Here is a 57,671-nt window from a genome sequence, read left to right as displayed (position 1 = left end):
CGGGCGGCTTTTCCTTTGTCGCCGGAACGGATAAGCCTAGGACGATTGTGTAAAGCTGAGGAGGGCGAGTTTCCTATTTATTAGCATAACTAATGGTTCCTATAAAATGATTCTCATTGCTTGCAGACGCCACCTGTGGTAGCTTCAAGAGAGCGAAAAAAATCTTAGGGAAATACTCGGAATTCATTCGTATGCGACGAGAGGGTGTTTTTGGTTGGTACTTCAAGTGACGAACAGTCCATTCCATCAAGAGCAAGTCGATCTCTTGAACCGGCTGCTCCCGACGTTGTCGGAATCGCAGCGCATCTGGCTCGGGGGTTACTTGGCCGCGCTGCAAGGCGGAGCGGTCGCTGCCGTTCCGGCCGGCGCGCAGGCGACGGCGGCCCCGTCGGCCCCGGCGGCCGGCGCGGTCTCCAAGGAGGTCACGATTCTGTACGGCTCCCAGACCGGCAACAGCCAGCGGCTGTCGAAGAAGCTGGGCGAGAAGCTGCAAGCGCAAGGGTTTCAGGTGACGCTCTCCTCGATGGGCGACTTCAAGACGAATAATTTAAAGAAGGTCGAGACGCTCCTGATCGCGGTCAGCACGCACGGCGAAGGGGATCCGCCCGACAATGCGATCCCGTTCTACGAATTCCTGAACAGCAAGCGCGCGCCGCGGCTGGAGGGCATGCGGTTCTCCGTGCTGGCGCTCGGCGATACGTCGTACGAGAAGTTTTGCCAGACGGGCAAAGATTTCGACAAGCGTCTCGAGGAGCTCGGCGCGAGCCGATTGACGCCGCGCGTCGATTGCGACGTCGATTACGACGAGCCGGCCGCCGAGTGGATGAATCAAGTGACCGAGGCGCTGAACGCGGCGTCGGGCACGAGCTCGTCCGCCGGCGCGGCGGCCGTCGCATTGGCCGGAGCGGGAGTTCCGGGGGCGGCGATATCGGAATATTCGCGAACGAATCCGTTCGAAGCCGAAGTGCTCGAAAACTTGAACTTGAACGGCCGCGGCTCCGATCGCGAGACGCGTCATCTCGAGCTGTCGCTCGAGGGCTCGAACCTGGATTATGAGCCGGGCGATTGCCTGGGCGTCTACGCGCAAAACCATCCGCGCCTCGTGGAAGAATTGATCGAGGCGATGGGCTGGAGCGCGGAAGAACTCGTTCCCGTGAACAAGAACGGCGATCAGCGTCCGCTCCGCGAGGCGTTGTCCCGACATTTCGAAATTACCGTATTAACGAAGCCGCTGCTCGAACAAGCCGCGAAGCTGAGCTCGAACGGGGCGCTTCAGGAGCTCGTCTCCGCAGGCCGCGAGGCGGACCTTCGCGCCTATGCCGCGGAGCGGGATTTGCTCGACTTGGTGCAGGACTACAATCTTAAAGGAATTCCGGCGAAGGAGTTCGTCGCGATTCTTCGGAAGCTGCCGGCTCGCTTGTATTCGATCTCCAGCAGCTCGAAGGCGAACCCGGGCGAGGTGCATCTGACGATTCGGAAGGTGCAATACGAGGCGCAAGGCCGCCAGCGGTACGGCGTCTGCTCGACGTACGTCGCCGAGGGGCTTGCGCCGGGCGATACGGTGCCGGTGTACGTGCATCAAAATCCGAACTTCAAGATGCCGCAAAATCCGGATGCCCCGATCATCATGATCGGACCGGGCACCGGGGTGGCTCCGTTCCGCGCGTTCCTCGGCGAGCGGGAAGAGATCGGCGCCTCCGGCAAGTCGTGGTTGTTCTTCGGCGACCAGCACTTCGCTACGGATTTCTTGTATCAGACCGATTGGCAGCGTTGGTTGAAGGACGGCGTGCTGACCCGCATGGACGTAGCGTTCTCCCGCGATACGGACAAGAAAGTGTACGTGCAGCACCGGATGCTCGAGAAGAGCAAGGAGCTGTACCAGTGGCTTCAGGAAGGCGCCAGCGTGTACGTGTGCGGCGACGAGAAGCGGATGGCGCATGACGTGCACGCCGCGCTCGGCGCCATCATCGAGCGGGAAGGCGGCTTCAGTCCGGAGGAAGCGGCGGAATACCTCAGCCGCATGCAGCAAGATAAGCGTTATCAGCGGGACGTCTATTAATCGGCTTCCCGTCCTTCAATTCGCGAGAGGAGTACGAGCGACATGTCAGAAAATAACTTGCTGTCACCGAACAGCGCGCCGCATAGCGACGTAGAGGATATCAAGCGTCGAAGCAACTACCTGCGGGGCACGCTGGCGGAGACGCTGGAAGACAGAATCACCGGGTCGATCCCCGAAGACGATAATCGATTGATGAAGTTTCACGGCAGCTATATGCAGGACGACCGGGACTTGCGCAACGAGCGGAAGAAGCAGAAGCTCGAGCCCGCTTTTCAATTCATGCTGCGCGTCCGCGCCGCGGGAGGCGTCGTGACGCCGCAGCAGTGGCTTATGATGGACCGCGTGGCGCAAAAATACGCGAACGGCACGATTCGCCTCACGACGCGTCAGTCGTTCCAACTCCACGGCGTGCTCAAGTGGAATATGAAGTCCACGATCCAAGAAGTGAACGAAGCGCTGCTCAGCACGCTCGCCGCTTGCGGCGACGTCAACCGGAACGTGATGTGCAACCCGAATCCGCATCAATCCGAGATTCACGGCGAAGTATACGAATGGGCGAGCAAGGTGAGCGCGCATCTCGACCCCCGCACGCGGGCGTATCATGAGATCTGGCTGGACGAGGAGAAGGTATTCGACAGCCGCGAGCACGAGCCGGTCGAGCCGATCTACGGTCCGGTCTACCTGCCGCGGAAGTTCAAGATCGGCATCGCCGTGCCGCCGTCCAACGATGTCGACGTCTTCTCGCAAGACCTCGGCTTCATCGCGATCGTCGAGAACGGCAAGCTGGCCGGCTTCAACGTAGCCGTCGGCGGCGGCATGGGCATGTCGCACGGCGACACGAAGACGTATCCGCAAGTATCGCGCGTCATCGGCTTCATTAAGCCTGAGCAGATCGTCGACGTCGCCGAGAAGATCGTCACGATCCAACGCGACTACGGCGACCGTTCCGTCCGCAAGCACGCGCGCTTCAAGTATACGATCGACGACCGCGGGCTCGAATGGCTCGTCGGCGAACTGCATGCCCGCCTCGGGTATGAGCTCGAAGAAGCGCGGTCGTACCACTTCGAGAGCAACGGCGATCGGTACGGATGGGTGAAGGGAACCGACGGCAAGTGGCACTTCACGATGTTCGTTCAGAACGGTCGAGTCAAAGACTTCGAAGGCTACGAGCTGATGACGGGGCTGCGCGAGATCGCGAAGGTCCACGCGGGCGACTTCCGCTTGACGGGGAATCAAAATTTGATCATCAGCAACGTATCTAGCCAAAAGAAGAAAAAAATCGAAGAGCTGATCAAGACGTACGGTCTTCACGACGGCGCTCGCCATACGGCGCTGCAGCGCAACTCGATGGCCTGCGTCGCGCTTCCGACGTGCGGACTCGCGATGGCCGAGGCGGAGCGGTACTTGCCGGAGCTGCTCGACAAGATCGAGCCGATACTCGACGAGAACGGCTTGCGCGAGGAAGACATCGTGATCCGCATGACGGGCTGCCCGAACGGCTGCGCCCGTCCGATGCTAGCGGAGCTCGGCTTCATCGGCAAGGGGCCGGGTAAGTACAACATGTACTTGGGCGGCGGCTTCGCGGGACAGCGGCTGAACAAGCTGTACCGCGAAAACATCGGCGAGAAGGAAATTCTCGACGAGCTGAAGCCGATCTTCAAGCGCTACGCGACGGAGCGCGAGGACGGCGAGCGCTTCGGCGACTTCGTCATCCGCGCGGGCTACGTCAAGGAAGTGCGCTCGGGATTGGATTTCCACGACTAATGAAAGAACGAGAAGAGTCGACCGTTTTCGGTCGGCTCTTTTTTTTATGCGAGGGTTGTCGTCATTTTCCAAGGAAACGATTGACAGCCCCGCAATAAGGCGTTAATCTAATAAAACCGACTAGTCAGTCACTTTAATCGATGCGAGGGAGAAGCGATGCCGAAAGTCAGCGATGCGTACAAAGAGAAGAAGCGAGCGGACATTTTGCGGCATGCCCTCGCCTGCTTCGGCGAGAAGGGGTTCCAGACCGCGACGATCGACGATATCGCTCTCCGGAGCGGCATGAGCAAGGGCGCGATCTACGGCTACTTCGAGAGCAAGGAAGAGATGTACATCCGTTTGATGGAGTCCGGTACGGAGGAGATGTTCCGGATGCTTCGCAACGATTTCGCCGGCTTGCCGGCGGTCGATAAGCTCCGGACGCTGATCCGCCATTATCGTAATCAGGAGCTCACGAGCGAATGGGTCGGCGCGGGCCGGGTGCATATGGAGTTCTGGATTCATTCGGCGCGGAACGAGGACGTGAAGCGCGTGATGGTCGGCCGATACGAACGATTCGTCGCGCTTGTGGAAGAGATCGTAGAAGAAGGCAAGCGGGAGGGCGTCTTCGGCGACGTCAATGCGCGAGAGATGTCGGATTTGTTCTGGGCGGCGGCCGACGGCATCTTCCTGCGGATTACGGTGTTGGATCGGCAAGAGCTGTACGAAAAACTATGGGACGACGCGGAGGAAATGTTTCTCCGAACATTGTCGCGGAACGGAGACGGAGCGGCGTTATGAAGATTTTGGTACTAGGCGGGACTCGGTTCGTAGGCAAGCATATGGTTGAGGCGGCGACGGCGAGGGGACACGAGGTGACGCTGTTCAATCGGAATCAGCGGCCGGGCGTCTTCCCCGACTTGGAGACGCTCGTCGGCGATCGGGACGGAGACTTGAAGGCGCTTGAGGGAAGGACATGGGACGCCGTGATCGACACGTGCGGGTATGTGCCTAGAATCGTGAAGAAATCGTTAGAGGCGCTCGCGAGCCGCGTCGGTCATTACACCTTCATCTCCACATTGGACGTGTACGACCAACCTGATGTCGTGGGCATCGACGAGAACCATCCGCTCGCGCCGCTGACCGACGAATCGATCGAGGACGTTCATGTCGCTTACGGTCCGTTGAAGGCCCGATGCGAACAAGAGGTCGAACGGGCGATGCCGGGGCGAAGCCTGATCGTCCGTTGCGGCTTGGTCGTCGGCCCGGGGGATCTGTCCGATCGATTCACGTACTGGCCTACCCGCATCGCGAGAGGCGGGGAGACGCTGGCCCCCGGCAACCCGAACGCTCCGATCCAATGGATCGATGCCAGAGACTTGGCCGAATGGGTCGTTCGGATGATCGAACGACAAGCGCAAGGCGTCTTCAACGCGACCGGGCCCGAACAAAGGGTGACGGTCGGAGACGTCCTAAGTCGGAGCAACGTAGCGCTCGGGTCGCCTGCGGAATTCGTCTGGGTCGAGGAGCCGTTCTTGCTGGAACAGGGCGTGGGCTTCTGGATCGAGATGCCGCTCTGGCTGCCGAAGAAGGAAAAGTTGGGCGGCATCATGACGCTTAACGTCATGAAGGCGGTCCGAGAGGGATTGACGTTCCGTCCGCTGGAAGACACCGTCCGCGATACGTTGGCTTGGGATCGAGCGAGAGGCGAAGACGTCAAGCGGGTCGCGGGACTCGACGCGGAGAAGGAGCGACGGCTGCTCGACGAATGGCGCCGCGCGTCGGCCGCGCGGATGTAGGGGGCCTAATCGATGGAGACGAACCTGACTCTCGACCGGGCGAACGCTTCGTCGCTCCTCGTCGTTCACGCCTTATGGGAGGACGCTTATCGCTTTCTTGCCGCGAACGGCATTGAGCAGTGGCGTCCCGAGCAAGTGACGTTGGCAGCCGTGACGTACGCTTTCGAGCGGAGCGAGATGTTCCTCGTCCGCGACGCGTCCGAGAACGTCTTCGTCGGCACCTTCTTTCTGCTCCGTTCGGACCCTCATGTTTGGAAGGGCGACGAGCGGACGGACGCGGCGTACTTGCACCGTCTCGTCGTCGGCCGCCGCTACGCGGGACGCGGGCTCGGGAAGCAGGTGCTGGAGCTGGCGGAAGCGTACATGCGGAACCGCGGGATCGCTTGCTTCCGCCTCGATTGCATGGCGGATAACGCCAAGTTGAACGAATTCTACCGTTCGGCGGGCTTCGCGTACAAGGGTCGCACGGACGGCGACGGCTGGAGCGCGAGTTTATTCGAAAAGGAACTCGGATAACAAGGGTACATCGATCAAGAAAGGCGGTCCGCCTGAAGGCGGCACCGCCTTTCTTTTTCGTTGAACGGGACAGGAAAGTATCTTAAGATGGGAAGAAAGGAACCAAATTCATCCAGCTGCTTGCGAGGAGGCGCGATGAGGATGATGTGGGTGTACGGCGATGTTCGATCAGGGCATCCTGGGGCGGAACGTCTTCGACGCGGTATACGCCGCGATTCGCGAGCTTCTGCCTTACGCGCCGAAGGACAAATATTTGGTCCATGGCGATTTTCATTTCTGGAACATGCTGTCCGACGGCTCGACGGTGACGGGCATCGTCGATTGGGAGACGGCCATGTACGGCGATTTCATGTTCGACGTGGCCGTTCTGCATCTCTGGCATCCTCAGGCGCGCTTCCCGGAGCGAGTGCGCGAAGCATGGGAAGCCGAAGGAGACGCGATCCCGCGGTTCGACGAGCGGCTGCTCCGTTACCGGCTGATCAAAGGGTTGGACGGTTGGGTCCGTATGCAGGGCAATACGACTTGCCCGGCGGGAGACTGGAACCCTCGGAGTCGTTGGAACAAGCGGTGACGCGGGAGTTTCGGGAGGAGACGGGGGTGGCGGTTCGAGTCGTCGGCAGCATCGGCGTCTGCGATTTCCAGGTGTTGTGGACGCTGGAGGATCGCTCGACGGAACGACTGCATCATATTGCGATGCTCTATCAAGTGGAGGTCGACCGTCGGGAGGAGGTTCGTCCGGTCAAGGCGTTCCCCGGACAAGATTCCGATGGGGCGGCGTGGTTGCCGCCGGAGGAGATCGAGGCTCGCTCCGTCTCGCCGGTAGTCCTGCAAGCGGTCGATTGGCTTCGCTCTCGGCGCCTTTCCGTCGCGAGAAGCTTGTTCGATTACAGAACGTAGAGAAAGAGAGCGCGAGTGTTCTCACGCTCTCTCCCTTATTGAAGAATTTGAAGAATATTTAGCGGCGGCACGCGCCTGCTTCGAATCGTCTCGATCTGCGCGTCCGTCAAGCGGCGTCCCACGACGATGAGCGAGGACATCCGGTCGTTGTAGTCCGCCAAGTCCGCGACATTCGTATTGCCTCGGTACACGCGCATCGCGCCTCGGAAATCGGTTCTCGAAAATAGAAGCAACGTAACTTGGTTGCTATTCACGACGTTCCGAAGCCGGAAGCTGGACAATTGGCCGTTGAAGCTGAGCGCGCGCGCATCGCGGATGGCGACGCCTCCTCGTCTTAGCCGAATGCGCCGTCCTGCGAAGTTAACGTCGGCGAACATATCCAGTCTGACATCGCGATTGACCATGATAGACATTACCCCTTCCCTATGAGGATATGTAATAGTCTATGCGAGCTTGGATAGAGAGGGATGGGTGGATGCGAGGCGGTAGATGACCATTTCCGGTACGCCGGGCGATGACCAGGTGGAAGAGGGGGGTTCGAAAGTGAAGGCGATGGTGTATACCTCCTACGGTACTCCGGAACGGCTCGCGCTTCGGGAAGTGGAGAAACCGATTCCCGCTCCCGGCGAAGTGTTGATCCGAGTGTATGCCGCATCCTTGAATTCATGGGACTGGGACTTGTTAAGAGGCAAGCCGTGGCTGACCCGCCTCGAGGGGCTGCGCACCCCGAAGTACGGCATATTGGGCGCGGATATCGCCGGACGGGTGGAGGCGACGGGCAGCGGCGTCCATGCGTTCCGTCCCGGGGATGAAGTGTTCGGGGACCTTTCCGGCTGCGGCTTCGGCGGATTGTCCGAATACGTTCGCGCTCGAGCGGATGTTTTATCATTGAAGCCGCCCGGCATGTCGTTCGAGGAAGCTGCGGCGGTTCCCCAAGCGGGCGTCCTTGCTTTACAGGGGTTGAGGGACAAGGGAAGCATCAAGAGAGGACAGAACGTCATGATCAACGGCGGGGGCGGGGGCGTAGGAACGTTCGCGGTGCAGCTCGCCAAGACGTACGGCGCTGACGTGACCGTCGTAGACGCCGCCGGGAAACTGGATAAGCTCGTCTCGATCGGCGCGGATCGAGTCGTCGACTACGCCGCGGAGGATATCTCGAGAATGGGTCGAACCTACGACCTCATCCTAGACGTCGTGGGCAATCGATCCGCGCTGGATTTTAACCGGATCCTGCGCCCGCAAGGTTCCTATGTCATGGTCGGGGGGACCGTCCATCGTTTGTTTCAGCTGCTTCTCTTCGGCCCGCTGCTTTCGACGGCGACCCGCAAGAAATCGGGGTTCCTGATCCACAGACCGAACCCGCAGGATTTGCGGCTGTTGGGCGAACTCTACGCGAACGGAAAGCTGGCGCCCGTCATCGATCGGTGCTACCCGCTGCGAGAGGCGGCCGAAGCTTTCGAATATTTCGGGAGCGGGCGGCATGTCGGGAAAATCGTCATTCGCATGGAGCATCTATTGCCATGTCCGCTTCGCTGACCAATAATGGAGGCATTACCATATTCATTGCATAGGATGATGAGCCTTGGATTTTACGCCGCTGTCCCGATTTATCGACCATATCACCTCTTGGCGCATCCCGTGGGCGGAGGTGCTGGTCATGCACCGCAACGAGACGGTGTTCCGTTACCGGAACGGCTACGCCGACCTGGAGGAGAAGACGCCGATCGACGACCGGCGGATCATTCACTTGTATTCGATGACGAAAATCATGACGTGCACTGCAGGACTTCAGCTCGTCGAGAAGGGCGCCCTACTGCTGCAGGATCCGCTGTCGGCCTATTTGCCGGAATACGCCGAGATGACCGTGAAGAAGACGCTTCCCGACGGTACGATCGCTTTGGAGAAGGCGAAGAGGGCGATCACGGTGCGCGATGTATTCGCCATGACGGCCGGCTTCTCGTACGATCTTGGTGCCCCGTCCATTCGGGACGTCGTCCGGCGTACGGAAGGCAAGGTGCTGACCCGCGAATTCGCGGCGGCGCTCGCGAAAGAGCCGCTGCTGTTCGAACCCGGCACGCGATGGAACTACAGCCTCTGCCATGACGTGCTCGCCGCACTGGTCGAGGTCGTGGACGGCAGGAGCTTCGGCGCGTATGTGCGGGAAGAGATCATCGAGCCGCTCGGGATGAGCGACACGGGCTTCGATCTTTCCGGCGAGCAGCTAACCCGTCTGGCGCCGCAGTACGAATACAACGATGCGCTCGGGAAACCCGTTCGCAAGGACGGGAACGGATTCCGGATCGGAACGTCGTTCGAAAGCGGCGGAGCGGGACTGTTGTCGACCGTAAGCGATTACGCCCTGTTCTTGAACGCGCTGACCAACCTTGGCACAAGCCCGAACGGCGTGCGCATTCTGTCGCCGGCGTCGGTGGACTTGATGCGGACCGACCATCTTGCCGAGGAGATGCGGGGCGATTTCTCCGGAGTGCGGCTGGCCGGCTACGGCTTCGGATTGGGCGTCAGAACCCATATCTCTAAGGCGGAAAGCGGGTCGCTGAGCCCGCACGGCGAATTCGGCTGGAGCGGCGCCGCCGGATGTCTCGCCATCGTCGACCCGGCGTCGCAATTGACCGTCATGTACGCCCAGCATATGCTAAACAATCAGGAGCCCTACGTCCATCCGCGGTTGAAAAACATCGTTTACGGATGTCTATAGGTTCATACCGAAGAGGAGGAAGTCATGAATTATTATTATGCGATCGTCGCCGGAATTCTGGCGGTCGTCTCCGTCTTTACCGGCGAAATCGTATCGTACGTGCTTCTTGGGTTTATCCTCTTGGCATTAAACAATATCCATAAGGTATTGCAGGACATCTCGAGAAAGATGGATAAGAAGGACTGAGCGAGGGAGGGACCGACGGCTTGGACATTCCGGACTTGAATCTCTTCATGATGTGCAGCGCCTTGAACCCGGCTGCGCTTCGCGGAATGCCGCCCCCGTTCCGCGTCCGAACGTGCAGGAAAGAAGAGTTGGACGTTTGGAAAGCGATGCCTTTCGACGATGCGAATTCGGCTGAGGCCTATCGCGGCTATATGACGAATTTTTTTCAAGACGTATACGCGGGCGAAGGGGATTTGTTTTTCGAAAAGTGCTTATTCGTCTGCGGCGACGACGATCAGCCGATCGCGACATGCTTTGTATGGAAAGCCTACAACCGTGTCAACATTACGCAGCCTGCCAGCTATCGCGCGATCAAGCTGTATGCCGACTTCGGGTTCGTCGTCTTGACCGACCCCATCATCGGGAATCGACGCAACGACGTAGAAGCGTGTTTGCCCATTCTCGAACTATGCATGTCCCCGGGGGAGTTCGCGAAACTTCGATTTGCCCAAGCACCGAGGGATTTCTTAGAGACGGTGCGTTCCTCCGAGATCCATGAGTTTTAAAAAGAAGAGCGGCAGTCCGGACGACGATCGTCCGCGGCTGCCGCTTGTTTCTTTATAAGATGCCGTTCAAGCTGCCGCCGGCAGCGAACAGCCGGTCGATCCGCTTCTCGACCGACGGCTCGGGGACGAGGGGCGGGGCGTGATGCGGCTTCGTTCGCGCGTCGATGACGACGTTGTCGCAGCCCCAATGCTTGAACGCGTAACCGGCGTTCACCCCGTACATGTCATGGGACGGGTTGCTGCGAGTGAAGGTCGTCCACAAGAAGTTAGCCAGCGACGCGCTGACGAAGGAGCTATCGTCGCATAACACGATCAAGGGGCATTCCGGCATCGCGCCGCGTGCGCCGATCGCGTTCGTCAGCTCCCGCAGCTGACGCTCGGCCTCCGCGTAGCCGACGAAGGCCGGGCCCTCCAACGCGACGACGCCCGGCAGGGCGAGCCGCGGATTTCCGAAATCGCGAAGCTCCTTAAGCTGCTCCGGAACGTCGGCGCAGAGCTCGCGTTTCTTGTCGCCGCAGGCGGCGAAGATGACTTTGCTCCCCTGGTTGAGGCCGGTTCCGGAATAGTCCAGCGTGTCGATCGTCGTATTCGTCTGGAAGTGGAGATCCCGCTTCAGGTCGATCCTCTCCAGCACGTACTGGAAGAACTCCGCTTCGCGATGCGTGCTGAGCGGCTGCTTCTCCTCGGCGGCGATAAACAAATATTTGGCAAGGCTCAGTTGGCCTGTGCCGAGAATCCGATTCGCGATCGTAAGCAGCTCGGCCGGCTGCTTTACCGCGGCGTAAGGGGTATATCGTTCGCTGCCGACGGCGAACAGCAGCGGATGAACGCCCGCGGCATCGACGGCGTGCACCTCCTTCGCGCCCGGCACCTCCTGCTTCACGGCGTCGCCTGTCAATTCGTGAATGAGCGCTCCGAACGCCGTATCCTCTTGAGGCGGTCTGCCGACGACGGTGAACGGCCAGATCGCGTTGCGCTTCGCGTAGACCTTCCGTACGCGCATCATCGGGAACGCATGGATTAAGCTGTAGTACCCGAGATGGTCGCCGAACGGTCCTTCCGGCTTCGTCTCGCCGGGATGAATCTCGCCCGTAATGACGAAGTCGGCGTCGCTGCTGATGCAGTATCCGTCCGCATAACCGTATCGGAAGCGGCGTCCCGACAACAGGCCGGCGAACGTCAGCTCGCTTAAGCCCTCCGGCAGCGGCATTACGGCCGACAACGTGTGCGCCGGCGGTCCGCCGACGAAGATGCTCACTTTGAGCGGTTCGCCCTTCCGGTCGGCCTTATGCTGGTGAATTCCGATGCCCCGATGAATTTGGTAATGAAGCCCGATTTCTTGATTCGTCGCATAGTCGTTCCCTGTCAGCTGCACTCGGTACATCCCCAAGTTGGCGTTCATAATGCCCGGCTTGTCCGGATCTTCGGTATACACCTGCGGCAGCGTGACGAAGGCGCCTCCGTCCATCGGCCAGTGCTTGATCAGCGGTAAGTCCGTAATCGCCGCTTCCTCGAATCCGGCCGCGGCGTTGCCGAGTTTCAGAGGCAGCGCCTTCGTCGCCGCCGTCGCCGCTCGGACGTTCTGGAACGGCTGCTTCAACGCCTTCATCGGATCGTTGCGCAGCGCGATAACGTTCTGCGTCGCCTCCCACGTCTGCCGGAACATGAATCGGCTTCGTTCCAGCGTCCCGAACAGGTTGGAGACCGCTCGGTAACGCGAACCTTTCACGTTTTCGAACAAGAGGGCAGGACCGCCCGCCTCGAATACGCGAAGGTGGATGGCGGCCATCTCCAGTTCGGGATCGACTTCCTCGCGGATTCGAACGAGATGACCGTGTCGTTCCAGATCGATAATGCAGGATTCCAATGTAGAGTACATCTGAAGTTGCTCCTATCCTCAGGCAGCGAATCGCTGCGAAGTATCGCGTAAGATGGCGCAACCTTATTTTACATGTTTGTACCGGGCTTTGAAAGAACGGCAGGCTCGTTCGATCGGTTTCATATGGGAATATTTACATGAATGGGGTATGATTGAGGAACCGATCGACGTAGTCGACGATGGAGAACGATTGTTACATAGGTCGGAGGTACGAAACGTGAAACGAGTCATGGTCTGCACCGCATGTTTTTATATGCGCAGATGCCATCCCACTTTCCTGAAATACGCGCCTCCGTGGATAGACTTTAGCATTCGCTACGCCAAAGCAGACGAGATCATGGATTTCGAATTCGAATAAGTCATTACGACGATGATGTAGAGGTGACGTATGGTTGAAAATGACATTGCAACGGCAGTCGACGCAGACCGCCTTCAGGCGATCTCAAACCGGATCTTAGCGGAAGAGAGCGGAGCCCTCATGGAATGGAGCTGCCATTCGATCGGTCCGCGCGTCAACAATTTCGTAACCGGCGGGGTTTTCAGAATATCCGGAACTTCGAGGATTCGCGAAGGAGCGTACCGGGCCTGGTCGGTCATTGTAAAGGTCGTAAGAGAAGATCCGCAGCGGGACGACCCCGCTCATTATAATTACTGGCGCCGCGAGATTATGGTTTACGATTCAGGTCTTCTTCGCAATCTGCCGGCGAATCTCGTTGCGCCGCAATGCTATGCGATCGACGGACAGGTCGACGGATCGGTATGGTTGTGGTTGGAAGATATCCCTCATGAGCCGAGAACATGGGAATGGGACGATTATCGATACGCAGCGGGAAAGCTGGGGGAGTTCCACGCTGCATATCTGCTAGGAGAGCCGCTTCCCGAGGCCCCCTGGTTGAATAAACAATGGATGCGCTCCTGGATCCGAGAATGTATTCGCTATCGGGATGCGCTGGATCCGCAGACCAAGGCGATTCTAATATCCGATCGAAGGACAGATTCTCTCATCCAAAGATTTACTCGCTTGGAAGATTCGATCCGCGAATGGCTCCAGGTCCTCGAGCGGCTTCCAAGGACATTCTCCCATCAAGATGTTTACGAGCAAAACATTATGTTGGACGCCGCCCGAGAAGAGGAAGGGAAGCTTGCGGTCATCGATTGGCAATTCGCGAGCGTTTCGGGAATCGGGGAAGATCTCGGTCGTTTCCTAGGGTTAGCCGTAAGCCGGGGTCATGTACCTATCGATCGATTCGGGGAGTACCGCGAGCTTATTATTTCGTCCTACATCAGCGGCTTGAAGCGCGCCGGCTGGGACGGAGACGAGACCCTTCCGCGAATCGGTTGTTTGGCGGCTTTCGCGTTGCGTTCCGTATGGGAAGCCCCCAAACTATTAAAGAAAATGGCGGAGCATCCGGACTCGACAGAGTGGGAGCGCTTGTTTTCCGTCGTGGAACATCAATTAGAGGCGGCGTCGGAAGTCGAACGATTATTGGCGGATCGGAGGAGGAACCATGACGCTTCTTAGACCGAGAGTTTGTGCCGCGATCGTCAAAGACGACCGCATCTTAATGGTGCTGCATGAGCACGGAGATCTGAGTTATTGGACACTCCCCGGAGGCGCCGTCGAAGAAGGGGAAACCCTGGAAGCGGCGGTATTGCGGGAAGTAAGAGAAGAAGTGAATCTGAAGGGGACCGTCGAACGGCTGCTTTTCGAAGACACGTATGCCTACGGTCCTGACCATTGTTTTTTAGTCCGTGTCGACGACGGGGAAGTCGCGCGGCTTGGGTACGATCCTGAATTGGCTTCGAACGAACAAATCTTGAAGGATATAGCATGGTTTTCGCTGGCCGACAAGAAGGACGATAAACAAGTGAAACGGGTGATTGAAGGTCTCTCCGTTCCCATAAGTCAATGGGTCGGAGCAGCGGCCGTATGCGTCGATGCGGACAACCGATTGCTCATGGTACTGCAAGGGAAACCGGAAGAGGAGAAGCGATGGTCCGTTCCCTCAGGCGGGATCGAACCCGGAGAAACATTGGAACAATGCTGCATGAGGGAAGTGTTCGAGGAGACGGGATACAGGTGCAAGGTCGTAAAGAAAATCAATGAAAAAGCGGGATCGCACGGCGCTGTGGAATACCATGTTACATACTTCGAAGCGGAGATTTTAGGCGGTACTCCGACGATTCAAGACCCGGACGGACTGATTTACGATATCGATTGGAAAAACGCGGAGCAACTGAAAGCCCTGCCGTTGTCTTTTCCCGAGGACAGAGAATTCCTGTTGCATGAATTGGAGGCGCCATGTCGGGAAAAAAACTAGCGAACCCCAGAACGCATAAGGATTGGTTGCCCCCGCACTCGCTCGAATGGTATGCGCAACTCGGGAGAAACACCGGACAATACCAACTTCCGTGGCATTCGACGATTGCGGGGCCGAATGCCGAAGCGATTTTCGAGGAAGAGGTCTCGTCTATGGTCCGGAATAACATCGTGTTAGACATCGGGTGCGGACACGGAGAGTTTACGGCACGTTGGAGTCCGGTGGTAACACAAATTGTCGGCATAGACATTACTAGCGATTTTATCGAAGCGGGAAAAGAGAAAGGTTTGGCGAATGTATCCTTCGTCGTGGCCGATACGAAACAGAGGCTGCCGTTCGAAGACGGCGCATTCGATTGCGCGTATAACCGCAAGGGACCGACTTCCGCATATCTCGACGTTGGACGGATTGTGAAGCCAGGCGGTCGCATTGTCGGCCTTCATCCAGGCGACCGGTTATCGCCGGAGCTGTCGCAGCTGTTCCCCGGTCTATTCGAACCGTCGCGCGAGGGCACGCCCGGGTTGGATAAAGTGAAGGCTAATTTAGAAAAAGGGGGAGTGCTCGACCGAGCCTCCATCGAAATCGTGAAGAGCGTATCCTACTTGCACGAGTCATTGGATGTCGTGAAGATTTGCTGCTTCGGGCAAGCGCCTACAATATATGAGATGGTTGTAAATACCTGTATGCCTGATATTGAGGAGACGTTCGAACGACATGCTTCCGAACGAGGGTTGGCGATTTCAGGCGAGGCTTATCTGGTTCGAGTCAGCTTGTAGACGGATCATCCGCGACAACGAACGGCAGCTCAGGACGCAAGCGCGCCGCAAGCTGCCGGTTTTCGTCATGCTGCTCACGATGTGAAAAGCTTCGCGTATTCCCCGTACCCTTCCTCCTCGAGTTGGTCCTTCGGCACGAAGCGAAGGGCGGCGGAGTTGATGCAATAGCGTAGGCCGGTCGGTTGCGGTCCGTCTTCGAACAGGTGACCGAGGTGCGAATCGCCTTCCTTGCTGCGGACCTCGGTTCGGACCATGTTATGGCTGACATCGATATGCTCGGTCACGCCTGCCTCGTCGATCGGCTTCGTGAAAGAAGGCCATCCGCAGTGCGCATCGAACTTGTCGAGAGAGCTGAACAGCGGTTCGCCGGAAACGATGTCGACGTAGATGCCCTCCTCCTCATGATCCCAGTATTCGTTGCGGAACGGAGGCTCGGTTGCGTTGTTTTGGGTAACTTCGTATTGAATCGGAGAGAGTCGGCGTTTCAACTCCGCATCCTTATCCCGATCCTTCCAGGCTTCTTTAATGAACCGTTCGCGGCCCGAGCCGGCGAAATAAGCTTTGTACCGAACCGGATTCGTCTTGTAATACTGTTGATGATACGCCTCCGCCGGATAAAACGGGGCCGCCGGCAGGATCGGCGTGACGATCGGCTTGGCGAATCGACCGCTTTCGGCAAGGCGTCGTTTCGACTCTTCCGCGAGCGCACGCTGTTCCTCGTCATGTACGAAGATAGCCGTGCGGTAGGAGTCGCCGCGGTCGCCGAATTGGCCGCCGGGGTCGGTCGGATCGATCTGCTGCCAGAACAGCTCGAGCAGTCGTTCGTAAGAGAATATCTCGGGATCGTACGTAATTTGCACGGCTTCGTAATGGCCCGTCGTATCCGAGCACACTTGCTCGTACGTTGGGTTCTCCACGTGGCCGCCCGTATAACCGGAGACGACGGAGTGGATGCCGGGCTCTTCGTCGAACGGCTTCACCATGCACCAGAAGCAGCCGCCGGCGAACGTGGCCAGTTTTCGAATATCGCTCATGAATGGAACACCTCATTGTATAGTGGAGTGAACGGATACCGAAATTTTATCAGACTGCGGGGCATATGCAAAATGCGGATGCTTCCGAACGCCTGCGGACTCAACCGCAGGTTGAATGTAACGAATACTCGCTTATACGGTTATTGTTCCCCTCGCGATTCGCCCATAAAATGGTTGATGAGAGGAAGGGGAGCCGTTATGAAGGAAACCTTAGCTAGAAACATAGCAAGATATCGGAAAGAAAGAAGTTTTACCCAGGAAGAGCTTGGACGGATGCTCGGGCTTTCTTATCAAGCGGTGTCGAAATGGGAAAATGCGCAAACGATGCCGGACCTTGCCTTGCTGCCGGATTTATCTAAAGCGTTGGGGGTAAGCATCGAAAAGCTGCTCGGCTATATGTCGCAAGACGGCCGGGTTTCCATCTACGAGGAAGAATACAAGATCCCCGGTTACTATTGGGGAACGGAGCCGAATACGGCTTGTTACCAAGTTTTGCGACTACGGCCGCCGACGCAACGCCTCAAGCTATTGGACATCGGGTGCGGGGAAGGGAAGGATGCCGTATTTTTCGCGAGAAACGGATACGAGGTCACCGCGTTCGACGTCTCGGATGCGGGAATCGAGAAGACGAAGAGACTCGCCGACAAGGTTGGAGTGCATGTCGATGTTTTTAAGGCGGACCTATTGGATTTTCGCTTAGACGCCCATTTCGATATTTTGTTTTCCAGCGGCGTGCTTCATTACATCAAACCCGACTATCGCAATGAAATTTTCGTGAATTACAAGCAATTCACAAACCCGGAAGGCGTTCATGTCTTTAACGTCTTTCTTGAGAAGCCTTTCATTGCGCCTCCTCCGGAACGGGAAGAGAATGCATATAAGTGGTATTCAGGGGAGTTGCTTTCTCATTATCACGATTGGCTTATTTTAGAAAGTTCGGAAACCGTGTTCGATTGCAACTCATCCGGGATTCCTCATAAGCATGCGATGACGAACATGATTTCTCGAAAGATCACCGAACCGCTAGGATGATAAGTAGCATAATGACTTAAGTAAGCCTCCTGTTCATTTTTTGGACGGGAGGCTTACTGTTAGCCAATTCGCCTGGTTAGTTCGTGCTTCATTAACGAAACCTATCGGATGTATAAAAACAATGAAGTTTGATTCGCGCGAAACCCGTGTTATCATTCCACTATATGGAAAGCGGGTGGTGCTTTGTATGAAAGATCAAGATCTGTCCGAGCGGTTCAGGGGATTTGCCGAGAGGGAATGTAAAGCCTCAAGCGGGTTGTATGAACATCTTGCAGGGCACATCGCCGACGACGCAGCGCTGCTTCGACTGGCTGCCCATTCGAGACGGGGCCAACCCGTTCCGAATCTTTTCCTAGGAGCGGTTCATTATCTTTTATTAGGGGGCATAGAGCACCCTTTAGCGGAGTATTACCCAAGTATCGTAATCAATCCTCGGGAAACTTCGACAGCCATTCATTGCTTCAAAGATTTTTGTAAGCAGTACGAACATGAGATCATGGAGATCATCCAAACCAAGCTTGTACAAACGAACGAAGTGAGGCGCTGCTCTTACTTGTACCCGAGCTTTTGTTACATTTATAAATTAACCGATACACCTTTGGCGCTCGTCGAGATCGGAACGAGCGCCGGACTGCAGCTCTTGTGGGACAAATACAGTTATTCTTACCGCGCCGATAAGAAGTACGGGAACGAAGCGGCGGTTCTGGAGATCGTATCCGAGCTCCGTGGAGATAACTTCCCATACCTCCTTGAACGTAGCCCGCCTGTAACGTCGAGAACCGGAATCGATCTACACGTTATCGACGTGACCGAGCCTAGCGAGTACCTATGGCTGAAAGCATTGATTTGGCCGGAGCATAAAGAGCGGGTAGCCTGCTTCGAAAGAGCCGTTATGTGTTCGGAAGGGGAGCCTCGGAAGTTGCTAGAGGGGGATGGCGTCTCTTTACTGCCGGAGATAGCCTCAAACATTAGTAAAGATTCAACGCTTTGCATATTTCATACTCACGTAGCCAATCAGATGAATCATGAAGCTAAACGAGCGTTGGAGAAACATATTCGACATATCGGACAGGGGAGAGACGTGTTCCACCTCTATAACAATATGTGGGATGTAGACTTTCTTCATCTTGATTATTACAAAAACGGGAAGGAGCACAAAGAGATGGTGGCCCATATCGACGGGCACGGCCGATCGTTCCGTTGGTTGTTATGAATGCGAAAATTCGTAGGAGGATTTCGGGTGCTGCGTATTGTACCGATGAGCGAGGATGTCGCTAACGCGATATTGCGATGGACTTACGAAAAACCGTACGATTTTTATAATAACGATCAAACTCCGGATGCAGTAAGGGAACTGCTCGACAGTAATTATTATGCACTATTGGATTCGAATAAAGAGATCGTCGGATTCTATTGCGTCGGCCATTCGGCTCAAGTCCCCAACGATCAGTATCGATACTCCGAGAACTACCTCGATGTCGGCGTCGGAATGAGACCCGACCTGACCGGCCAAGGCTTAGGTACGGCTTTCTTCGCAACGGTTCTGAGTCATATGCGACAAGAACGCCGTGCGCTGCCTAAGCGCCTAACCGTAGCTGCGTTTAACCTTAGAGCAATACGTCTGTATCAGAAGTTCGGGTTTACCCGGGAAGCGGAATTCCTGAAAGGACGAACCCGATTCATAGTCATGGCGCAAACCGTTGAGTCGGCATACGACGAGGGGAGGGGACAAGGATGAACGGACTTATCACGGACAGATTGCGAATCAGGGAATATACCGTAGAGGACCTTCCTGCGCTTCACGATATTCTTTCAGAACCGTTAACCATGAGTTTTTGGCCGAAACCTTTCCGATATGACCAAACCGAAGAGTGGATCGTAAAGAGAGGCATCGAACATTACGAACGCGGGTTCGGCAGATTTGCGATCGAATGGAAGGAAACCGGAACACTCATCGGAGATGCAGGACTCCTAAGCATGGAGATCGACGGTATAATCGAAAACGATTTGGGTTATATCGTCCATTCCGGCTATTGGGGACAAGGCATCGGATACGAGGCGGCAAGCGCCGTCTTGAAGTATGGGATTGAAGATTTACAGTTGCAACGAATTTGTTCGAATATGCCCGTGGACCACGAGGCGTCAAGGAAAGTAGCCGAGAAGCTCGGGATGACGCTCGAGAAACGATTTTCGAATCGTAGAAATCGGGACCTGTTGACGTGCCTGTACGCTTGGGATAAAAAGAGGAAAGCGCGGTGAGGGTGGAACTTTGATTATTCGTGTGTTAGAGGCATCGGATGCGGCAGCGTATCGAAACCTCCGATTAGAGGCGTTGCTGACAAACCCGGAGGCATTCGGGTCCACGTACGAAAGGGAAGCGGAATTTCCGTTAGAGACGGTGATGGAACGGTTACAGCCAACGGGGAACAGATTCACTTTAGGAGTGTTTCTTGAGGACGACTCGTTAATCGCGATCGCAACCTTCGTCCGCGAAACCGGTACCAAGACCGCGCATAAGGGGAATGTCTTCGGCATGTACGTGTCGCCCGCGCATCGAGGGAATGGCGTCGGGAAGACGCTTATGACCGAGTTGTTGCGGCTGGCGGGAGAGCGGGAAGGATTGGAGCAAATCAACCTGACGGTCGTATCCGATAATATTCCCGCGAAGAAAATGTACGAGGGGCTTGGGTTTGAGGTTTTCGGGATCGAACGAAACGCGTTAAAATACAATGGCCTTTCTTTCGATGAGGATTGGATGGTTTATCGGATGAAACTACCGGGTCGCTGATCCGGTAGTTTCGAGCGCGAACCGTTATGCTTCTTTCGTTCTCGCAACTCCGAGCGCGAAATGATCCCACAAGATTTGTTCGGCCTCGCGCAGTTGATGCTCCTCGCACGTAACGATAATGATCACCTCGCCCGTTTTCCCCGTATTCTTTTGTTGCCTCTGTTTACTATTTCTTATGTAATACACGACTACATTGATCAGCACGCCGAGAAGGATGCCGGTCGCAGCGCCGATTAATCCCCATACCACGGGGCCCCATTTCCAAACGAACCCTTTGCTCGCCCCGACCGTTGCAAATACGAAGGCGAGTATAAATCCTTTATCTAGAAGGGTCGCGCCGTCGCTGCGGTGCAAGCCATCCATGAGTCGGGGTTCTTCTTTACGCAAATCGAGCGGAATGGCATAGATATCGGTAATTCCCTTCTGCTTGAGCTCGGTCATGGCGATTTCCAGAAACAAGGAATATTGGAATGTCGCAAAAATTTGCATTATTCGATCCGCTCCTTAACCCGGAAAACTCTACCTGCAGGCTGAAAATGTTGCACTAAATACGTTCTCATCTCCCGATCGAATAACTTATTGTTTTCGACCGCGGACGTGTAGGATTCGTAAATGGAATAAAAATAAAAAGAAGGGAGGTACATCAGCCATTGGGCGTTTAGAACCGCATTGGAATGTTCCAGATCCCCGAGAATGAGGTAATGAATCGCCAGAAGCAGATTCGAGTTCTCCATTAAGACTATGGTGGCTGTCAAGAAGAACGCCGCCGACAAGATCTGATGCTGGTACAGCTGCCCGAGGCTTGGAATGGTTACGGCCCATGCCGCGGAGATCCAAGGTTTCCGTTTATCCAAATAATTTAACCCCAGAGGACTGATGGAAAATGTGCTTAGCGGCTTGTTCTCCCCTCTGGCGATAATAAATTGTTTGTTCACATCGATCGTCGATCGGTAGCTGTCCCAAACCGCGAAGAGGTACACGGGAATGTACATTGCCATATATTTCGGCTCCAAAACCTCCTTCGCGGCTTGAAAATTCCCGTTGAAGGAATGCACCATCGCTAAGTTCAAATGAATCTTTTGATTAATGAACAATTCCCACAGGACCAACGCGAATCCTCGGAGATATTTATTGAGTAAGAGGTGCCCGAAGCCAGGAAAGGCCAATGACCAGCAAGCGATAGTATACGGATTGCGCAAATGCAGTTGCGTTGTACCCATGAGGTTTACATTAGCTATATAGCGACGACTGCGATATGGATTGCGAAAATTGTCCAAGTTGTCCTCCGATGACATAAGAATGATTTTGCTTATAATTCCCAATCCTGTATCGATCAATCCAACAAGAAAAAAACCATCTGCGAAAATCGTAGATGGTTCCGTAGTAAATTCTCTATGCTGTAGTTGTCGTATTCAATAGTTCAAGCAGCGTTCTCGATTTATCCAAAGAAGAAATCTTTGATCATCATCAGGATGGCCGTGATTCCCGCAGCCATCAAAGGCCCGGCGGGAACCCCCTTCAAGAAGACGATGCCGAAGATGGACCCGATGACGAGCCCGGCGATCAAGTGGGGTTCGGCCTGCAGCAACTGAAGGCCTGTCCCGTTCGTGTACGTGGCTAGCGCGCCGCCGGCCAACGCAAGAATCCCCGGCGGACTCGTAAAGATGGAGACGACGTCTTTCCTTGTGATCTTCCCGCTCAAAAAAGGGACTAGCACCCCGATCGTAAGCAGCATAAGCCCCGTCTCAAGTCCTCTTCGTTCGATGACGGGGAGGAGTTGATCCAGGGAGAGCAGCTTAATGACGAGGAGAATGCATGCCGAGGTTGTAACATTGCGGGACCGCCCGATCAGGCCGATAACGACTAAGCCGACAAGCAGCAATTCTCCGTCCATAGCAAGACCCCTGTCCATTTCCGTTATCACCAGTTTATGAGCGGACAGAAGGAAGATAGAACGCTTGTCACCTCTCTACAGTCCTCTAGAATGCAATACTGCCGCCAGCATCATGCCGGCGGCAGTCGACGTCAATTAAATACCAAGGGCTTCCAACGGGACTTCGAACACATGCTTAAGCACCAGTCTGGCCGCCAGTAGCGTCTCGTCGGGCATCCGTTCCAAGTGGATCAGCTTTACGCCGCGGCTCGTCAGCGGAATGTTGCTCTGCACCTTCTCCGTAAGAATCGAGAGGATGTCCTGGCGAACGGCGGTTAATACGCGGCCGGTCAGAAGCACTCGATCCGGGTTGAGGAACGTGACCGCATTGCTAAGCGTCATCGCGAGGGCATCCACCATGGCGCCGTACATCCGCACGACTTCCTCGTCCCCGTTATGATAGGCGCGGGCGAAGCTGTCCAGCGTGTAGCCCGTCGTTACCCCGAGTCCGCTAATCGAGAGCAGCGTCGTAAGGCAGCCGACGCCTCCGCAAAGACAAAGATGAGCGTCCTTCCCGACGAAGGCTTTCACATGTCCGAACTCGCCGGCCACGAAGGTCGAACCGGAAATGAGGCGCTTCTCCGACACGATCGCGCCGCCGATGCCATAATCGAATTTCAATGTGATATTTTCCGCGGAATCGGAGAGAGAGCCGTTCATATTCTCGTTGAGCGCGAGCAAATTCGCATCGTTTTCCAAATAAACCGGCATGTCGAACTTCTTCTCCAACGCTACCTTGACGGGGATACGCTCGAACCCGATCCCCGGCGTACGCAGCAACACGCCTTCTCGCGAGTCCGCCAACCCTTGCACGCTGATTCCGATCCCTCTCGTATGGGTAACGTCCGGCGCTTGCCGCAGCAGCTCCTCGATGACTTCGATAAGCAGTTGGAGCAAGTGCTCCGAATTGCGGTACTTCTCGGTGCGTCGCTCAGCGCTATAGAGAACCTCCGGGCGAAAATTACACATCGAACCTCGAATATATTTTCCCGCCAGTTCGATGCCGATGACATAGAAGTTGGAGCTGTTGACGGACAGTTGAATTCGTTTGCGCCCGCTTCCCGCCTCTAAGGGCAGATGTTCGCCCTCGTATACGACGCCTTCTTCCAGCAGCCTGTTGACTATATTCGTAACGGTCTGTTGGCTTAAGCCCGTCCGCTGCGCAAGCTCCACGCGCGAGATGGAACCGGACGTGTAGATCAATTGTAAAACCTTCTGTTGGTTAATGGATTTTAATAGCTTATGGCTCGTGTTTTTTTGCGAATGCAATCCGAAGACCCCGCTTTGACGTGCGATTATTTGCAGATCGTAATAATTAATATAATTGATTAAATAATTATAAAGAAAAACGAGGTGGATGGGAAGAGGGAGGTTCTTTGCAATAAAATTATATTTTTGCTCGAAAGGAAAATGTGGCCAGAAATCGAATTTGTTTTTTGAAAGCGCAACCGAACCTCGTACCGAGCGAGCGTCACGATTGCGTCTTTGTCTCCGTTATTAATAATTCCAATTGATTAAAGAAAAGAGGTGATATCTGAATTTTCGCAACACCATGCAGTTTCTCGGAAACAAGGTCGAAAGAAAGTCGAAAACTGATGGCGAAGGAGCAGTGAAATGAGGAAAAAGACTTGGAAACGCAGCGTGGTTGTCGTCTTGGCGGTAGGGATGCTCTTGTCATGCGTTCTGCCCATGGGAAGTCGGACGGTCGCGGAGGCGCAGGAAGTCAATCCGCCGATTAGCCCTCCGCGCATGCTGATTACGGAGATCGTACCTGACTCTGCGAATGTCGGGGACGACGACGGCTTCGAGTACGTGGAGGTGTACAACAACTCGGACCAGCCGATCGACTTCGGGGACTATCTCATCGGATACCGTTACCCGGGCAACCCTCCGGGAACCGATGTGCCGTTGATCCCGTACGTCAACGTCGTCATTCCTCCGCAGCGGACGATGGTGTTTTGGGGAATGAACGCGTCGTCGGAAAGCTTAACGGTGGCGGATTTTAACGCGAATTACGGGACTGCCCTTGTGGAAAACGAAACGATCGTCCGGATGCCGGGCGGCTTGAACGATCTGCGCGAACGGATCATCACCGTGTCGACGCGAACGGGACGCGATGTCGTAACCGCGGCGTACAATAAGGGCGTCATCGATACGAAAGCGGATATGGGGATCAAGTATACCGTTCCCGAACCCGGCAGTCTGGAGATGCGAATGATCGGCTCCACGGCCGACCGCGGCACCCCGGGAAGCGTCGAACCCGGGCAAGTTCCGAGCGAGCCGGTTTCTCCGCTGCCGGACCCGACGCCGCCGGTCGTTCAAAGCTTAACGAGCATCGACCGGCCGGACGTTACGAAACCGATCGAATTCGTCGCAAGCGCGTCGGACGATTCATTGCTCGCGCACGTCATGCTTCATTACAAGTCGATCCGGGACGAGGAGTTCCAAACCGTCAGCATGCTGAACGGGACGAACGGCGTGTTTCGGCAATCGCTCGATTTCGAAGCATGGTACGGCAGCCCGACGTTGGAGTATTATTTCGAGGCTTCGGACGGCACGAACCGGACGGCGACCGAAGTCGCGGTCGCCTCGTTGACCGGCGAGGACGCCTCCGGCGCACGCTTGAACGTGTCCGACGGCGAGGTGCTGACGGGCGTCAAGCGGATCATCGGCACCGGGGCGGGCGCGGATCCGGAACTGCTTGCCTTGACGATCGACGGAGCCGAACTTGGAACGAAGCGCGCGTTGGAAGCGCCGCCTACGCTTGTCTTCGAGGCTCACGACGTCAGTGCGGGGCAAAACGCCGTCACGATGAACGGGGAAGTCATCGACATCATTCCGTACAATACGATGAACTACGCCACCGTCCGCGTGCCGATCAGCCCCGGCAATTTCGAGTACGGACGGGCGAATACGGTCGAGATCCGGGCCGGCTCGACGAAGAGACCTTATTACGACGAGGCTCCCGAGGCCGGATTGGACGATTTCCTGATCCGGAACATTCGATTGGAGTTAGCGGACGGAACGGAGCTGAGAGACCCGCAGTATGCGGATCCGGCGTTGCTGCTCGACATGGGAGACAACGGCCGGTTTTTACCGATCGTATCCGCGCAGTTCGACATACCCGAGGACAAGTGGGTACAGAAGCCGTTGGCGGAACAGGCATTGTCGGCTCCTGCTTATTTCGTCTTCGAGGCGAACGACATTAACGCGGGACAAAGCGTAGTGACCTTCGGCCGCGAGGTGCTGCACTTGATTCCGTTCCATACGACGGGCTACGCCACGGTCGTGGTGCCCGTCCGTCCGGAGTTGTTCCATTACGGGGAACGTCATCGGTTCGCGATTCGGGCGGGCTCGGTCAATCGGCCTTATTACGAGGAGGCGCCGGAGGGCGGTTTGGACGACTTCGATATCCGCAACGTGCGTCTCGTCTTGGCGGACGGTACCGAGCTGCGCGATCCGAAGTATGCGGATCCGGCGCTAAGGTTCGATATGGGGGATAACGGCAGATTTCTGCCGATCACGTATTTCGACTTCCACATTCCGGACGCTCGGTGGAAGGCGCTGTCGTACCTGTGGGACACGGCGGCGTCGGCGGACGGCTCGCATCAGGTACAGCTTTCGGTTGCGGGGGCGGCCTATGCGGCTGCGAACGTATTTACGGACAATCGCGGACCGGAAATCGTCGCGAATATGATGGAGGGACAATCGTACAAGGGGGCATTCACGATCGAAGCGTCCGCCAGCGACATTGTCGCTCCGGTCGCATCGTTCGATGCGACGCTGGACGGTCGGCCCATTTCGTTGCCGTTCGCCACGTCGTCGGCGGAGCTGACCCCGGGCGTTCACGAATTGCATCTGAAGGCCACGGATGGAACGGGGCTAACGACCGAGCGAATGATCCGGTTCCACACGCCGGAGGAATTGCCGTCCGCACCGGAGATCCTGAGTCCGGTCGACGGATCGGTCGGGCTTGAAACCGATGTGGAGCTTCAGGTGAGCGTGGACGACCCGTCGGATGATCCGCTTCAGGTAACTTTCTATAGAGGTGAACGGATTACCGCGCTGGATCGGAGGATGCACATCTATTCGAATGCCGTGGATCGGGAGCCGCCGCTCCATATCGAGTCGGCGGGGGATCAGGCGTTCCCTGAAGAAGAGAAAGCCAAGCTTGACGCATCCGACGATGTGTACGCAGTCGCGGATTCTTATGAACGGTTCCCGTACCATCGCTTCGAAGTCGAGGTAGGCGGCGAGCTTGGAGCCGGCGATCGAATCGAGCTGTATTGGGAAGGGCATTCGCTCGAAGGGCGCAAGGTCACGCTGTACGCTTGGAACGTCGCATTAGGCGAATGGGAGCCGCTTGCGTCGACGGTCGCGACATCGGAAGAAGACTTCACATTGGCCGCCGCCGTGAGCCCCGAATCCTACGTGATCGACGGCCGCGTCCATGCGCTCGTGCAAGACTTGATCCCGGATCGCGGCGAATACGATTTTACGTTCGTTTCCTTGCCGGATACGCAAATTTATGCGGAAATTCAACCGGAATATTTCCAATCTCAGGTGGAGTGGATTCGCGATCATCAGGAAGCGATGAATATTCGTTACGTCTCGCATGTCGGCGATATCGTCAATTCCGCAGGCAACCGGGATCAGTGGGCAAGGGCGGATCGGTTCATGAGCGTGCTGGAGGAGGCGGGCATCCCTTATGGGGTCGTTGCCGGCAATCACGACGTCTTCGACGGCGGCGCGAACAGCGAGCCCGACTACAGCGCATTCGGCGAGTTTTTCGGGGCTGCGCGCTTCGAGAATCAGCCATTCTACGGCGAGTCGTATATGAACAACCGGGGGCACTACGACTTGATCTCCGCGAACGGCAATGATTTTATTTTCGTCTATATGGGTTGGGGAGTAAACGACGAGGATCTCGCATGGATGAACCAGGTGCTGTCGCAGCATCCGGACCGCAAAGCCGTATTGGTGCTGCATGATTACATTCGGGCGAACGCCGTCCGCTCCGAGACGGGGGAGGAAGTGTTCGAGAAAGTCGTCGTGCCGAACCCGAACGTCGCCATGGTCATTAGCGGTCACTACACCGGCAGCGCATTGAAGACGGACGCGATCGACGACGATAACGACGGAACGGCGGATCGCAACGTCTACCAAATGCTTAACGACTACCAAGGCATTCCGAACGGCGGGTCCGGTTATTTGAAGCTGTTCCACTTCGATACCGAGACCGACCAAGTATTCGTCAACACGTACTCGCCGTACTTGGACGATTACAATTACTATGACCCAGGGAAAGACGAATGGACGCTTCCGATGGAGCTGACGCCTCGACTAAAGCGAGTAGCAACGGATAAGGTGGAGGTGCGAGTCTTCGCGGACGAGGCGATCGGAGCCGCGATCTCGGCAGACAGCGGGTCCAACGTAAGCGTAAACTGGAACGGGTTGTCAGGGGACACGACCTATTCTTGGTATGCCGTAGCGGAGGATGCGTTCGGCGGACGGACCGCTTCCGAGCTTTCGAGCTTCCGCACGCGGTTCGTACTTCCGGAGCCTACGGGGGTTCAAGCGATCGACATCCGTTCCGCCGGAGCGACGATCGGCTGGAATGCCGTCGACCCGGGCGACGGATCGACGGTGACGTACGCGGTGTACGTGAACGGCGGGGAGGTCGGGTCGGTCACGGATGCCGTATATGCTATAGGGGGGCTTACGCCGGATACGGAGTATCGAATCCAGGTCGTCGCGAAGCACGAGCTTACGGGGACGGTATCGAAGCCGAGTTCCGAGCTGACGATTCGCACTTGGATCGACGTTGCGACGTTGGAGCGGGTTCTCGAAAACTTGAGCGCCTCGGGCGAGGTCGAACGTCCGCTGACGAACCGGATGTCCAACGCGCTTCGACAGGCGGCCCATCACGAGCAGGACGGACGAATGGAGCAGGCGAAGAAGGCCGTCGAGGACTTCTTGAAGCATCTGAACAACGAAGCGATACCTCCATCCGCTTCGGAGCACGCTAGACAATTGCTTCAGGAGAAAGCCGAGGCGTTGCTTCTCGCGATGAATTCGAATTCGACAAACCCGTAGAAGACGTCCCCCTCCGACCGGTCGGTGGGAGGGGGACGTATCTGGATAAAGAATGTCTTGACGAGCGAACCAAATTGTGGCATAAATAAATAAAGTCAATTGATTTATTAACATCGGATGAAGAAGAGGAATGGGAGAGGCAATGTGGATCGTCGACTGGGCTCTGATTGTACCGCTAGGCTTATTGCTCGTTCCCTTCCTGTACTTCGGTTGGATGCACTCTACAAAGCTGGAAGAAGGCTCCTGCGACGCCTTGATCGTGTTGGGTCAGCGTACGGACAACGGGGAGATCGGCGCGCTGCTCCAGGAACGCTTAGACACGGCGGTTCGACTGTTCGAACAGCACCGGTATCGTTTCCTGATTTTATCCGGCGGCGCCGTTGGAAGCGAGAGATCCGAGGCGGAAATGATGCAGGAATACCTGGTGAGACAAGGCGTACCGAAAGACAAAATCATTATGGAAGCGTTATCTCGAAATACGGTGCAGAATATCGCGTACTGCCGTACCCTTCTTCAACGATCGAATCTCAATTCATGCTTGATCGTGTCCAATTCGTTCCACATTCGAAGAATGAAATACATTGCGGGAAAGCTGAATGTGAATGCCAGGTTTTACGCCGCGCGCCGCCCGCGCAGCATCCTATTTATGCAATGGAAGCCGACCTTCCAAGAAATTCGAGCGTATCGTCTTTCCCTTCCCTGGATCAAGAAGCTGCGCTGAATGCAATAAAATTCATATTAATGTAAGCGGATACAATCAAAGGGGTGAAACCACAGCGAAAACGGGAGCTTTACAAAATCTTCATGCAGGCATGACAAACCCAAAACATAAGTGCAATACACTGGTCTTGTATTAAAAATCAATTGAATTTATTAATTGGAGGTCGATCATCTTGGTCCATGCAAGAAACATCGGGTTACGTAAAATGGTGGCAATCGGTATCGTCGCGGCAATGGGAGTGCTCACCGCATGCGCCGGCGGCAACGGCGGAGGCGATAGCGGCGAAAGCGCCGCAGGGGAGCAACCGAAGTCTAGTACGTCCGACACGCCGACGCCGGCCGCGGGGGAAACCGCGCCTCAACCGGAGGTTTACGAGAACGGATTGCCTAAGGATGAAAAAGTAACGTTAAAGGTCGGTTTCTTCGTAGGGGGCTACGGGCGCGATTGGTTCGACTACGCCGTCGAATCGTTCACGGAAAAATACCCCAACGTATCGTTCGACATTACGGCCTCGCCGGATTTGAAAAACTTGCTCTCTACGAAGATTTCCGCCGGCAACGACGAAGATATGTTCGACATGTTCAACACGGCGCCTCCGGGCGGCGTCGTATCCCTTGCCGAGGCGGGGAAGCTGGAAGAAATGGGCGACATCTGGGATTACCCGCTTCCGGACGTACCGGGCGAGAAGGTCAAAGACCGGATGCTGGCGGGGATGTATGAGTCCACTCCATTGATCGACGGAAAGATGTATGAATTCACGACGGCGAGCAGCTTCGGCGGGTTGTTCTTCAACAAGGCGCTGTTCGAGAAGAACGGCTGGAATCAAAATCCGAAGACGTGGGCCGAATTCGAAGCGCTGCTGGCGGACATTAAGGCGGACGGGATCATCCCGATCACGTTCCCGGGCGTCCATCCGAGCTATCACAGCTGGGCGTTCGGTCCCGCGAAGATGTTCGAATTGGCGGATATGAACGGTACGGTGGACGAGTTTATCGAAAGATACAAAACCTACGGGCTGCCGGAGTTTACGAGCCCGGAGCAGGTCGAGGTATGGACCCGGATTTACGAGCTAGGCAAGAAGGGCTATTTTGCGGAAGGCTTGCCGGCACTGACGCATACGCAGTCGCAGATGCAGGTCATTCAGGGCCAAGCGGCCATGGTTTCGACGGGAAGCCACGTCGAGAACGAAATGAAGGAAGCGACGCCGGCGGATTTCCAATGGGGCTACATGGCCGTACCGTTCCGGGAAAACGCGGACCAGACGCTTTGGATCCGCAGCGGCACGTCGAACTTCAATTATATTTGGGCGGCGAAGCCGGAATTGAACAAGAAGTGGGCGAAGGAATTCATCGTATGGACGCTGACGCTTGAGAATCAGCAATTCGCTGCGGAGAAATCCGGCGCGCTGCCGATGCGCAAAGACTTGATCGAAGACCCGGCCAAGACGGCGAATTTGTCGACATCGGCGCAATCCATCCTGAAATACATCGGCGACAATAACGCTCACACCTACAAAGCAAGCCGTTCCGTCAGCATTTCGGATCCGAATCTCGCGCAAGCGAACAAGCTGCTGGATGAAAATATCGTAAAATTCGCATTGGGGATGCAAGAGCCGAAGCCGATCCTGGAAGAAGCCGAGGAGCTCCTGAAGAAAGCCTTGGAAGCCGAACAGAAGTGAGCCGATGAGCGGGGAGGATATCCTCTCCGCTCTTACTTTATCAAGAGGAGCTGACCTCGATGCCTGAACCGACCGCGGCGAACACTCCGCGTTCCCAAGGAAGAAGCTTGGGGCTTGATATGGCGAAGACGCAGAAGTGGATTTTTCTTACGATCGCGATCGTGCCGCCCTTCGGCGGATATTTGGTGTTTACGTTGTTTCCGAATCTTCTATCGGTCTATTACTCGCTGCTGGATTGGGACGGATTCACGGACGCCACCTTCGTCGGGCTGTCCAACTTCGTAACGGCGTTCCAAGATAAATACGTATGGCGCGCCCTGACGCATAATCTGTGGTTTATGCTGACGGTTCCGTTCTTGGTCGTATTCGTCTCGCTCATTCTCGCCTATTTGATCACGAATAAATCTTATCGGGAAAATGGTTTTCTGAAAATATTGTTCTTCTTTCCGAACGTATTGTCCACCGTCGTCGTCGCCCTCCTCTGGGCTTTCATTTACGATGGGAGCTACGGGCTGCTGAACGGAATCTTAGGCGTCTTCGGCCTAGATACGGGCAATTTCTATTGGCTCGGCAACGAACGAACGGCGCTCGCGGCGGTCATTCCCGCATGGGTATGGGGCGGGGTTGGCCTCTACGTCATCATCTTCGCGAACGCGATGCTGGCCATCCCGAAGTCGCTGTACGAAGCGGCGATTCTTGAAGGAGCCGGCCATATGACCCGGTTGTTTCGGATTACGATGCCGCTCGTCATGCCCGTCGTCCGCGTGGGCATCTTGTTCTTAGTCGTCGGAACCTTGAAGAGCTTCGAAATCATCTTGATCCTTACGAACGGCGGCCCGTTCGGTTCGACCGACGTCATCGGCTTGTACATGTTTAACCTGGCGTTCGGCGACGAATATCGAAATTACGGGTACGCATCCGCCATCGGGATGATCCTGTTCGTTATCTTAGTGAGCGCGAAGCTCATTACGGACAAACTTTTTCCGAATAAGGGCGTTGAGTTCTAAATCGGGCGGGGAGGGATACCATTGAAGGAAAAACATACGTGGCTGGACGCGGTCTGGCGGATACTATTGTACTTCTGGGCATTAACGATCGTGTTCCCTCTATGTTGGGTGCTCTATGAATCTCTGAAGACGAATCCGGAGTTTTATCAAGATATATGGGCGCTGCCGAAACAATTGAATTGGCAAAACTACGCCGATGCTTGGACGGATTACGGCTTCGGGAGATCATTGCTGAATACGCTCTATTATGTGGGCGGCACCCTCATCGTCAGCCTTTTCTTCACGACCATCAATGCGTACGCGCTGACGCGGATGGAGTTCAAGGGGAGAAATTTAATCTGGGGCTTGATCATGCTGAGCTTGTTTTTGCCGGGCGTCAACGCGCTCGTGCCGCAATACGTCGTTATGCGAGAGCTAGGGCTGACGAACAGCATTCCCGGGCTGATCTTGCTGTCGGGCTTGGGAGAAAGCGTGTTCTACCTCATGCTGTTAGGCGGGTTTATGCGTTCGCTGCCGAAGGAATTGGAGGAGAGCGCGATTATGGACGGCGCTTCCCTGTTTCAAAAATTTTGGCGAGTCATCGTTCCGTTATCCACGCCGGGGATCGTGACGGTCGCCGTATTCAAATTTCTCGGGTACTACAACAACTTCATGGCTCCGTTCATCTACTTGAGCGATCCGGAGAAGTACCCGATCGCCGTGCAGATGTACTCCGCTAACAAGCAGATGGAGTATACGGCCGATTGGGTCACCTTGTTCGCGGGCGTCGCGATTTCGATGGTGCCGTCCATCATCATCTACATGTTGTTCCAGCGCCTGCTCATGGAAGGGGCGACGATGGGTGCGGTGAAAGGGTGAAGAGGAATATGAACCTTCCTGTTGTCGCGAAGTATAAGCTGATCGCGATCGATCTGGACGGGACGTTGTTGACGGACGGGAAAACCATAACGGACGAGACCAAGCGTTGGCTGCGCTACGCCGAGGAGCAAGGGGTCACGGTCATCTTCTCGACCGGCAGGGGGATGCAAACGGCCGAAGCCTATTGGAAGGAGTTAGCGCTCCGTTCCCCGATGGTCATGCTGAACGGCGCGGAAATCTGGAGCGGACCGGGAAAGCTGCACAAGCGGACGTTCTTGCCCCGCGAGGCGGTGCGAAGACTGCACGGCATCGCCGTCGACCGGGGGGAATGGTATTGGGGGTACAGCGCGGAAAGCTTGACGGGCCGCGAAGGATGGACCCCGGAGATGTTCGAGCGGGACTGGATGAAATTCGGGATCGGCAGCGCGGATCTCCGGCGCCTGGAAGAGATTCGGCAAGACTTAGAAAGCTGGGGTACGTTGGAAATTACCCGGTCGGCACCTACCAATCTTGAAATATCGGCCAAGGGAGTCTCGAAAGAGAGCGGAGTTCGCGAAGTGTGCAAGCTGGTAGGGATCGACATGCAGCATGTCATGGCGATCGGCGATCATCATAACGACATGCGGCTGCTGCAAGCGGCGGGGCTCGGCGTTGCGATGGGGAATGCCGACGAACAAGTGAAGGCTATCGCCCGTGCGGTTACGGCGACGAACAACGAGGAAGGCGTGGCGCAGGCGATTCGAAAGTACGTATTCGGTTTCGAGTAATGCGAGCGGTTGACGGGGGGGAGCGTATGGTCGACCTATGGGGGCAATTCGCGGCAGAGCCGGACAGCGTATGGCGGATCAGCGCCGCGGATTTGACGATCCGCATGGTTCTCGCCGTGGTGCTCGGCGGAATTATCGGGTTGGAGCGGGAATGGAGCAACCATGCGGCAGGGTTCCGGACGCATATCTTGGTTTGTATCGGATCCGCATCGATCATGTTGCTTTCTATATATGGGTTTTCTGAATTCGTCCATGAAACGAACGTACGCATCGACCCCGCTCGACTGTCCGCCCAGGTCATCAGCGGCATCGGTTTCCTGGGAGCAGGCGCGATCATGCGCCATGGCCTCACGGTGTCCGGGTTAACTACGGCAGCTTCCATCTGGGTGGTCGCGGCTATCGGATTATGTACGGGGGCCGGCTTTTACTACGGGGCCATCTTGTGTACGATTTTGGTAGTCATCATTTTACAAGTTTTAAACCGATGGGAAAGAAAAATGAGAAGATCCCGGATCGACCCCGAAGTGACCGTCAAGGTTACGAATCGTCCTGGCATTCTCGGGAAGGTCGCGATCGAGTTCGGGGCGCAAGGGATTCACGTCAGCAATGTAAAAATCGTGCAGGAAGAAATATCGGCGACGGACGAAACGGAGCAGGCGCCGACGCTTCTTGTATTTCGCATAAAGATCGAGAGCGGGGAAAAGCTGCTAGCCGTCGTGGATTGCATCCGCGCCTTGGAAGGCGTCTTATCGATCGATCTGAACCATCCGCTGTATAGGAAGTCGCCAGCATTGCCAAAGACGAAAGTTTCGGTAGGGGGATAAGGAAGCAAGCACCCTTAGAAAGAGAGGTTCGTACATGTCTGTCCAATCGATAGAGAACATCTTAAATCAACTCGTCGTCGCGCCGTTCGAGCACATCGACGACAAAAGCGCGAAGTGGCTTTCCCCGTTGTCTCCTCCTTTCCAGATCGCGGGCTTTCCCTGGATCGCGAAGGATGGAATATACCGCCGGCTGCCGGCCGGATCCGACGTAAGCTTGCCTCGAGCTGTCGATACGCTAGCGTATTGTACCGCGGGGGGGCAGCTCCGTTTTCGAACGGATACTTCGAGATTGCTCATCAAGGCGCGGTTGACGGGAGCGGCGAGCATGTATCATATGACCGCCGCGGGGCAGTGCGGGTTCGATTGCTACATCGCCGAGCCCGGCAAGCCGCAGCAATACCTCTCGACGGCCAAATTTCACGGCGGAAGCAAGGAGTATACCGCCAAGTTCTACGAGTGGAACGCTAAACGTACGTTGGACGTCGTGTTGAACTTCCCGTTGTATCAAGGCGTGGAAGAGCTATGGATCGGCGTAGACGAGGATGCTTCGGTCGAAGCGCCGCCTCCGTACGCTTGCGATAAGCCGATCGTCATCTACGGAACGTCCGTTACGCAGGGAGGCTGCGCTTCGCGGCCGGGAATGGCGTACTCCAATATTCTTAGCCGCATGATTCCGTTCCCCTTCGTCAACCTTGGATTTTCGGGGAGCGGGAAGGGAGAGCCGGAGCTGGCTCACCTGATGGCGGACATCGAGAATCCTGCGCTCTTCGTGCTCGACTATGAAGGGAACACGGGGGCGCCGGAAAATATCGCCCGCAGTCTTCCTATATTCATTCAAATTCTGAGGGAACGTCACCCGGAGGTCCCGATTCTCGTCGTCTCCAAAATTCGGAACAGCGGCGATTTCTTCTACGAGGGGAGATTCGAGATGTATGAGCGGCGAAGAAGAGTACAACGCGAGAATGTGATGCTGCGGCGGGCGGACGGGGACCATCACATCCACTTCGTCGACGGCGCGACTCTGCTCGGAGAAGAAGGCGCCGAAGAATGCACGGTCGACGGAACGCATCCGACGGACCTTGGCTTTATGCGGATGGCCCAGTCGTTAAGGCCCGTGATCGAGAGGCTGGTCAATCATGAACTTAGACCCTAATATGAGAATCGTTCGCCCCGACCGGGGGGGAGTCGCCTGGCATTCTCCCCGGACGGCGCCGTTCCGCTTAGCCGGCTTTCCTTGGATCGAGCGGGACGGCAACTATCGACGGCTTCCGTTGTCGTCGCGGGCTTCGATCCGGGAGCCGGTCGACGCGCTTGCCGACTGCACGGCGGGCGGGCAACTCCGCTTTACGACGGATTCGCCGTTCCTGCACTTGTCCGTCAAGCTGACGGCTCCGGCGGACATGTACCATATGCCCGCGACCGGACAATGCGGCTTCGATTGTTATGTCGGCGGACCGCGGCGGAAGCGATACATCGGCACGACGAGGTTCCGACCGGACGCAGACGCCTACGAGTCCGCCCTGTTCGAAGGCTTCGACCGTCGGAAGCGCGAAGTGACGATCCATTTTCCGCTGTATCAAGGGGTGGAGGAGGTGCTCGTCGGCCTCGCGGCGGACGCTTCGATCGAGCCGCCGAGCGAATTCGACGATGACGGGCGGATCGTATTTTACGGGACGTCCATCACGCAAGGCGGCTGCGCCAGCCGACCGGGGATGGCGTATCCGAACATCGTCGGCCGGAGGCTGAATCTGGAATGCGTGAACTTGGGCTTCTCGGGGAACGGGAAGGGGGAGCCGGAGCTGGCGCGCATCATTCGCGGCATCGACCGCTTGAAGCTGCTCGTGCTGGATTACGAACCGAACGTCAGTCTGGAGCAATTCCAAGAGACGTTGCCCGCGTTCGTCGATGTGGTGCGTTCGGAGCATCCGACGCTCCCGATTCTCGTCGTCTCCGGCATCAAGAGCGCAACGGGAGACTTCCAGGAGGCAGTCCGGCGCAAGCGAGAGCGCAGCAGAGACTTCGCGCGCGATTTCGTCTCGGAGAGGCGATCGTCCGGCGATGCGGACATCCGCTTCTTGAACGGCGACGCGCTGCTCGGACGCCGTTACGAGGAATGCACCGTCGACGGCGTCCATCCGACGGATTTGGGCTTTCAGCGGATCGCGGAGGGGATGACGAAGGCGATACGATCGGTTTTGGCCATGAAGGGGTAGGATCGGGAATAACACGCTATGTAAGGGGCGGCTTCGGCCGCCTCTTTTTTCATGGTTTTGGTGATTCATCCCACTTTTCCGCTAATAGCTTACTGTATTTCCCCAATCCGGTTCACTTCAATATGAGTAAGTTATAGCATCCTATGAAAGGAGTGAGGTCAATTGGTCACGAAGAAGCGTCGTTGGAGAACGTTGTATCGCAGTGATCTCAGCATTGGGAACACCAAACTCGGTAGACTAACAGCTCGGGCAACCACTCCCGAAGTAACGGTTGCCTCTCTTAGCGTCCCCGAAGTGAGAACCCGTACGTGTACGCGGCGAGTGTGTGCATTAGGCTTTTGTAGAAACGTACCATATCCCTGTCTTCAAAGAAGAACGTTAACTCATCGGATCGTAGTGTATGTCAGGTATCCCGATGATCTTTCCGGAGCGTTCGTACCCGAAATCAGACGTTGTCAGGATGTTGCGGCAAGAGCAATGGAAAACGCGGCAAGAGCATTATTGCCTGTTCTCGTCACGGAACCGAGCACGGGCCTCGGAGGTGTCCTGGCTGCCGGCGCCACGGCTTTCACCAACTGCTTGGCCAGCGGTCTTCGCGGACAGGTACAGCTTGTAGTCGGTTATCGTCGCTCGGCATCGGACTGGCGAGCTGCCAGCAAGCGTAAGAGACAGTAAGAGGCGAGAACGTAAGCAGCCCTGGGTTCTCCGAGGAGAGACTTAGGGCTGTTGTTTGCGTTCGAAGTTATATTCGCATTATTTCGCTTTTCGTGAGAGTCTTTTCCGGCAGCCACACGAACAACCGCTCTTACTCCTTTTGGCATTGCGGCGTATTGCCGAAGATTTCGATTTTTTATAGCACATCCGATCACCCCCCCTTTGCAACATCCAAGGTTACAGTATGTCTCAAGCTAATGAATGGTGTTGGATGATGGCACAATTGTAACTTTGTCAAGCCGGCGATCATGCCCAATCATTTTCCGTGATGGGTCAATACAATACTCTAAAATAAGAGGGATCGGTGATCAGGGGTTCATGGTTACCTTTGCTGATGCATACGAAATAAAGGAGCGTTTAGCTCGTTTTATTCTAAATGACCCTAAAATTCAGGGAATCGGTGTAGGGTACAGAGATCCTCGGCGACCGAGAAGGGGCGCAGCAGTTATTATTTACACGAATACGGTCTCGGCTTCGTCACTCGGGATTCCATCTTCTTTTTCAACCAATAGGAAACGCACGAATGTTATGGTGCCAGTGAGGTTCGTAAAAACAAAAGAATTTCTCTCTCATGTGAATTACCGCTCCCGCATTCGGCCTCTATTAGCAGGGTACAGTATTGGCACGACACGCGGGTCAGGGACGGCGGGTTTGATTGTCACTGCTTTCCCTCTTGGGAACAACAAACGATTTATACTTAGCAACAATCATGTTTTAACGAATCCGACAAATTCCAGGAATAGAGCCGTTACATTGCAACCTGGGGGGGCGGACAACGGACGGAGAAATAGAAACCGAATCGGTCACTTGGAACGACTTGCGAAGTTACAACGGAACCGTGTCAATTATATGGATGCCGCAGTCGCTGTCCCGGTAAGAACAAGAGCAGTAAACCCGCGTTACGCTGCGGTCGGGGTCGTTCCCGGGCATGTAACCTCCTTTCGTGTAGGTGACCGTTTCAAGAAAGTCGGTAGAACGACCGGATTTACTTATGGAGTCGTCGACTCTGTGAATACAGATGTAAGCGTAGGTTATGCAAGACTGGGAAGCTTCAGATTTAAGAATCAAACCGTCATCGCGGGCGCCAAACCCGTATCCCTTCCGGGCGACTCTGGCTCCGTATGGCTGAGAAGATCGGACAACTTCGCCGCTGCCGTGAATTTTGCCGGCTCCGACGACGGTAAAATGTCTATCGCTTTTCCGATTCATTGGTTTATGGTACGATTCGGTGCACGCGTAGCACGTCCGAAGGGTGTCGGTCTCGTGCGTTCGGTAAAAAGCAAAGACGGAAATCCGGCATATACCCGTCAACTCTCTCGCAGAGAGCTCTCTTCGATTAAAGTCGTTTATGCACGCTAGCATGAAGAAGGGGAACCGCGTCATGCGGTTCCCCTTCTTTTGGTACCCAATTACGTCGGCTTGCCGTTCAGCGTGGGCGGGGCTTCCTGGTTCATCTCCGGACCGAAATCGTCGACGATCGCCGTCGGATTGCCGTCTTGATTCCACGCATCCATCGTCATGAACGCGTCGGTCCGCGCGCCGTCGGTCGAGTCTTTCGCTTGCGCTTGCGCTAGCTGCCGCTTCGCTTTCTCGTTTTCGTCCATCGGGGCCATCTCCTTCGCTATTGGATCTTTCCGGTGCGACTTTACGAGTGTTTCCGATATCCGCAAAGCTATTCCAGCAACCGTTTCAAGAGCTGCGTTCGATTTTTCGCGCCCAGCTTCGCCATCATCGCGCGGAGATGCTTCTTCGCAGTCACTTCGCTGACGAACAAGGCGGCCGCGATTTCCGCGTTCTTCAAGCCTTGCTCCAGCAGCTTGGCGACTTCCTTCTCCCGAGGCGTGAGCTCGGGACGGCCGGCGATGCGGTCCGCGGCCGGGGGCGCGTCTGCTTTCGCTTGCGCGCCGGCGGCTGCCTCGGACGCTTGTTCCACCACCCGCGTTTGACCCGTCAACCGAAGCATGCGATGTACGTAATCCAGCCCGTATTCGCCCTGCCGATCGATCACGAAGGTCGGCGCCGGGGTCTCGCCGTCGTACTCGGTATGCGCCGGACAATCCGCGATTTCGAATCCGAGGCTCTTGTGCGCTTCGATGAAATACACGGTCGGCGCCGGCGATTCGACGACGAGTTCCCCCGAAAAAATCAAGTCGTGCAGCAGATAGCCCATCGCGGATTGCTGCGCCGGGTCCTCGTAATCGGCCGTATCGATCGTCTCGATGAACCACCCCGCCCGGTAATCGCTCGGAACGGAGAGTCGTCGCGTCATCGCGGGGGACAGGCTCGAGAAGTAAGCCTTCGACCGCGGCGCTTGCCGCAAGTACGGCAGCGTCTTCTCGTTGATCGGAATGACGACGGCGAAGCCGAGCATCGCGCCGGCCGCATTCCGGAGGATGCGAACGATATCGTACCCGAGCGCGAACAACGCATCGAAGTCGATCTTCTGCACGGTGTAGGTCGTCTCGCGCGCGGTCAGCCCGAACGCGAACCTTCGATCCGAAGAAGGATCGTAAACTTCAATACGCGCTTCTCGCGATTCGGCCTTGCGCCGCCGAACGTATGCTTCCAACGTTCCCCGATCCTCCGGTCCCGCGGGGAAGAAGCGAAGCGGCGCCGTATCGAACCAATTCATGAACGCCCGGATAAGCGAATCGCCGATGTAATACATGATCTCTACGCCGTCTCGGGCGTCGCCGCCGCCGCTCTCGTTCGATTCGGTCATCTTGGCGTAGTAATACTGCATCGCGCGCTGCCGGATACGCTCGTATCGCTCCGGCGTTCTCGAGAGCAGCTCCCGATTCACCATCTCGCGCATTAATCCGTGCAACGCCCAGCCCCGATCGACCTTGCGGATGAAGGAGAACCGAATGAGCTGATAAAACTCCGAAGCCGTAATCTCGCGCTCCATAACGTAAGACAGCGACTCTTGATGGAATTGTCGAAGGACGGCCGCGGCTTCGACGAACGGCCGCAGATGCCCGTCGGGCACTTCCTCCAGCCACCGATTCACGACATAAGCGAGCGTCTCGTACCCGTCCGCTTCGGCGCTTAGGCCGGCTTCCGCGTTCGCATCGAACTCCGGGGAGCCGGGGGATGCATACAGGAAGGCGAGCAGCGACATCGTCAGCGGGTGCCCGCGGGAAGCGCTCCGGAGGCGAGATACCGCATCCCGGTCGAAGATGTGCATATATTCGGCGTACCGCTCGACGGAAGCCGCGTCCAATTCGGCGAGCGGCAGCCGGGTGAGGCACCGCCCCCACGCCGGCGAGATCCGCCATGCTTCGGATAATGGATAACGCCCGGCGATGACGATCATGACGTTGTTCCCCAGCCGCTTCAAGAACGACTCGCGGAGCCATTGATCCAACCCTTCCATATGTTCGTATGTATCAATAAAGAGATAGAGCGGACGCGCGTCGGCGATCGCGGTCAGCGCATCGACGCAATCGTTCAAGAGCCGCGTCTCCTCCGCGCCTCGATTCGCCGGGACGGCGAGCGCTTCGAGTAGACGGGAGCAGAATGCATCCGGCGTCCGAACGAAGCCGACGCTGTCGACGACTACGGTCGCTCCGCCGGCGGCTTTCGCCCTCTTTTCGAACTCGTCGAGAAGAAAGCTCTTGCCCATTCCTCCCGTGGCGTATACGTTGAGGAGCTGGCGCGAAGCGGGAAGCTTCGATTGCAACGCTTCGAACACGGACAACTCCCGCTTTCGGCCGACGAATGCGCGGCTGTCCCACTCCTTTTCCGCTTCGCTTGCGATCATCGCATATCCGCTCCATTTTCCACCGTTTCCCAATCGGTAATATTTTACAACAACGCAGGACTTTCGGATATGGGCGGGAATGCCTAGGTATCCTTTCGGATACCCCCAAAGCCTTCTTTCGCATACTTATGGGTCTTTCGACGGCGTGGTAGGATGATTCTCGGCAGGGAGGAGGGAGATCATGGAAGCGCCTTTTCGATTGGGACATTTAACGTTATACGCACGAAATCGGGAGCGGGTATCGTCATTTTATCGAGAGTGGTTCGGAGCAGGGGCGGAGGGCGGCGTCGATGTCGTCGGACACCCGAATGAAGTGAAGATGACGTACCTCGCCGCGTCGCGACGCGACTTGGAACGGCTCAGGCTCCGAATGAAGGAGGCAGGGCTTCCGGTCGGCGGGATCGAGGACGGCGGCGCGTTCGTCAAGTTCGGCTGTAACGACCCGGAAGGCAATCGGATCGAAGTGTTATGGGCCAGGGAATGGCCTGGCGGTTCGGGAGAGGATTGGAGGAGCGAATAAGGAATGAGGAACAATCCGTTGAAGAAGAGGAGTCTCGTATCGGCGATCGTCATCGCGATGCTGATGCAGACGGCGCTGCCGATCGGATTTGCGCAAGAGTCGGGGAGCGTCGGAGAGGTTGCGCCGGCGGATCCGCTCGATACGCTCGATGCAGTCGAGTCGCTGGCCGGCGCAAGCACGGTGGGGGAAGCGGTGTACGGGGAATCGGCGGGACTTCAATCGCCGCCGGCCGAGCCGATGTGGACGGCGATGCTGCCGGTCGTCACGAAAGAGCGCGCGATTACGCTGTCGCTGTCGACGTCGCCGAACGCGATGGTGACGTTGTACGCGAACGATGCGCCCATCAACGTCGGGGGAGGAGACAACTTCGCCGATACGCAGGGTCAGTATTCTTTCACCTATTACATGGATACCGAGCGGAAGTACGTCTTCCGGGCGACGGCCCAACTCGGCGGGTTGTCGAGTTATTCCTCGCCGGCGGAGACGAGCTTGGACGTGACGCCTCCGGCGGCGCCTGCGGACGGCGAATGGACGTCCGCAGGCCCGGACCGCGTGTCGCTGCGGTGGGAGAACGAGGGCTGGGAAGAGCCGTTCGGGTACGCGGTGTATCGGAATGGAGAGCGCATCGGCACGACCCCGCTTTCGTTCTACGAGGACGTCGGGCTGCCGGAACGCAGCTCGCTCGTGTACGAGATCGCGTCGATGGATGCGGCGGGCAACGAGTCGGAGCGCTATGAGATCGTCGCCTCGACGCGAGATGCGGACAGCGCGACGGTCAGCGACCCTGCGCATCTGGACGTCGAACGGTCGATCGTCAGCGCGGACGGCTCGACGGTCGCTTATGTGCATCGGTACTACGACGAGCTCGGATATGAACGCTTAGGACTCTATATCCGCGACTTAGTTACGAACGAGCTCGTTCAGGTTCCGATCGAGCAACGGGCGTACCGCTTGACGCCGAGCATCAGCGGCGACGGGCGGAAGGTCGCCTTCTCGTTATCGGGCGGCGAAGCATCCGACGGTATTTACCTATACGATCGCTCTGCGGGAGCTGGGGCAACCCCGGAGCTCATATACGAAGGTAACGGAGCGCCGGTTCTGAGCCCGGACGCCGAGACGGTCTACATCTATGAGCAAGAACGCGTCTCCGCGTTATCCGTTGCGACCGGAGAGCAGGCGACGCTGTTCGAAGGCGGCTGGGACATCGGGATGATCCAAGGGCTCGACGTCTCGCCGGACGGAACGCATCTCGTCTACGAACGGTCGGCCGGAGACGGCGCGTTGGGATCGGTAGCGCTGTACAACCTCGAGACGAAGCAGCACACGCCGGTCGCTGCCGATGCGAAGGACGGGGACGTCGGCGCGAGCGGCCGATACGTCGTCTTGCTGCGACAGCCGCTCGAAGAGGAGGCGCTGCCGGGAATTTTCCTCTACGATACATGGTCGCCGGAGACGCCGCCGCGGTTGATCGTCTCCGACGCGGAAAGCGTCTATTATTCGAATCCGATGGTAAGCGGCGACGGCAAGCAGGTTGTTGTAGAAATCTACGACAGCGATCCGGTCGTGCATGAATCGCTCGATCGGAGAGGGTACATGTATTTCGATCTCGAATCGGGCGCTTCCAGGCGCATAGGGGATCCGAGCTTCGACCATTACGAAATGTTCGCGGATTTCAGTGCGAACGGCAGACTCGTCTTCGTCGGAACGAACACGACGTTCCTGGCGGATAATACGGTGTATACGTACTTCCCCGAAGCGGTGTTCGCGATGTGCCCCAAGGCGTGCGGCGAGATCGAACCGCCGCCGGTCGGAGGCATCGCGGGAGCGAGCTGGGCGCCGACCGAGCTCATCGGCGGTCAGGCGAAGCTCGGCAGCGACGTGTCGTTGGAGCTGACAGGCGCTCCGAACGCCGAGGTCGTTGCATTCGTTACTTTCATGGAAGCGGGATCGGAGACGCCTTCGTCGGCCGAAGCGCCGCTTGCCGAGACGACCGCCGGCGCATACGCGGGCAAGTTCCCGATCGCGGCCGGAATGACGGAGATTCGCTCGGTCCGGTATCGGCTGAAGGAGAAATCCGGCGCGACGGCGGAGCGCGAAGTAGCGCATCCGATCGGCGTGTCGGGGGAAGCGCTCGTATCGATCGATACGCCGGACCCCGAGGCGCTCTATGGCGGCAAGCTGATCGCCAGCGGCGGCGGCATGTTCGCCGAGACGACGCTGAGCGGCCCTGGTCCGTACGCGTTGGCGTTACGGGGCGGCGGTAATTATAAAGTCGCTCTGTATGCGAAGGACGGAAGAAAGCTTGCGGATACCGGGACCAGCGACGTTAGGGTGAACCACGGGCAGACGACGAACGTCGCGCTGACCGCTGTCGTTCCGGCGACGGCGAACATTCGCGTCGTCGACGAGCGCGGGGAAGGCGTGAGCGGCGTCCCGGTCGCGATCTACAGTCCGAACCCGACGGGGCCGAAGTATACGATCGCTTCGGGCGCGACGGACGCGTCCGGACGCCTGACGCTCCGCGCCTCCACTGTCGGCGCTACGATTCAGGTCGTTCCGTATCTGAGCGATCCGTACGCCTACGCGGAACCGCTGACGGTCGTCGCCCGCGGCGCGAACGACTTCACGTTCGTCACACGGCTGAAGACCGGAACGGTGCAGGGGGTCGTCAAAGACGAAAAAGGCGCTCCGGTCGCGAACGCGATGGTATCGGTCACGCGTACCGGGACGTACGACATGACGATGACGGATGAGCAAGGAAGGTATTCGCTCGCAGTGCCGATCGGCCACGTGCGCGTCGAAGCGGCGCAGACCGCCGCGCCGTTCCTGCGAAGCAAAACCTACACGACCTTGTGGGTGCTTGAAGGCAAGACGGCTACGCAGGATTTGACCGTGTACCGGAAAGCCAACGGCAATATCAACGTGAAGCTGAGCACGCAATTTATCGGGTCCGAGCCGGCAGGCATCGATATCAGCTGGCGCTCGAGCTCGTTGTACTCGATCCGCGTCACCGACGCCGCCGGCCGCGACCGTCCGTACACGCTCGGCGACAACCAGCTGCTGCTTGTCGCGGAGCCGGGCGAGACGCTGACGGTATGCGCGGACGCCGGAGCGGGTCATGCGTTCGGTTCGGATTGCGAGCAAGTCACGCTGGACGACAAGCGACTCGGTTCGGTAGAGCTGCTGCTGAAGGAGCACAGCGCCGTGCAAGGAGACGTGAAGGTCAACACGCAAATTTTCAGGTCCTCTACGGTTACGAAGATGCTGTATCCGCTCGACGAAAACGGACGGAAGATCGGCGAAGGTCGCCGCTATTCCGGCGCCGGCGCATTCGAGTTGTCGCTGCCGAGCTCGGGCGAATATTTGCTCGAGACGACCGCCACCGCCTACGGCGGCGGAAGCGCGACGGTCGTCCGGCAATTCCGGGCCGTCGAAGACGGCATCGTCGAGCTGGGCGAGATCGAGCTGCTCGCGATGCCCGGACCGTTCGGCGCCGGCGACGGGAACCGTCTGTCGTCGCTGTCGACCGAAGCCGTAGGCGGGCAGAGCGCGACATTCCGGGGCTTGTATTTCAACGGCGGCGATGTGGCCGCGCAGGACGCACGCCTCTTGATCGAAGTGCCGAGCGGCGCGTCGCTCCCCGCGGCAAGCGTGACGGTGAACGGCGAGCCGGCGGAAGCGAGAGCGATCGGCGCGTCGCTGTACGAGGTGACGATCGGCGTTGTGGAAGCGAAGGGCGGCGGATCGTTCCAGTACCGTCTCGATATCGAGGAGATGACGGAAGAGGCGCTGCTCGCGTCCGCGCGGATGCGTTACGTACTCGGCGGCTCGACCGAAGCGCGCGAGGATATCGTCGGAGAGGTGCGGCTGCCCGTCGCGGTTCTGACGTTGAATGCGCCCGACACGATTTCCGATTTGACGGGCGTGGCGATCGGCGGGCGCGCGCCGAGCGGCGCGGACGTCATGATTTACGACGGAGACGTCTTGATCGGTCAGGCGCAGGCGTCTCCGGGAGGGTATTGGAACGCGAAGGTGACGTTGCAAGACCGGGGCATCAACCCGAAGCATCTGCTGACGGCGCAAGCGACCGCGAACGGAAGAGAGCGGGTGTCCGCGCCGCATGCGATTCGGCATACGCCGGGCGAGCCGGTGCCTGTGCGATTCACGGTACAGCGAGAAGGCTCCAGCAAGCGCGTCTTCGAAGCGAGCGCCGGAACGGCTCGGTTCACCTATATCGCGCTGAACGACAAGGATTTCTATTACACGGTGGAGTTCGACCGAAGCCCCGATACCATTAAGCATGTCGTATTCTATGACGACAGCAAGACGTATGCCGCGGTGCGGGTGCCCGGTACGAACGTCTTCATGGCGAAGGGCAATGCGCTGAAGCCGATGCGGCTCGCCTACGATGTGGAGGGCGTTCCGCCAGTCGATTATAATAACGTACCGACGGAGGAGATCGAGAAGTCGCTTCCGGACGCGCTGCAAGGGTTCGACTACGAGGTCGTCGAAGAAGGCTCTACGAACGAGGACACTGGCGTCGTGACGTCGCCGAAGATTCGCGTCTTCGACCCGAACGACCCCGAGATCGCTTTCGAGTCGATCTTCCGCTTCGAGCCCGTCGACTACACGCCGACGGAGCCTGTCGAGGAAGGCATGCCGGAAGTGTACGAGGCCGAGTTCACGATCAATAAGGGCACGGCCGGCGTGACGATCCAAAGCTCCGCCATACTATCGGCGCGCTCGCCCGAAATTCAGGCTTTGGCCGCGAGAACCCCCGAGCTGCGAGCCATGCTGCAGAACGGGACATCGGAGCTCGTCAAATACACGGCAGGCCAAACGTTCAAGGACTTGAAGCCTTACGGAGTCCTGCTGAACACGGCAAGGCAGGCGCTTGTCGCGGACGAAAAGATGGATGAATTGGAACGGCTCATGCAGCAGGTGGAAAATGCGAGCTGTCTCGGCGGCGATAAAGTGAACCATTACGCCGGACGGCTCGTGAAGATGGCGGATCAGACGCTTGCCACCCTCGTGTGGCAATACACGATGACGTTGGCGGGCATCGGCCTCGCTTGGAGCGGCTTCGGCGCGCCGGTCGGCCTCGCGGTCGCAGGACTCGGCATGCTAGTCACCTATGCCCATAACAAAGGGTACGAAGAGTATATGGACAAATTCAAGCAGGATCTTGCCGCGGATATCCAGGCGGAATGCAACGACGACGAGAACGACGACGAAGGCCCGGGACGTCAGCCGGGAACGCCTCCGACGCGTCCGAACACCCCGGGTCCGGATCGGAAGTGGGAATACGGCGATCCGACCTGGTTGTTCGACCCGAGCGGCTATGTTTATGAGGCCGTGCCGGGGAACCGCGTCGAAGGCGCGAAGGCGAGCTTGTACGAGTGGATCGAGTCCGAAGGCGAATGGCGCCTATGGAACGCGTCGGACTTCGGCCAAATCAATCCGCAGACGACCGATCCGAACGGGAAATACGGATGGGACGTTCCGCCGGGCAAGTGGCAAGTCGTATACGAGAAGGATGGCTACGAGGAGACTCGAAGCGAAGAATTGATCGTGCTGCCGCCTCATTTCGACGTGAATATTCCGCTCGTCTCTTATGCGCCCGCCCGCGTCGAAGCGGCGTACGAAACGCTCGGCGCCCCGGGGGTGCGGATCGATTTCACGAAGTATTTGGACCTTGGGACGGTTACGGCGGAACAATTCCAGGTCGTCTCCGCGGCCGACGGCGGCGAGACGGACGTACCGGTCGCGGTCGAACCGATCGACGCGTATGACGCCGAGGACGGCCGCCGGTTGGCGAAGAGCGTCCGCTTGACGGCAGCGGAAGGCGACTTTCCTCCCGGGGCGACGCTGAACATCCGCGTCTCGCGCCAGCTCGAGACGTACGCGGGCGTTCCGATGCTCGCCGACGCGGAAGCGACGGTCGTCCTCGGCAGCTTCCCGCGGCCGGCGGAGTCCGCGACGAACGTAAGAGCCGTACCCGCGGCCGGCTCCGTCCATCTGCTATGGGACGAAGCGGCCGACGCCTCGGCTTCGGGAGATCTCTCGCTGGAGTGGGGGGAGAAAGGCGCGGGGACGACGCAGCAGACTCGCGTACCGCGCGGAGGGTTTTACACGGTGGAAGGGTTGCAGAGTGGGAAAACGTACGCCTTCCGTCTCGCGACCGTCGGGAAGTCCGGCGTTGCGTCCGAAGGCGCCGCGGTCGAGGCCGTCCCGTACGAAGCGGAGACGGCCGCGCCGGACGTAACGCCGCCGAAACCGGTCGCGAACGTCGCGGCCGCCTTGACGGACGGACGAATCGTCGTAAGTTGGACCGATCCGGACGACCCGGACCTGTTCCGCGTGAAGCTCGCCGTGCAGCGGCCGGGCGAAGCGGATTTCGGCGAGCCGGCGACGGTAGCCGTCGGCGCGATGCGCCATGTCGTCGAGCGGCCGGTCGACGGCGTCTACCGGTTCCGGTTGACCGCGGTCGACGTTCGCGGGAACGAGTCCGCGGCGGCGACGGCGGAGGCGGTCGTCCGAACGGAACCGCCGCAAGATACGACGCCGCCGTCCGCGCCAGGGGCCGTCCGCGTCGCGACCGCGCCGAATCGGATGACCGTCGAATGGCAGGACCCGGCCGACGCGGACCTCGCGTTCGTCGAGGTGCAGGTCAAGAAACCGAACGCACCAACGTACGAAGCGCCGATCGTCGTGCGCAAGGGGGCGGGCATTCTCACCTTCACGGGACTTCCGAAGGGAACGTATCAGATTCGCGTGACGGCGGTCGACGGAAGCGGCAATCGCTCCGCGGCGGTTGCGAAGGAAGCGAAGCTCGCGGGCAGCCCGTGGGGCGACCTCGATCTCGGCAAGGGCTTCGAGCGCCAGGCAAGCGGGACGTTCTCGGAGGAGGCGAAGACGTATAAGCCTTTCGGCAACGCGTTGACGCTGGCCGCATCCGAAGGCACGTTCGACGGACCGACGGAAGTGAAGGTCGTACGCGGCCTCTTCCTCGGGAAGGATACGCCGGTTCGGCTGCTCCCGCTCTCGCAGCGGTTCGAAATTTCGGGCTCGCGCCCGATGGCGAAGCCGATCGCCGCGACGTTCCAGTTCACGGACTTCGACCTGCCGTGGACGACGTCCGACAAGCTTGCGTTGTATCGCTTGGACGATGCGGGGGTATGGCATTCGGTCGGAGGCCTCTCGTCGGTCAAGGGCGTCTTGACGGCGCAAATCGCCGGGTGGGGAACCTATGCGGTTATGCGCGTGGAAACGCTGAAACCATCCTCGAATCGGTAATCGCAATCGCAGATGATGTCGCGTTAGCCCGTCCTCGTTCGAGGGCGGGCTTGTTTGCGATCGTGCAGGAAATCGAACGCCAGACCGTCGAAGGATGTGGAAATCATCGAGGTCGAAGCGACGATCGTCGAAGTGGAAGAAGGGATCAACGAAGCCGCCAGCGGCGGCCCGAGCTCGAAATAACTAGCGGCCCTTCCGCTAGCATTCTGCATCGAAAGACGATACGATATAAGTAGGAACGAGGTTTGCTGGACTCAATTCAACATGACATGACTTACGCAAGAGACAGGAGCGATCAGGGATGGCCTACATGGTGCCGAATCCCGTGCCGGCGCGAGCGACGGCGGGAGAACGAATGCTGTTCGAGACCTTGAGGACGAACCTTCCCGAGGATTACATCGTCTATTACGAACCCGAGATCGACGGGCGGCGGCCGAGCGCGGTCGTCATCGGCCCGGATCTAGGGCTCATCGTCTTGGAAGTGGCGGACTATACAAGCAGGTCGCTTTATCGATTAGGGCGGGACGAGTGGTCGGTCTGGAGCGCGAGCGGAGAGAAGGTTTCGATCATGAATCCGCTGGACCAAGCCCGAGACCATGCGAGGGGAATCGCCGACCGCTTGAAGCAACAACGCGTCTTGACGGAGGCGAACGGCGCTCGGCTCAAGTTCGCGATCGGCTACGGAACCGTCTTCCCGCGAATGAGCCAGGCGGAGTTTCTCCGTTATCGCGTCTCCGACGCCATCGATACTTCTTTCGCGTTATGCCGGGACGAGCTCGATCCGGAGGACGAGGGGTTCGCGCCGGACGCGCTGTACGATAAGATCCAGGGCATGTTTCCGTCGCGGAGGAAGCAGAGAATCATCCTCTCCCGCGAAGACCTGCGAGCGATTCGATCGCAGCTGGTTCCGGAAGCGCGGAGCGGCGCCGCTTTACGCCCGCCGTTCGAGGTGCAGGATCAATTGCTGCTCTCCGCGCATCCCATCGATCCGTTGGATCATGCCCAGGAGCAGCTGGCCAGGGCGCTAGGCGACAGGCATCGGCTCATCCGCGGCGCGGCCGGCAGCGGCAAGACGCTCGTGTTGGCCAACCGGGCAAGACTGCTTGCGAAGCAGCACCCCGATTGGCGGATACTCGTCTTATGCTCCGGCCTCTCGTTGTCCCGAAGCTTGGAGCAGACGATCGATCGGATGATGGAGGAGCCGGAAGACTTGTTCGACTTCCCGAACGACCCCAACGACAGGAGGCTGTACCGAGTCGAGGTGTACAACTTCCGCGAATGGCTGCGGAACGAGCTTCGGACGAAAGAGGAGGACATCCCGACGCTGCTGCGGATGACCGATCGAGGCGAGGCGATCTTGCCGTCGTACGATGCGATTCTGATCGACGAGGGACAGGAATTCGAACCGGAGTGGCTGCGGCTCGTCAGCACGTGCCTCAACCCTCGGACGCAATCGTTGTTGTTGGTAGAAGACAGTGCGCAATCCATGTTCCGCAGGAAGAAGAGCCTCGCGCAGAATACCGGCTTGGATTTCCGCGGACGTTCGAAGATACTAGCGATGAACTACCGGAATTCGATGCAAATCGTCCAATTCGCTTGGGATTTCTTTCAAGCGCAATCGCCGCTTCGGAATCGAGTCAAGCATGGCTCCGTCGAAGGCGTGGACATGATTCCTCCGCAAGCGGCGAAGCGGAGAGGCCCGGATCCGATCGTCAAGCGATTCTCGAGATTGAAGGAAGAGATGGACTTCGTATCCGAGTCGATCGCTTACTTACATGACGTCTTGAAGATCCCGTATGCCGACATCGCGATCTTGTATCGGGTGAAAAACAGTTACAACCAACCGTACATCGACGACATTCGAGACGGCTTGAAGCGCCGCTCGCTGCCATACGCCTGGGTGTCGGAAGACGCCGAACCGAGACGCGATCGCAACGACGGCGCCGACGGCGCGATTCGGATTTCGACGATCGACGGAGCGAAGGAGACCGATTACCGGGCGGTCTTTATCGTGAACCTCGAAAGTATGCCGTTCTCGTTGGAGGAGGCAGAGGAACGCGAAGTCTCTCTGCTCTATATCGGCATGACCCGCGCATTGGATTGGTTGTTCCTGACGTATAGCGGGGAGTCCAAATTCACGGCGTATGTAGAGGAGGCGGCGAAGCGCAGAAGCGAATCGACGTCGAGTCATCGCTCGGGGTAAGCCGGGAATGGCAAAAGAGGCGAAAGGGACGAAGCGGCGCTTCGAAGTCTAATTTAAGGAGGGCGTCCGGATGGAAGCGCCGAGCAAAACGTTAAGGACCTGCGTCAACGGACATCGGTATTATAAGAGCAGCGATTGCCCCTCTTGCCCGATCTGCGAAAACGAACGGAAACCCGCCGACGGATTTCTATCTCTTCTGGCGGCGCCGGCAAGAAGGGCGTTGGAGCATCGAGGAATAACTACCTTACAAGAACTGTCTACCTATCGCGAGAAAGAAATAGCAGCTCTCCATGGGATGGGGCCGAAGTCGATTCCCATTCTTCGCGCCGCCTTGGAGGAACAGGGGTTATCGTTCGCAAAGTAGCGGTTCCCGCCCCCCCCGACCCTCGACAAGAGCTTCGGCAGGGGCGGATTTTTATTTTTATTCGAGACGGACAACCTTGGATGTAGGTCAGGGAGAGTTCGCCGCACTTCGATGTCGATCGTTTCCCTCAAGGAGATTCATCCGTCCGAATTTGCCGTGGACGAAAAGCTTCCGCCGCGGTAGGATGGGAGAATACGTTCATTTACCGGGAGGATCTTCGTTGACTCGTACCTTATTCCCAAGGTTGAAGGGAAACAGCAGGGGCTGTCTCGCTTTCGAACCTTTATTTTTACTGCCCTACAGCATGTTCGCCACGTATTCTACCCTTTACATGCACGAGCTCGGGCTAAGCGAAACCCAGATCGGATGGGTCACGACGCTGACGCTGGCCGTTCAGGTGTTCTCGTCGTTCATCAGCGGCTATTTAACCGATCGGATGGGGCGGAAGGCCGCTTTGCTGACGTTCGATCTCTTCAGCTGGTCCGTCGGAACGCTGCTCTGGGCCGTGTCTCAGAACGTTTGGTTTTTCGTTGCCGCCGCCTTCATCAACGGCTTTCAACGAGTTCCTCATACAGCGTTCTACTGCCTGCTGGTCGAGGACACGGAACCGAAGGAGCGGACCTATGTCTTTACAGTGCTCCAGGTGATCGGAGTCGTCGGCGGTCTGTTCGCGCCGCTCGGCGGACTGCTCGTTCATCATTACGGCATGGTAACGGGCGTCCGAATCATGTACGTCCTGGCATTCGTCTTGATGACGGCTCAATTCCTAGGACGCCATTATACGACGCATGAGACGGAGATGGGGCTGCGCAAGAAGCGAGAGACGCGGGAACTTGGGCTTCAGGCGAGCTTGCGCGATTACGCCTCTACGATGCGGGCGATATTTGCCGATCGAAGCCTGCTGCTTATGTTTGGCGTCTACATCCTATTTAACTTCCAGATGACGGTGAAGGGGACGTATCTCGCGCTGTATCTGAAAGACGAGCTCGGGGTGGCGGATAACTTGATCTCCATCGTGCCGGCCGTCTCTTCGGTCGTCATGCTGCTCGTCCTTTGGCTCGTGACGCCGCGAATTCCGGAGCGCTTGATGCATCGCATGCTGATGTGGGGGTTCGTCCTGTCGGCCGTGTCGAACGCCATGCTCGCATTAACTCCGACGGGCTCCATGGGCTGGATCGCCGCAAGCACAGTGTTGGCTGCCGGCGCTACCATGATTACAGCTCCGTACTTGGAGGCCGCGGTCGCGAACGCCATCGACGACGAGCAGCGGGCGAAGATGTTCGCCTTGTTGTCCGTGCTCGTCCTCCTCGCGGTCTCTCCGTCCGGGATTATCGGCGGTTGGGCGTACTTGCTAGACCCGCGGATGCCGATTTGGCTCGTTACGGGCGCCTTCGCGCTCAGCCTCCCTCTTCTCGTTGCGGTGGGGCGACCCGGGAACCGGATTGTAGGTGAAACGCCTCCTGTCTCTGCGGATTGATGATGCTCGCCACGCGTTGGCGAGCTTTTTTTATATTTTAGAAAGTTTTTAGAATTGCTTTCGAGCGTTTTTAGACTCCTCCATTAGACTGAAGTTGTAAGCGAGAGAGAAACCCATACAACCTAAAGGAGAGAGTTAGAATGATGAAGAAAAGCAAAGTATTGATGGCTGGCGCGGCAATCGGCGCGGTGAGCTTGTTCGCGGTGACGGCGCTGGCGTCGACGCCGAACACGGCAGGCTACGACGCGTTCAAAGCGGTGTTGAAAGCGAATCAGCAAGCGGAGGAAACGTTCGCAAGCGCCACGATCGACGGACGCTTCGCCATCGCGGCGGACGGCGAGACGATCATGACATTGGACGGTACGACGAAGATGCAACACGCGGGCGACGCGCCGACGGCAAGCAGCGAATTCGACGTTACCCTCTTGGGCGTCGAACGCGCCGGAAGCTTGTACTATAACGATGAAGAGACCGCTTATTTCGTAGACCGCACGCACGATCTTCACTACCAAGTGATCAACCTCGATCATGACCATGCCGACGAGCGCGAGTGGCGGCGGGAAGGCGAGTTTCAAGATCGGCCGATGACCAAAGCGCAGGAAGCGCTGCTGGATTACATGATCGGCGACCTGAAGAACGAGTTCGGCGTGACGCATCATGCGGACGGGACGAAGACGATAACGGTCGACGTGAGCAGGGATGAAATTCCGGTGCCGCTGCAGCTGCTGATGGACGTGGCAGCGGCAGAAGATCGGAATGAACGTGGGAATGCGCCCGCACCTACGGAAGAGTGGGAGAACATGAAGCAACTTCCGTTCTTCCAGGGTCTCGAGGAAGGTCTTCGCCTGCAGGAGCATCTGCCGGAGTTGACGGATGACGTAGCGTTAGAGCGTGTGCAGCTGCAATTGACGGTCGACGCGAACAACAAGTTGCAGAGCGTGCAAGGCGAACTCGAGGTAAGCGGCAAAGACGAAGCCGGCGATCTCCACCGCGTGGAAATCGAAGGCGCGGGCGAAATCAGCGGCGTCAACGCAACGACGCCCGATGGGTACGACCCGTCCGGCAAGTCCGTCGAAATCATCGATGCGGAATCGTTCGGCAGTCGAAAATAACGCAATTTCCTTGGGAGGACTTTATGTTCGAAGTCAACGATCTAACGAAAGTCTATCCCGGTGGCCGCGGCATCCAAGGCCTCAACCTCGCCGTTCGTGCAGGCGAGGTTGTCGCTTTATTGGGGCCGAACGGAGCCGGGAAGACGACGGCGCTGCAAGCGATGGGGGGCTTCCTGCGGACGGACCGAGGCGAAGCGCTCTGGGAAGGGATATCCGTTGTCGAGCGGCCTCATCTGACGAAACTTCATATCGGCCTAATGATCGGCGAGCCGGCGCCATATCCTTACCTTACCGGCTACGATTATTTGAAGCTCTACCATAAGCTGTACCGGGGCATCGACGAGGCGCGCATCCAACATACCTTGGAGCTTGTAGGGATGTCGGCGCACCGTCACGTCAAGATCAAACAGTATTCCACCGGTATGAAGCAGCGGATCGAGCTTGCGAGCGCGCTCTTGCACCGGCCGAAGCTGCTGCTCCTCGACGAACCATTCTCGGGCATGGACATCGAGGGCCGACGCGGAATGGCGGCGATGCTGCGCCGCCTTGTAACCGAGACGGGCATGGGTCTCATCGTTTCTTCTCACTTGGTGCACGACATCGAAGACCTGATCACGCATGCTTGCGTCGTCTATGAAGGGCGACAGGTCGAAACCGCGAGCGTGCAGCGAATCCGGGAAACGTTCGAAAACGTCGAAGATTATTATTTGCACTGCGTTGCAAAGCACAGGGGCGGTGTCGCATGATCCGACAATTGACTTATCTAACGGGGGAAGAGCTGCGTAAGCTGTTCCGAGGCAGCAAGCTTAAGGTATTGCTTCTGCTTTCCTTCTTCGTCGGCATCCTCTTCGTCCTGACCGGCGGCTACTTCGACCTGGACGGGAACGTATCGCTCATTGCGCTTGATTTGTTGCTTCCGGTCCTATTGCCGTTGTTCATGGCTTCCTTGGGCAGCGAGCTCATGGTTACCGAATGGAAGGACGGCACGATCAAGAATGCGCTGAAGCTGCCGCTCAGCCGCGAGATGATGTATTTGGGTAAATTGGCGGCGGGGTGGGCGGCCGGCGCTTTGATCGTTCTCGGCGTTTTCGTACCCACGTCCTTGGGAGACTTCTTGCTTAGAGGGATGCCGGCGCTGTCCGCGCTCGGGGCAACTGCCGCGGCATACGCGTCCGCGGTCGTGTTCTGCGGATTGCTTCTGACTCTGTCGAACAGCGTCTCGCTGTGGTCGGGGAGCGGCGGGGTCGGGCTTGTGGCGAGCGTCCTGATCTGGATGGGGATGAGCGTAGTCGGTTTGCTCGAGCCGGAGTATAGCCGGTTCTTCGTGACTAGCTACGCGGATTGGCTGCAGCCGCTGCTTCGCGGCGGGGACGTCGGGGCTTCACTCACGATGTTGCTATTTATGGCAGCCTACTATATCATTGGCACTATATTGGGGATGCTAGCCTTCCAAAGGAAAGAAATCTAACTTATGTCCATTCGATTAAAACTTTTACTAACTTATATCGTCGGGATCTTATTGACGGCTCTGATCGTAGCGGCCATGGGCATCGGGATCGTCTCGGCGGCCGTCTCGTATTTCGCAAGCAGCCTCGCGAAGGAACAAAGCGCGGAAGAGGCGTTTCGCAGAAGCATCGATATCGTCGTCGACCTGCGTTATGCGGAGCGGTATGCGCCGGAACACCTGGCGTCCCCTGCGTTCGCGGCTTCTTTCGGCGATCGGCTGGAGCCATTCGGGGGCTTCCTCGTCGTGCAGCAGGGAGCGCGATGGGAAAGCTACGGAGCGCTGAAGGAAGGAGAAGCGTTCCTGAAGTTTCTGAAGCAAGAAGCGCAGATCCCGAAGCATCATTCGGATAACATGTTCCTTACGAGCTCCTGGGAGAATCGGGAACTGCTTTCCTTACGGTACGACTTTCCGGAAATCGAATCCCCCTTATCCTATTATCTCATCATCGACGTGACCGACACGGAAGCGAAGGGCGATCGCTTCCAACTGTTCCTGATCCTCGGCGTTTCGGTGCTGCTCGGCATCATTCTGGTTCCGCTGCTCTGGATCACGACGATGGATATCGTGAGGCCGCTGCGCAAGCTGGAACAGGGCTCTCGGCGTATCGCGGAAGGGGATCTGGATTTCAGATTGCACTCGAAGCTTCGGAACGAAGTGGGCAGCGTCATTCGCTCTTACGAGAAGATGCGCAGCGAGCTGCAGCGATCCATAAGCGCCCAATTGGCTCTGGAAGAAAACCGCAAACAGCTGGTTTCGAATATATCGCATGATCTAAAGACGCCGCTCACCTCGATCAAGGGGTATGTGGAAGGGATCAGGGTGGGCATTGCGAACGACCCGGAGAAGCTGCACAAGTATATCGACGTGATTTACTCGAAGACGCTCGATATGGACCGGATGATCGACGACTTGTTCCTTCTGTCGAAGCTGGATCTGCAGCAAGAGAGGTTTCACCTCGAAGCGGTGCCGTTGCAACAGTTTTACGAACAAACCATGAACGAATTGCGTATGGAGCATGAAGGCGAAGGCATTACGCTGACGAGCGAATACGAGGCCGGGCCCGATGCGGCGGCGATGATGGATGCCCAGAAAATCAAACGCGTCATCTTGAACGTCGTCAGCAACTCGGTGAAATTTACGGATAAACCGGAGCCCCGCATCCATATTCATTTCGGGCGTCGCGAAGGACAATGGGTGGTCGGCATAACGGATAACGGTCCCGGTTTGACGCCTGACGAGCTGGAGCATATCTTCGACCGTTTCTATCGCGCGGATGCGAACCGGAATCAGAACGTGGCCGGTTCCGGGTTAGGCCTCGCGATCGCGAAGCAAGTCATTACGTATCATGGCGGTACGATCCATGCGAAGAGCGAGCCGGGACGTTATTTGACCATTTTGTTTGCAATTCCGATGAACAACGACCGTGACGGGAGAACGTAGGATATGGTAAAGCGGAAGGTATTGATCGTCGAGGACGACCAAGCGATTGCCGATCTGGAGCGGGATTTCCTCGAGGTTCACGGATACGACGTGACCGTTCGGACGGACGGGAGGCAGGCGCTCGAGGAGGCGCTGGCGCAAGAGTTTCATTTAATTATACTCGACGTCATGCTGCCGGGAATGGACGGCTTCGAAATCTTGCGTAAGATCCGGGAGACGAAGTATATTCCGGTGCTGATGGTGTCCGCCCGGAAAGAGGACATCGACAAGATCCGCGGACTGGGCTTGGGGGCGGACGATTATGTGACCAAGCCGTTCAGCCCGACGGAGCTCGTCGCGAGGGTGAAGGCGCACTTGGAACGATATGACCGGCTAACCGGCGTCGCGGCGGGCGCCGCTCTTTCGGCCGTCCGAAAGACGCGGGAGCTGAACGTTCGCGGACTTGCGATTCAGGTCGAGGCCCGGCGGGTGACGCTTCGCGGAGTAGAGATCGGATTGACCGCCAAGGAGTTCGACCTGCTGCTATTCCTCGCGGAAAACCCGGATCGCGTATATTCCAAGGAAGCGTTGCTGGACAAAGTATGGGGCATCGAGCACTTCGGCGATTCCGCTACGGTCACGGTGCACATCGGGAAGATTCGCGATAAAATTCAGAAGGATCCGTCCTCGCATCAGTTCATCGAGACGGTGTGGGGAGCGGGTTATCGATTTAAGGTGTAACCTTACAGGTCAGGAAAAGAAAATAGTTGGACGAAACCCGTGGTATTATCCCCTCATGGTAGACAGTGAAAAAAGAGTCCATGGTATCATGGATGAAACACTGTTGACCGGAGGGGATTTTTCTATGCCGCCAAAGAAAGGGCAGAAGCAAATCCAATACAATGAGG

48 protein-coding genes and 1 pseudogene are annotated in these 57,671 nt (G+C 57.3%); 40 read left to right on the top strand and 9 right to left on the bottom strand.

The genetic code is table 11. The features are described 5' to 3' along the window. Positions 1 to 214: 214 nt before the first annotated feature. The 7 genes from RIN49_RS23575 to RIN49_RS23545 all read left to right on the top strand — a co-directional run bounded on the left by RIN49_RS23575 (position 215) and on the right by RIN49_RS23545 (position 7,014). The gene (locus RIN49_RS23575; RefSeq protein ID WP_309122598.1) at positions 215 to 2,059 is read left to right on the top strand and encodes an assimilatory sulfite reductase (NADPH) flavoprotein subunit; all 1,845 of its coding nucleotides are present in this window, start codon (positions 215 to 217) and stop codon (positions 2,057 to 2,059) included. 42 nt (positions 2,060 to 2,101) lie between these two features. Continuing rightward, complete coding sequence (gene cysI, locus RIN49_RS23570) at positions 2,102 to 3,823, top strand: assimilatory sulfite reductase (NADPH) hemoprotein subunit (protein ID WP_309122597.1); 1,722 nt, start codon at positions 2,102 to 2,104, stop codon at positions 3,821 to 3,823. 156 nt (positions 3,824 to 3,979) lie between these two features. Beyond that, a complete protein-coding gene (locus RIN49_RS23565; RefSeq protein ID WP_309122596.1) occupies positions 3,980 to 4,603 on the top strand; it encodes a TetR/AcrR family transcriptional regulator in 624 nt (207 codons plus the stop codon). Continuing rightward, positions 4,600 to 5,601: an NAD-dependent epimerase/dehydratase family protein gene (locus RIN49_RS23560; RefSeq protein WP_309122595.1), complete on the top strand. Its 1,002-nt coding sequence runs from the start codon at positions 4,600 to 4,602 to the stop codon at positions 5,599 to 5,601. Before RIN49_RS23565 ends, RIN49_RS23560 begins: the two co-directional genes overlap by 4 nt. A gap of 12 nt (positions 5,602 to 5,613) precedes the next feature. Further along, positions 5,614 to 6,117 carry a GNAT family N-acetyltransferase gene (locus tag RIN49_RS23555; RefSeq protein ID WP_309122594.1) on the top strand — a complete coding sequence of 168 codons (504 nt, stop codon included), beginning with the start codon at positions 5,614 to 5,616 and terminating at the stop codon, positions 6,115 to 6,117. Between the two features lie 160 nt (positions 6,118 to 6,277). Next, positions 6,278 to 6,688, top strand: coding sequence for an aminoglycoside phosphotransferase family protein (locus RIN49_RS23550; RefSeq protein ID WP_309122593.1), 411 nt, complete (start codon positions 6,278 to 6,280; stop codon positions 6,686 to 6,688). Continuing rightward, a complete protein-coding gene (locus RIN49_RS23545; RefSeq protein WP_309122592.1) occupies positions 6,613 to 7,014 on the top strand; it encodes an NUDIX domain-containing protein in 402 nt (133 codons plus the stop codon). The genes RIN49_RS23550 and RIN49_RS23545 overlap by 76 nt, the downstream gene beginning before the upstream one ends. Before the next feature lie 35 nt (positions 7,015 to 7,049). Here the strand turns inward: RIN49_RS23545 and RIN49_RS23540 are convergent, their stop codons facing one another. Next, positions 7,050 to 7,418, bottom strand: a complete 369-nt coding sequence (locus tag RIN49_RS23540; RefSeq protein WP_309122591.1) for a hypothetical protein — start codon at positions 7,416 to 7,418, stop codon at positions 7,050 to 7,052. A gap of 85 nt (positions 7,419 to 7,503) precedes the next feature. Between RIN49_RS23540 and RIN49_RS23535 the strand changes: the two genes are divergently transcribed. From RIN49_RS23535 to RIN49_RS23520, 4 genes are read left to right on the top strand one after another with little or no spacing between them, the layout of a single operon-like run. Continuing rightward, positions 7,504 to 8,550 (top strand): NAD(P)-dependent alcohol dehydrogenase, encoded by a 1,047-nt coding sequence (locus RIN49_RS23535; protein WP_309122590.1) that lies wholly within the window; start codon positions 7,504 to 7,506, stop codon positions 8,548 to 8,550. 46 nt (positions 8,551 to 8,596) lie between these two features. Then, positions 8,597 to 9,730: a serine hydrolase domain-containing protein gene (locus tag RIN49_RS23530; RefSeq protein WP_309122589.1), complete on the top strand. Its 1,134-nt coding sequence runs from the start codon at positions 8,597 to 8,599 to the stop codon at positions 9,728 to 9,730. A gap of 24 nt (positions 9,731 to 9,754) precedes the next feature. After that, entirely contained in the window at positions 9,755 to 9,916 is a 162-nt protein-coding gene (locus RIN49_RS23525) for a hypothetical protein (protein WP_309122588.1), read from the top strand. A 20-nt stretch (positions 9,917 to 9,936) separates the two neighbouring features. After that, the gene (locus tag RIN49_RS23520) at positions 9,937 to 10,461 is read left to right on the top strand and encodes a GNAT family N-acetyltransferase (protein WP_309122587.1); all 525 of its coding nucleotides are present in this window, start codon (positions 9,937 to 9,939) and stop codon (positions 10,459 to 10,461) included. Positions 10,462 to 10,513: 52 nt separating this feature from the next. On the opposite strand, the gene RIN49_RS23515 is transcribed toward RIN49_RS23520, so the two are convergent. After that, positions 10,514 to 12,340 carry a UbiD family decarboxylase gene (locus RIN49_RS23515; RefSeq protein WP_309122586.1) on the bottom strand — a complete coding sequence of 609 codons (1,827 nt, stop codon included), beginning with the start codon at positions 12,338 to 12,340 and terminating at the stop codon, positions 10,514 to 10,516. A gap of 388 nt (positions 12,341 to 12,728) precedes the next feature. Here RIN49_RS23515 and RIN49_RS23510 point away from each other — a divergent pair, with 388 nt between their 5' ends. From RIN49_RS23510 to RIN49_RS23495, 4 genes and pseudogenes are all read left to right on the top strand, one after another. After that, on the top strand, positions 12,729 to 13,862 hold the full coding sequence (locus RIN49_RS23510) for a phosphotransferase (protein ID WP_309122585.1): 1,134 nt from the start codon (positions 12,729 to 12,731) through the stop codon (positions 13,860 to 13,862). Next, positions 13,849 to 14,181: pseudogene (locus RIN49_RS23505) on the top strand (NUDIX domain-containing protein); the annotation flags it as partial. The gene RIN49_RS23510 and the pseudogene RIN49_RS23505, both read left to right, overlap by 14 nt. Positions 14,182 to 14,241: 60 nt before the next feature. Continuing rightward, positions 14,242 to 14,661, top strand: a complete 420-nt coding sequence (locus tag RIN49_RS23500) for an NUDIX hydrolase (RefSeq protein WP_309122617.1) — start codon at positions 14,242 to 14,244, stop codon at positions 14,659 to 14,661. Beyond that, positions 14,643 to 15,437, top strand: coding sequence for a class I SAM-dependent methyltransferase (locus tag RIN49_RS23495; protein WP_309122584.1), 795 nt, complete (start codon positions 14,643 to 14,645; stop codon positions 15,435 to 15,437). The genes RIN49_RS23500 and RIN49_RS23495 overlap by 19 nt, the downstream gene beginning before the upstream one ends. A 74-nt stretch (positions 15,438 to 15,511) precedes the next feature. Here RIN49_RS23495 and msrA read toward each other — a convergent pair whose 3' ends face one another. Next, complete coding sequence (gene msrA, locus RIN49_RS23490) at positions 15,512 to 16,471, bottom strand: peptide-methionine (S)-S-oxide reductase MsrA (RefSeq protein WP_309122583.1); 960 nt, start codon at positions 16,469 to 16,471, stop codon at positions 15,512 to 15,514. Positions 16,472 to 16,669: 198 nt separating this feature from the next. On the opposite strand from msrA, the gene RIN49_RS23485 reads away from it, so the two are divergent. The 5 genes from RIN49_RS23485 to RIN49_RS23465 all read left to right on the top strand — a co-directional run bounded on the left by RIN49_RS23485 (position 16,670) and on the right by RIN49_RS23465 (position 20,291). Then, the gene (locus RIN49_RS23485; RefSeq protein WP_309122616.1) at positions 16,670 to 17,503 is read left to right on the top strand and encodes a methyltransferase domain-containing protein; all 834 of its coding nucleotides are present in this window, start codon (positions 16,670 to 16,672) and stop codon (positions 17,501 to 17,503) included. A gap of 187 nt (positions 17,504 to 17,690) precedes the next feature. Continuing rightward, positions 17,691 to 18,716 (top strand): DUF2332 domain-containing protein, encoded by a 1,026-nt coding sequence (locus RIN49_RS23480; protein WP_309122582.1) that lies wholly within the window; start codon positions 17,691 to 17,693, stop codon positions 18,714 to 18,716. A gap of 27 nt (positions 18,717 to 18,743) precedes the next feature. Continuing rightward, a complete protein-coding gene (locus tag RIN49_RS23475; RefSeq protein ID WP_309122581.1) occupies positions 18,744 to 19,241 on the top strand; it encodes a GNAT family N-acetyltransferase in 498 nt (165 codons plus the stop codon). Continuing rightward, positions 19,238 to 19,762 carry a GNAT family N-acetyltransferase gene (locus RIN49_RS23470; RefSeq protein WP_309122580.1) on the top strand — a complete coding sequence of 175 codons (525 nt, stop codon included), beginning with the start codon at positions 19,238 to 19,240 and terminating at the stop codon, positions 19,760 to 19,762. Before RIN49_RS23475 ends, RIN49_RS23470 begins: the two co-directional genes overlap by 4 nt. 22 nt (positions 19,763 to 19,784) lie before the next feature. Next, positions 19,785 to 20,291 (top strand): GNAT family N-acetyltransferase, encoded by a 507-nt coding sequence (locus RIN49_RS23465; protein ID WP_309122615.1) that lies wholly within the window; start codon positions 19,785 to 19,787, stop codon positions 20,289 to 20,291. Positions 20,292 to 20,315: 24 nt separating this feature from the next. Here the strand turns inward: RIN49_RS23465 and RIN49_RS23460 are convergent, their stop codons facing one another. From RIN49_RS23460 to RIN49_RS23445, 4 genes are all read right to left on the bottom strand, one after another. Continuing rightward, positions 20,316 to 20,780: a hypothetical protein gene (locus RIN49_RS23460; RefSeq protein WP_309122579.1), complete on the bottom strand. Its 465-nt coding sequence runs from the start codon at positions 20,778 to 20,780 to the stop codon at positions 20,316 to 20,318. Beyond that, positions 20,780 to 21,568: a hypothetical protein gene (locus RIN49_RS23455; RefSeq protein ID WP_309122578.1), complete on the bottom strand. Its 789-nt coding sequence runs from the start codon at positions 21,566 to 21,568 to the stop codon at positions 20,780 to 20,782. The genes RIN49_RS23460 and RIN49_RS23455 overlap by 1 nt, the downstream gene beginning before the upstream one ends. A gap of 161 nt (positions 21,569 to 21,729) precedes the next feature. Beyond that, positions 21,730 to 22,185: a DUF441 domain-containing protein gene (locus RIN49_RS23450; protein ID WP_309122577.1), complete on the bottom strand. Its 456-nt coding sequence runs from the start codon at positions 22,183 to 22,185 to the stop codon at positions 21,730 to 21,732. A 135-nt stretch (positions 22,186 to 22,320) separates the two neighbouring features. Further along, on the bottom strand, positions 22,321 to 23,493 hold the full coding sequence (locus tag RIN49_RS23445) for an ROK family transcriptional regulator (RefSeq protein ID WP_309122576.1): 1,173 nt from the start codon (positions 23,491 to 23,493) through the stop codon (positions 22,321 to 22,323). Positions 23,494 to 23,838: 345 nt separating this feature from the next. Here RIN49_RS23445 and RIN49_RS23440 point away from each other — a divergent pair, with 345 nt between their 5' ends. The 9 genes from RIN49_RS23440 (at position 23,839) to RIN49_RS23400 (ending at position 36,388) form a co-directional block, all read left to right on the top strand. Continuing rightward, the gene (locus RIN49_RS23440) at positions 23,839 to 28,320 is read left to right on the top strand and encodes an FIMAH domain-containing protein (RefSeq protein WP_309122575.1); all 4,482 of its coding nucleotides are present in this window, start codon (positions 23,839 to 23,841) and stop codon (positions 28,318 to 28,320) included. Between the two features lie 130 nt (positions 28,321 to 28,450). Beyond that, a complete protein-coding gene (locus tag RIN49_RS23435; protein WP_309122574.1) occupies positions 28,451 to 29,041 on the top strand; it encodes a YdcF family protein in 591 nt (196 codons plus the stop codon). 172 nt (positions 29,042 to 29,213) lie between these two features. Continuing rightward, positions 29,214 to 30,719 (top strand): ABC transporter substrate-binding protein, encoded by a 1,506-nt coding sequence (locus RIN49_RS23430; RefSeq protein ID WP_309122573.1) that lies wholly within the window; start codon positions 29,214 to 29,216, stop codon positions 30,717 to 30,719. A gap of 59 nt (positions 30,720 to 30,778) precedes the next feature. After that, positions 30,779 to 31,726 carry a carbohydrate ABC transporter permease gene (locus RIN49_RS23425; protein WP_309122572.1) on the top strand — a complete coding sequence of 316 codons (948 nt, stop codon included), beginning with the start codon at positions 30,779 to 30,781 and terminating at the stop codon, positions 31,724 to 31,726. 21 nt (positions 31,727 to 31,747) lie between these two features. Next, positions 31,748 to 32,584, top strand: coding sequence for a carbohydrate ABC transporter permease (locus RIN49_RS23420; RefSeq protein WP_309122571.1), 837 nt, complete (start codon positions 31,748 to 31,750; stop codon positions 32,582 to 32,584). Positions 32,585 to 32,592: 8 nt separating this feature from the next. Next, positions 32,593 to 33,351: a Cof-type HAD-IIB family hydrolase gene (locus RIN49_RS23415; RefSeq protein ID WP_309122570.1), complete on the top strand. Its 759-nt coding sequence runs from the start codon at positions 32,593 to 32,595 to the stop codon at positions 33,349 to 33,351. 26 nt (positions 33,352 to 33,377) lie between these two features. Beyond that, entirely contained in the window at positions 33,378 to 34,175 is a 798-nt protein-coding gene (locus RIN49_RS23410) for an MgtC/SapB family protein (RefSeq protein WP_309122569.1), read from the top strand. A gap of 34 nt (positions 34,176 to 34,209) precedes the next feature. Next, positions 34,210 to 35,328 carry an SGNH/GDSL hydrolase family protein gene (locus RIN49_RS23405; protein ID WP_309122568.1) on the top strand — a complete coding sequence of 373 codons (1,119 nt, stop codon included), beginning with the start codon at positions 34,210 to 34,212 and terminating at the stop codon, positions 35,326 to 35,328. After that, positions 35,312 to 36,388 (top strand): SGNH/GDSL hydrolase family protein, encoded by a 1,077-nt coding sequence (locus RIN49_RS23400; RefSeq protein ID WP_309122567.1) that lies wholly within the window; start codon positions 35,312 to 35,314, stop codon positions 36,386 to 36,388. Before RIN49_RS23405 ends, RIN49_RS23400 begins: the two co-directional genes overlap by 17 nt. Positions 36,389 to 38,511: 2,123 nt before the next feature. Here RIN49_RS23400 and RIN49_RS23395 read toward each other — a convergent pair. After that, the gene (locus RIN49_RS23395; RefSeq protein ID WP_309122566.1) at positions 38,512 to 38,706 is read right to left on the bottom strand and encodes a hypothetical protein; all 195 of its coding nucleotides are present in this window, start codon (positions 38,704 to 38,706) and stop codon (positions 38,512 to 38,514) included. A 68-nt stretch (positions 38,707 to 38,774) separates the two neighbouring features. Further along, positions 38,775 to 40,865, bottom strand: a complete 2,091-nt coding sequence (locus RIN49_RS23390; protein WP_309122565.1) for a LuxR C-terminal-related transcriptional regulator — start codon at positions 40,863 to 40,865, stop codon at positions 38,775 to 38,777. A gap of 181 nt (positions 40,866 to 41,046) precedes the next feature. Between RIN49_RS23390 and RIN49_RS23385 the strand changes: the two genes are divergently transcribed. The 11 genes from RIN49_RS23385 to RIN49_RS23335 all read left to right on the top strand — a co-directional run bounded on the left by RIN49_RS23385 (position 41,047) and on the right by RIN49_RS23335 (position 57,504). Continuing rightward, the gene (locus RIN49_RS23385) at positions 41,047 to 41,385 is read left to right on the top strand and encodes a VOC family protein (protein ID WP_309122564.1); all 339 of its coding nucleotides are present in this window, start codon (positions 41,047 to 41,049) and stop codon (positions 41,383 to 41,385) included. Positions 41,386 to 41,388: 3 nt separating this feature from the next. Next, positions 41,389 to 48,681 (top strand): carboxypeptidase regulatory-like domain-containing protein, encoded by a 7,293-nt coding sequence (locus RIN49_RS23380; RefSeq protein ID WP_309122563.1) that lies wholly within the window; start codon positions 41,389 to 41,391, stop codon positions 48,679 to 48,681. A gap of 54 nt (positions 48,682 to 48,735) precedes the next feature. Continuing rightward, a complete protein-coding gene (locus RIN49_RS23375) occupies positions 48,736 to 48,864 on the top strand; it encodes a hypothetical protein (protein ID WP_309122562.1) in 129 nt (42 codons plus the stop codon). 118 nt (positions 48,865 to 48,982) lie between these two features. Beyond that, positions 48,983 to 50,884 (top strand): 3'-5' exonuclease, encoded by a 1,902-nt coding sequence (locus tag RIN49_RS23370; RefSeq protein ID WP_309122561.1) that lies wholly within the window; start codon positions 48,983 to 48,985, stop codon positions 50,882 to 50,884. A gap of 70 nt (positions 50,885 to 50,954) precedes the next feature. Beyond that, positions 50,955 to 51,248: an RNA polymerase alpha subunit C-terminal domain-containing protein gene (locus tag RIN49_RS23365; RefSeq protein ID WP_309122560.1), complete on the top strand. Its 294-nt coding sequence runs from the start codon at positions 50,955 to 50,957 to the stop codon at positions 51,246 to 51,248. 220 nt (positions 51,249 to 51,468) lie between these two features. Then, positions 51,469 to 52,725, top strand: a complete 1,257-nt coding sequence (locus tag RIN49_RS23360; protein WP_309122559.1) for an MFS transporter — start codon at positions 51,469 to 51,471, stop codon at positions 52,723 to 52,725. A gap of 140 nt (positions 52,726 to 52,865) precedes the next feature. Beyond that, positions 52,866 to 53,837: a hypothetical protein gene (locus RIN49_RS23355; protein ID WP_309122558.1), complete on the top strand. Its 972-nt coding sequence runs from the start codon at positions 52,866 to 52,868 to the stop codon at positions 53,835 to 53,837. 23 nt (positions 53,838 to 53,860) lie between these two features. Beyond that, on the top strand, positions 53,861 to 54,583 hold the full coding sequence (locus tag RIN49_RS23350; RefSeq protein WP_309122557.1) for an ABC transporter ATP-binding protein: 723 nt from the start codon (positions 53,861 to 53,863) through the stop codon (positions 54,581 to 54,583). Beyond that, positions 54,580 to 55,305 (top strand): ABC transporter permease, encoded by a 726-nt coding sequence (locus RIN49_RS23345; RefSeq protein ID WP_309122556.1) that lies wholly within the window; start codon positions 54,580 to 54,582, stop codon positions 55,303 to 55,305. Before RIN49_RS23350 ends, RIN49_RS23345 begins: the two co-directional genes overlap by 4 nt. Before the next feature lie 3 nt (positions 55,306 to 55,308). Continuing rightward, positions 55,309 to 56,784, top strand: coding sequence for a sensor histidine kinase (locus tag RIN49_RS23340; protein ID WP_309122555.1), 1,476 nt, complete (start codon positions 55,309 to 55,311; stop codon positions 56,782 to 56,784). A 3-nt stretch (positions 56,785 to 56,787) separates the two neighbouring features. Beyond that, positions 56,788 to 57,504: a response regulator transcription factor gene (locus RIN49_RS23335; RefSeq protein WP_309122554.1), complete on the top strand. Its 717-nt coding sequence runs from the start codon at positions 56,788 to 56,790 to the stop codon at positions 57,502 to 57,504. Positions 57,505 to 57,671 lie beyond the last annotated feature (167 nt).

This window comes from Paenibacillus sp. (assembly GCF_031177825.1).
In the GTDB taxonomy this organism is placed as follows: domain Bacteria; phylum Bacillota; class Bacilli; order Paenibacillales; family YIM-B00363; genus Paenibacillus_AE.
The sequence above is the reverse complement of the archived record's forward strand: the minus strand, read 5'-3'. Positions and strand labels throughout refer to the sequence as shown.

Excerpts from the sequence above, each read along its gene's own strand:
- cysI (WP_309122597.1), top strand. The coding sequence starts at position 2,102 with ATGTCAGAAAATAACTTGCTGTCACCGAACAGCGCGCCGCATAGCGAC.
- RIN49_RS23565 (WP_309122596.1), top strand. The coding sequence starts at position 3,980 with ATGCCGAAAGTCAGCGATGCGTACAAAGAGAAGAAGCGAGCGGACATT.
- RIN49_RS23560 (WP_309122595.1), top strand. The coding sequence starts at position 4,600 with ATGAAGATTTTGGTACTAGGCGGGACTCGGTTCGTAGGCAAGCATATG.
- RIN49_RS23555 (WP_309122594.1), top strand. The coding sequence starts at position 5,614 with ATGGAGACGAACCTGACTCTCGACCGGGCGAACGCTTCGTCGCTCCTC.
- RIN49_RS23550 (WP_309122593.1), top strand. The coding sequence starts at position 6,278 with ATGTTCGATCAGGGCATCCTGGGGCGGAACGTCTTCGACGCGGTATAC.
- RIN49_RS23540 (WP_309122591.1), bottom strand. The coding sequence starts at position 7,418 with ATGGTCAATCGCGATGTCAGACTGGATATGTTCGCCGACGTTAACTTC.
- RIN49_RS23535 (WP_309122590.1), top strand. The coding sequence starts at position 7,504 with ATGACCATTTCCGGTACGCCGGGCGATGACCAGGTGGAAGAGGGGGGT.
- RIN49_RS23525 (WP_309122588.1), top strand. The coding sequence starts at position 9,755 with ATGAATTATTATTATGCGATCGTCGCCGGAATTCTGGCGGTCGTCTCC.
- RIN49_RS23515 (WP_309122586.1), bottom strand. The coding sequence starts at position 12,340 with ATGTACTCTACATTGGAATCCTGCATTATCGATCTGGAACGACACGGT.
- RIN49_RS23510 (WP_309122585.1), top strand. The coding sequence starts at position 12,729 with ATGGTTGAAAATGACATTGCAACGGCAGTCGACGCAGACCGCCTTCAG.
- RIN49_RS23495 (WP_309122584.1), top strand. The coding sequence starts at position 14,643 with ATGTCGGGAAAAAAACTAGCGAACCCCAGAACGCATAAGGATTGGTTG.
- msrA (WP_309122583.1), bottom strand. The coding sequence starts at position 16,471 with ATGAGCGATATTCGAAAACTGGCCACGTTCGCCGGCGGCTGCTTCTGG.
- RIN49_RS23485 (WP_309122616.1), top strand. The coding sequence starts at position 16,670 with ATGAAGGAAACCTTAGCTAGAAACATAGCAAGATATCGGAAAGAAAGA.
- RIN49_RS23480 (WP_309122582.1), top strand. The coding sequence starts at position 17,691 with ATGAAAGATCAAGATCTGTCCGAGCGGTTCAGGGGATTTGCCGAGAGG.
- RIN49_RS23470 (WP_309122580.1), top strand. The coding sequence starts at position 19,238 with ATGAACGGACTTATCACGGACAGATTGCGAATCAGGGAATATACCGTA.
- RIN49_RS23460 (WP_309122579.1), bottom strand. The coding sequence starts at position 20,780 with ATGCAAATTTTTGCGACATTCCAATATTCCTTGTTTCTGGAAATCGCC.
- RIN49_RS23450 (WP_309122577.1), bottom strand. The coding sequence starts at position 22,185 with ATGGACGGAGAATTGCTGCTTGTCGGCTTAGTCGTTATCGGCCTGATC.
- RIN49_RS23440 (WP_309122575.1), top strand. The coding sequence starts at position 23,839 with ATGAGGAAAAAGACTTGGAAACGCAGCGTGGTTGTCGTCTTGGCGGTA.
- RIN49_RS23435 (WP_309122574.1), top strand. The coding sequence starts at position 28,451 with ATGGGAGAGGCAATGTGGATCGTCGACTGGGCTCTGATTGTACCGCTA.
- RIN49_RS23425 (WP_309122572.1), top strand. The coding sequence starts at position 30,779 with ATGCCTGAACCGACCGCGGCGAACACTCCGCGTTCCCAAGGAAGAAGC.
- RIN49_RS23415 (WP_309122570.1), top strand. The coding sequence starts at position 32,593 with ATGAACCTTCCTGTTGTCGCGAAGTATAAGCTGATCGCGATCGATCTG.
- RIN49_RS23410 (WP_309122569.1), top strand. The coding sequence starts at position 33,378 with ATGGTCGACCTATGGGGGCAATTCGCGGCAGAGCCGGACAGCGTATGG.
- RIN49_RS23405 (WP_309122568.1), top strand. The coding sequence starts at position 34,210 with ATGTCTGTCCAATCGATAGAGAACATCTTAAATCAACTCGTCGTCGCG.
- RIN49_RS23400 (WP_309122567.1), top strand. The coding sequence starts at position 35,312 with ATGAACTTAGACCCTAATATGAGAATCGTTCGCCCCGACCGGGGGGGA.
- RIN49_RS23395 (WP_309122566.1), bottom strand. The coding sequence starts at position 38,706 with ATGGACGAAAACGAGAAAGCGAAGCGGCAGCTAGCGCAAGCGCAAGCG.
- RIN49_RS23390 (WP_309122565.1), bottom strand. The coding sequence starts at position 40,865 with ATGATCGCAAGCGAAGCGGAAAAGGAGTGGGACAGCCGCGCATTCGTC.
- RIN49_RS23385 (WP_309122564.1), top strand. The coding sequence starts at position 41,047 with ATGGAAGCGCCTTTTCGATTGGGACATTTAACGTTATACGCACGAAAT.
- RIN49_RS23380 (WP_309122563.1), top strand. The coding sequence starts at position 41,389 with ATGAGGAACAATCCGTTGAAGAAGAGGAGTCTCGTATCGGCGATCGTC.
- RIN49_RS23370 (WP_309122561.1), top strand. The coding sequence starts at position 48,983 with ATGGCCTACATGGTGCCGAATCCCGTGCCGGCGCGAGCGACGGCGGGA.
- RIN49_RS23365 (WP_309122560.1), top strand. The coding sequence starts at position 50,955 with ATGGAAGCGCCGAGCAAAACGTTAAGGACCTGCGTCAACGGACATCGG.
- RIN49_RS23355 (WP_309122558.1), top strand. The coding sequence starts at position 52,866 with ATGATGAAGAAAAGCAAAGTATTGATGGCTGGCGCGGCAATCGGCGCG.
- RIN49_RS23350 (WP_309122557.1), top strand. The coding sequence starts at position 53,861 with ATGTTCGAAGTCAACGATCTAACGAAAGTCTATCCCGGTGGCCGCGGC.
- RIN49_RS23345 (WP_309122556.1), top strand. The coding sequence starts at position 54,580 with ATGATCCGACAATTGACTTATCTAACGGGGGAAGAGCTGCGTAAGCTG.
- RIN49_RS23340 (WP_309122555.1), top strand. The coding sequence starts at position 55,309 with ATGTCCATTCGATTAAAACTTTTACTAACTTATATCGTCGGGATCTTA.
- RIN49_RS23335 (WP_309122554.1), top strand. The coding sequence starts at position 56,788 with ATGGTAAAGCGGAAGGTATTGATCGTCGAGGACGACCAAGCGATTGCC.